This is a genomic window from Nonomuraea sp. NPDC004186, assembly GCF_053603495.1.
In genome coordinates, this window is record NZ_JBSGFQ010000071.1 from 1 (window position 1) to 57,340 (window position 57,340).

General features: G+C 70.3%; 50 protein-coding genes (1 of these 50 cut by a window edge). 28 read left to right on the forward strand and 22 right to left on the reverse strand.

The features are described 5' to 3' along the window. Positions 1-264: 264 nt before the first annotated feature. On the reverse strand, positions 265-852 hold the full coding sequence (locus ACWEPL_RS42015) for a TetR/AcrR family transcriptional regulator (RefSeq protein WP_350731659.1): 588 nt from the start codon (positions 850-852) through the stop codon (positions 265-267). A 136-nt stretch (positions 853-988) separates the two neighbouring features. Between ACWEPL_RS42015 and ACWEPL_RS42020 the strand changes: the two genes are divergently transcribed. Both ACWEPL_RS42020 and ACWEPL_RS42025 read left to right on the forward strand, forming a co-directional pair. Next, the gene (locus ACWEPL_RS42020) at positions 989-3,037 is read left to right on the forward strand and encodes an ATP-binding cassette domain-containing protein (protein ID WP_452439475.1); all 2,049 of its coding nucleotides are present in this window, start codon (positions 989-991) and stop codon (positions 3,035-3,037) included. A 32-nt stretch (positions 3,038-3,069) separates the two neighbouring features. Next, positions 3,070-3,951, forward strand: coding sequence for a Vgb family protein (locus ACWEPL_RS42025; RefSeq protein WP_452439476.1), 882 nt, complete (start codon positions 3,070-3,072; stop codon positions 3,949-3,951). A 491-nt stretch (positions 3,952-4,442) separates the two neighbouring features. Here the strand turns inward: ACWEPL_RS42025 and ACWEPL_RS42030 are convergent, their stop codons facing one another. The 5 genes from ACWEPL_RS42030 to ACWEPL_RS42050 are packed head-to-tail and all read right to left on the reverse strand — an operon-like array spanning position 4,443 to position 9,054. After that, positions 4,443-5,189: an HAD family hydrolase gene (locus ACWEPL_RS42030; RefSeq protein ID WP_452439477.1), complete on the reverse strand. Its 747-nt coding sequence runs from the start codon at positions 5,187-5,189 to the stop codon at positions 4,443-4,445. Next, entirely contained in the window at positions 5,179-6,252 is a 1,074-nt protein-coding gene (locus ACWEPL_RS42035; RefSeq protein WP_350731653.1) for an ABC transporter ATP-binding protein, read from the reverse strand. Before ACWEPL_RS42035 ends, ACWEPL_RS42030 begins: the two co-directional genes overlap by 11 nt. Then, positions 6,249-7,091, reverse strand: coding sequence for an ABC transporter permease (locus ACWEPL_RS42040; protein ID WP_363980860.1), 843 nt, complete (start codon positions 7,089-7,091; stop codon positions 6,249-6,251). Before ACWEPL_RS42040 ends, ACWEPL_RS42035 begins: the two co-directional genes overlap by 4 nt. Then, positions 7,079-7,903 (reverse strand): ABC transporter permease, encoded by an 825-nt coding sequence (locus ACWEPL_RS42045; RefSeq protein ID WP_350731649.1) that lies wholly within the window; start codon positions 7,901-7,903, stop codon positions 7,079-7,081. The genes ACWEPL_RS42040 and ACWEPL_RS42045 overlap by 13 nt, the downstream gene beginning before the upstream one ends. Then, positions 7,900-9,054: an ABC transporter substrate-binding protein gene (locus ACWEPL_RS42050; protein ID WP_363980857.1), complete on the reverse strand. Its 1,155-nt coding sequence runs from the start codon at positions 9,052-9,054 to the stop codon at positions 7,900-7,902. The genes ACWEPL_RS42045 and ACWEPL_RS42050 overlap by 4 nt, the downstream gene beginning before the upstream one ends. A gap of 110 nt (positions 9,055-9,164) precedes the next feature. Here ACWEPL_RS42050 and ACWEPL_RS42055 point away from each other — a divergent pair, with 110 nt between their 5' ends. From ACWEPL_RS42055 to ACWEPL_RS42065, 3 genes are all read left to right on the forward strand, one after another. Continuing rightward, positions 9,165-9,911 (forward strand): GntR family transcriptional regulator, encoded by a 747-nt coding sequence (locus ACWEPL_RS42055; RefSeq protein WP_363980855.1) that lies wholly within the window; start codon positions 9,165-9,167, stop codon positions 9,909-9,911. Positions 9,912-9,990: 79 nt separating this feature from the next. Next, the gene (locus ACWEPL_RS42060; protein ID WP_185067348.1) at positions 9,991-10,257 is read left to right on the forward strand and encodes a DUF6504 family protein; all 267 of its coding nucleotides are present in this window, start codon (positions 9,991-9,993) and stop codon (positions 10,255-10,257) included. Continuing rightward, on the forward strand, positions 10,257-13,916 hold the full coding sequence (locus ACWEPL_RS42065; RefSeq protein ID WP_452439499.1) for a DNA polymerase III subunit alpha: 3,660 nt from the start codon (positions 10,257-10,259) through the stop codon (positions 13,914-13,916). Before ACWEPL_RS42060 ends, ACWEPL_RS42065 begins: the two co-directional genes overlap by 1 nt. Before the next feature lie 47 nt (positions 13,917-13,963). On the opposite strand, the gene ACWEPL_RS42070 is transcribed toward ACWEPL_RS42065, so the two are convergent. Together ACWEPL_RS42070 and ACWEPL_RS42075 are read right to left on the reverse strand one after the other, a co-directional pair. Beyond that, the gene (locus tag ACWEPL_RS42070; RefSeq protein ID WP_452439478.1) at positions 13,964-15,910 is read right to left on the reverse strand and encodes an FtsX-like permease family protein; all 1,947 of its coding nucleotides are present in this window, start codon (positions 15,908-15,910) and stop codon (positions 13,964-13,966) included. After that, positions 15,907-16,587: an ABC transporter ATP-binding protein gene (locus tag ACWEPL_RS42075; protein ID WP_350731640.1), complete on the reverse strand. Its 681-nt coding sequence runs from the start codon at positions 16,585-16,587 to the stop codon at positions 15,907-15,909. The genes ACWEPL_RS42070 and ACWEPL_RS42075 overlap by 4 nt, the downstream gene beginning before the upstream one ends. A 92-nt stretch (positions 16,588-16,679) precedes the next feature. Here ACWEPL_RS42075 and ACWEPL_RS42080 point away from each other — a divergent pair, with 92 nt between their 5' ends. Together ACWEPL_RS42080 and ACWEPL_RS42085 are read left to right on the forward strand one after the other, a co-directional pair. After that, complete coding sequence (locus ACWEPL_RS42080; protein ID WP_363980843.1) at positions 16,680-17,327, forward strand: response regulator transcription factor; 648 nt, start codon at positions 16,680-16,682, stop codon at positions 17,325-17,327. Between the two features lie 46 nt (positions 17,328-17,373). Beyond that, a complete protein-coding gene (locus tag ACWEPL_RS42085; RefSeq protein ID WP_452439479.1) occupies positions 17,374-18,099 on the forward strand; it encodes a DUF4328 domain-containing protein in 726 nt (241 codons plus the stop codon). A 13-nt stretch (positions 18,100-18,112) separates the two neighbouring features. Here the strand turns inward: ACWEPL_RS42085 and ACWEPL_RS42090 are convergent, their stop codons facing one another. After that, positions 18,113-19,114, reverse strand: coding sequence for an LLM class F420-dependent oxidoreductase (locus tag ACWEPL_RS42090; protein ID WP_350731637.1), 1,002 nt, complete (start codon positions 19,112-19,114; stop codon positions 18,113-18,115). A gap of 106 nt (positions 19,115-19,220) precedes the next feature. On the opposite strand from ACWEPL_RS42090, the gene ACWEPL_RS42095 reads away from it, so the two are divergent. Continuing rightward, on the forward strand, positions 19,221-20,627 hold the full coding sequence (locus ACWEPL_RS42095) for a sulfatase family protein (protein ID WP_363980837.1): 1,407 nt from the start codon (positions 19,221-19,223) through the stop codon (positions 20,625-20,627). Here the strand turns inward: ACWEPL_RS42095 and ACWEPL_RS42100 are convergent. Beyond that, positions 20,621-21,322 (reverse strand): FadR/GntR family transcriptional regulator, encoded by a 702-nt coding sequence (locus ACWEPL_RS42100; protein ID WP_397367395.1) that lies wholly within the window; start codon positions 21,320-21,322, stop codon positions 20,621-20,623. The two genes, ACWEPL_RS42095 and ACWEPL_RS42100, sit on opposite strands and share 7 nt — an antisense overlap. A gap of 84 nt (positions 21,323-21,406) precedes the next feature. Here ACWEPL_RS42100 and ACWEPL_RS42105 point away from each other — a divergent pair, with 84 nt between their 5' ends. The 3 genes from ACWEPL_RS42105 to ACWEPL_RS42115 are packed head-to-tail and all read left to right on the forward strand — an operon-like array spanning position 21,407 to position 24,085. Beyond that, the gene (locus ACWEPL_RS42105; protein WP_350731631.1) at positions 21,407-22,138 is read left to right on the forward strand and encodes a (Fe-S)-binding protein; all 732 of its coding nucleotides are present in this window, start codon (positions 21,407-21,409) and stop codon (positions 22,136-22,138) included. Continuing rightward, positions 22,135-23,526 (forward strand): lactate utilization protein B, encoded by a 1,392-nt coding sequence (locus ACWEPL_RS42110; RefSeq protein ID WP_363980829.1) that lies wholly within the window; start codon positions 22,135-22,137, stop codon positions 23,524-23,526. The genes ACWEPL_RS42105 and ACWEPL_RS42110 overlap by 4 nt, the downstream gene beginning before the upstream one ends. Next, positions 23,513-24,085, forward strand: a complete 573-nt coding sequence (locus ACWEPL_RS42115; protein ID WP_452439480.1) for a LutC/YkgG family protein — start codon at positions 23,513-23,515, stop codon at positions 24,083-24,085. Before ACWEPL_RS42110 ends, ACWEPL_RS42115 begins: the two co-directional genes overlap by 14 nt. Here the strand turns inward: ACWEPL_RS42115 and ACWEPL_RS42120 are convergent. Together ACWEPL_RS42120 and ACWEPL_RS42125 are read right to left on the reverse strand one after the other, a co-directional pair. Next, positions 24,075-25,091: a baeRF2 domain-containing protein gene (locus tag ACWEPL_RS42120; RefSeq protein WP_363980823.1), complete on the reverse strand. Its 1,017-nt coding sequence runs from the start codon at positions 25,089-25,091 to the stop codon at positions 24,075-24,077. The genes ACWEPL_RS42115 and ACWEPL_RS42120 overlap by 11 nt on opposite strands. A gap of 3 nt (positions 25,092-25,094) precedes the next feature. Beyond that, positions 25,095-25,505, reverse strand: a complete 411-nt coding sequence (locus ACWEPL_RS42125) for a DUF2795 domain-containing protein (RefSeq protein ID WP_452439481.1) — start codon at positions 25,503-25,505, stop codon at positions 25,095-25,097. Positions 25,506-25,581: 76 nt separating this feature from the next. Here ACWEPL_RS42125 and ACWEPL_RS42130 point away from each other — a divergent pair, with 76 nt between their 5' ends. The 10 genes from ACWEPL_RS42130 (at position 25,582) to ACWEPL_RS42175 (ending at position 41,044) form a co-directional block, all read left to right on the forward strand. Further along, a complete protein-coding gene (locus tag ACWEPL_RS42130; RefSeq protein ID WP_363980817.1) occupies positions 25,582-26,661 on the forward strand; it encodes a GNAT family N-acetyltransferase in 1,080 nt (359 codons plus the stop codon). 80 nt (positions 26,662-26,741) lie between these two features. Continuing rightward, positions 26,742-27,917: a precorrin-6y C5,15-methyltransferase (decarboxylating) subunit CbiE gene (gene cbiE, locus ACWEPL_RS42135; protein WP_363980814.1), complete on the forward strand. Its 1,176-nt coding sequence runs from the start codon at positions 26,742-26,744 to the stop codon at positions 27,915-27,917. 70 nt (positions 27,918-27,987) lie between these two features. Then, a complete protein-coding gene (locus ACWEPL_RS42140; RefSeq protein ID WP_355200155.1) occupies positions 27,988-28,833 on the forward strand; it encodes a sirohydrochlorin chelatase in 846 nt (281 codons plus the stop codon). 13 nt (positions 28,834-28,846) lie between these two features. Then, positions 28,847-29,917 carry a nicotinate-nucleotide--dimethylbenzimidazole phosphoribosyltransferase gene (gene cobT / locus ACWEPL_RS42145; RefSeq protein ID WP_452439482.1) on the forward strand — a complete coding sequence of 357 codons (1,071 nt, stop codon included), beginning with the start codon at positions 28,847-28,849 and terminating at the stop codon, positions 29,915-29,917. 24 nt (positions 29,918-29,941) lie between these two features. After that, entirely contained in the window at positions 29,942-30,955 is a 1,014-nt protein-coding gene (gene speB / locus ACWEPL_RS42150) for an agmatinase (protein WP_363980807.1), read from the forward strand. Between the two features lie 81 nt (positions 30,956-31,036). Then, complete coding sequence (gene cobA, locus ACWEPL_RS42155; protein ID WP_350731616.1) at positions 31,037-32,269, forward strand: uroporphyrinogen-III C-methyltransferase; 1,233 nt, start codon at positions 31,037-31,039, stop codon at positions 32,267-32,269. A 47-nt stretch (positions 32,270-32,316) separates the two neighbouring features. Further along, positions 32,317-34,887 carry a dynamin family protein gene (locus ACWEPL_RS42160; RefSeq protein WP_452439483.1) on the forward strand — a complete coding sequence of 857 codons (2,571 nt, stop codon included), beginning with the start codon at positions 32,317-32,319 and terminating at the stop codon, positions 34,885-34,887. After that, positions 34,884-36,506 (forward strand): GTP-binding protein, encoded by a 1,623-nt coding sequence (locus ACWEPL_RS42165; protein ID WP_363980800.1) that lies wholly within the window; start codon positions 34,884-34,886, stop codon positions 36,504-36,506. Before ACWEPL_RS42160 ends, ACWEPL_RS42165 begins: the two co-directional genes overlap by 4 nt. A 1,163-nt stretch (positions 36,507-37,669) precedes the next feature. Beyond that, complete coding sequence (locus ACWEPL_RS42170) at positions 37,670-38,467, forward strand: single-stranded DNA-binding protein (protein ID WP_452439484.1); 798 nt, start codon at positions 37,670-37,672, stop codon at positions 38,465-38,467. 1,368 nt (positions 38,468-39,835) lie between these two features. After that, positions 39,836-41,044: a GGDEF domain-containing protein gene (locus tag ACWEPL_RS42175; RefSeq protein ID WP_350731609.1), complete on the forward strand. Its 1,209-nt coding sequence runs from the start codon at positions 39,836-39,838 to the stop codon at positions 41,042-41,044. 303 nt (positions 41,045-41,347) lie between these two features. Here ACWEPL_RS42175 and ACWEPL_RS42180 read toward each other — a convergent pair whose 3' ends face one another. Continuing rightward, positions 41,348-41,548 carry a hypothetical protein gene (locus tag ACWEPL_RS42180; protein WP_452439485.1) on the reverse strand — a complete coding sequence of 67 codons (201 nt, stop codon included), beginning with the start codon at positions 41,546-41,548 and terminating at the stop codon, positions 41,348-41,350. Between the two features lie 548 nt (positions 41,549-42,096). Between ACWEPL_RS42180 and ettA the strand changes: the two genes are divergently transcribed. Beyond that, complete coding sequence (gene ettA / locus ACWEPL_RS42185) at positions 42,097-43,761, forward strand: energy-dependent translational throttle protein EttA (RefSeq protein ID WP_363980788.1); 1,665 nt, start codon at positions 42,097-42,099, stop codon at positions 43,759-43,761. Between the two features lie 369 nt (positions 43,762-44,130). Here ettA and ACWEPL_RS42190 read toward each other — a convergent pair whose 3' ends face one another. Genes ACWEPL_RS42190 through ACWEPL_RS42200 form a run of 3 tightly spaced genes read right to left on the reverse strand, consistent with a single transcriptional unit; the run spans position 44,131 to position 46,805 of the window. Continuing rightward, a complete protein-coding gene (locus ACWEPL_RS42190; RefSeq protein ID WP_452439486.1) occupies positions 44,131-44,541 on the reverse strand; it encodes a hypothetical protein in 411 nt (136 codons plus the stop codon). 3 nt (positions 44,542-44,544) lie between these two features. After that, positions 44,545-45,492 carry a ribonucleotide-diphosphate reductase subunit beta gene (locus ACWEPL_RS42195; protein WP_363980782.1) on the reverse strand — a complete coding sequence of 316 codons (948 nt, stop codon included), beginning with the start codon at positions 45,490-45,492 and terminating at the stop codon, positions 44,545-44,547. Then, positions 45,489-46,805: an MFS transporter gene (locus ACWEPL_RS42200; protein ID WP_363980780.1), complete on the reverse strand. Its 1,317-nt coding sequence runs from the start codon at positions 46,803-46,805 to the stop codon at positions 45,489-45,491. The genes ACWEPL_RS42195 and ACWEPL_RS42200 overlap by 4 nt, the downstream gene beginning before the upstream one ends. A gap of 162 nt (positions 46,806-46,967) precedes the next feature. Between ACWEPL_RS42200 and ACWEPL_RS42205 the strand changes: the two genes are divergently transcribed. Beyond that, the gene (locus ACWEPL_RS42205; RefSeq protein WP_452439487.1) at positions 46,968-47,480 is read left to right on the forward strand and encodes a VOC family protein; all 513 of its coding nucleotides are present in this window, start codon (positions 46,968-46,970) and stop codon (positions 47,478-47,480) included. Positions 47,481-47,626: 146 nt separating this feature from the next. Here ACWEPL_RS42205 and ACWEPL_RS42210 read toward each other — a convergent pair whose 3' ends face one another. Then, the gene (locus tag ACWEPL_RS42210) at positions 47,627-48,238 is read right to left on the reverse strand and encodes a TetR/AcrR family transcriptional regulator (RefSeq protein WP_363980774.1); all 612 of its coding nucleotides are present in this window, start codon (positions 48,236-48,238) and stop codon (positions 47,627-47,629) included. A gap of 438 nt (positions 48,239-48,676) precedes the next feature. Here ACWEPL_RS42210 and ACWEPL_RS42215 point away from each other — a divergent pair, with 438 nt between their 5' ends. After that, positions 48,677-48,976, forward strand: coding sequence for a hypothetical protein (locus ACWEPL_RS42215; RefSeq protein WP_452439488.1), 300 nt, complete (start codon positions 48,677-48,679; stop codon positions 48,974-48,976). 145 nt (positions 48,977-49,121) lie between these two features. On the opposite strand, the gene ACWEPL_RS42220 is transcribed toward ACWEPL_RS42215, so the two are convergent. Continuing rightward, complete coding sequence (locus tag ACWEPL_RS42220) at positions 49,122-49,373, reverse strand: SCO4226 family nickel-binding protein (protein ID WP_350731592.1); 252 nt, start codon at positions 49,371-49,373, stop codon at positions 49,122-49,124. A gap of 739 nt (positions 49,374-50,112) precedes the next feature. Here ACWEPL_RS42220 and ACWEPL_RS42225 point away from each other — a divergent pair. After that, positions 50,113-50,484: an acyl-CoA thioesterase gene (locus tag ACWEPL_RS42225; RefSeq protein WP_350731589.1), complete on the forward strand. Its 372-nt coding sequence runs from the start codon at positions 50,113-50,115 to the stop codon at positions 50,482-50,484. Then, the gene (locus ACWEPL_RS42230; protein WP_452439489.1) at positions 50,481-51,647 is read left to right on the forward strand and encodes an MFS transporter; all 1,167 of its coding nucleotides are present in this window, start codon (positions 50,481-50,483) and stop codon (positions 51,645-51,647) included. Before ACWEPL_RS42225 ends, ACWEPL_RS42230 begins: the two co-directional genes overlap by 4 nt. 57 nt (positions 51,648-51,704) lie before the next feature. Here the strand turns inward: ACWEPL_RS42230 and ACWEPL_RS42235 are convergent, their stop codons facing one another. The 4 genes from ACWEPL_RS42235 to ACWEPL_RS42250 form a co-directional block, all read right to left on the reverse strand. After that, positions 51,705-53,213, reverse strand: a complete 1,509-nt coding sequence (locus tag ACWEPL_RS42235) for a glycoside hydrolase family 13 protein (RefSeq protein WP_452439490.1) — start codon at positions 53,211-53,213, stop codon at positions 51,705-51,707. A 17-nt stretch (positions 53,214-53,230) separates the two neighbouring features. After that, positions 53,231-53,611, reverse strand: coding sequence for a globin (locus tag ACWEPL_RS42240; RefSeq protein ID WP_355200170.1), 381 nt, complete (start codon positions 53,609-53,611; stop codon positions 53,231-53,233). Between the two features lie 9 nt (positions 53,612-53,620). Then, complete coding sequence (locus tag ACWEPL_RS42245) at positions 53,621-54,409, reverse strand: mechanosensitive ion channel family protein (protein WP_452439491.1); 789 nt, start codon at positions 54,407-54,409, stop codon at positions 53,621-53,623. Between the two features lie 620 nt (positions 54,410-55,029). Then, positions 55,030-55,314 carry a hypothetical protein gene (locus ACWEPL_RS42250; RefSeq protein ID WP_355200171.1) on the reverse strand — a complete coding sequence of 95 codons (285 nt, stop codon included), beginning with the start codon at positions 55,312-55,314 and terminating at the stop codon, positions 55,030-55,032. A gap of 276 nt (positions 55,315-55,590) precedes the next feature. Here ACWEPL_RS42250 and ACWEPL_RS42255 point away from each other — a divergent pair, with 276 nt between their 5' ends. Both ACWEPL_RS42255 and ACWEPL_RS42260 read left to right on the forward strand, forming a co-directional pair. Continuing rightward, positions 55,591-57,132: an XRE family transcriptional regulator gene (locus ACWEPL_RS42255; protein ID WP_452439492.1), complete on the forward strand. Its 1,542-nt coding sequence runs from the start codon at positions 55,591-55,593 to the stop codon at positions 57,130-57,132. Then, positions 57,129-57,340, forward strand: the 5' portion of a protein-coding gene (locus ACWEPL_RS42260; RefSeq protein WP_363980757.1) for a GNAT family N-acetyltransferase. The gene runs 277 nt beyond the window's last position; 212 of the gene's 489 nt are visible here — the first part of the coding sequence; the start codon lies at positions 57,129-57,131; the stop codon falls past the right edge of the window. Before ACWEPL_RS42255 ends, ACWEPL_RS42260 begins: the two co-directional genes overlap by 4 nt.

Below are 57,340 nucleotides of genomic sequence, written 5' to 3' on the forward strand. Positions count from 1 at the left end.
TCCGCTGCCTCAAGCGCTACATCGCCCGTGAGCTCTACCGCATCATCACCAAGAACGATCATGATCGCCCCGCTTGACATCAATAGGAGCATCCCTCCCGGGGCACCGGCGCGGGCTGCTCTTGCCGGCGCGGGCGGCGGTTCACAGCGCACCGGCACGGGCGGCGGCATGGGTGACGGCGAGTGCCGCGTCGGCAGCACGGGCGGCGGTTCACAGAGCACCGGCACGGGTGGCAGTTCACAGAGCACCGGCGCGGGTGGCGGTTCACAGAACACCGGCGCGGGCGGCGGCGAGCGCCGCGTCGGCGGCACGATCGGCGTCCCGCTCGGTGACCGGCTCATGCGCCACGAACAGCCGGTAGTAAACAGGCGCGACGGCCACCCTGATCACTTCCCTGACATCCACGACGTCAGGCAGCTCACCGCGTGCGACCGCCCGCCGCACCACCTCGGCCGACTGCTCGTGCCGGGCCATGAAGAACTCGTGCAGCGCCCGCGCCGCGTCGGGATCCTGTACGGCCGCCGCCACGAACGCCGACGACACCGGCCCCAGCTCCGGGTCGTCGAAGCCGCTGCGCACCAGCTGGACGATGCCCCTCAGATCGCCCTCGATCGAGCCCGTGTCGGGAATGGGCCACGGCTCGTCCCTGGCCAGCTCCAGGGCGTCGGAGATCAGCCCCGCCACGCTGCCCCAGCGCCGGTAGACGGTCGTCTTGTGCACTCCTGACCGCTCGGCCACGTTCTCCACCGTCAGGCCCCGGTATCCGTGCTCGGCCAGCTCGGCGAGGGTGGCCTCCCGTACGGCGTCCCGAACCCGGGCGCTTCGCCCGCCCGGCCGCTTGTTCGACTCCAAAAACTACTCCAGTTGCATTAGCGTCTCCCGCATGACACACTAACGCTACAACGGTTGCGATTGGAGTTCCATCCTGATCAGTCTTCGAGGGGTTTCCAAGTCATACGGCGAGCGGGCCGTCCTCGCTGAGGCGTCCATGTCCGTGAAGCCCGGCGAGCGCGTGGGCATCGTCGGCGAGAACGGCTCGGGCAAGTCCACGCTGCTGCGGCTGCTGGCCGGGGTCGAGCGGCCCGACGATGGCGAGGTGACGCTGGCCGACGACACCGGCTACCTCCGGCAGACGCTCGACCTGCCGCCCGGCCACACGGTCCAGCAGGCCGTCGACGCCGCGCTGGCCGGTCTGCGCGCCATGGAGCGCCGGATCCGCGAGCTGGAGTCGGCGCTCACCGATGACGTCATGGCGGAGTACGGGGAGCTGCTGACGGCGTACGAGCTGCGCGGCGGCTACGAGGCCGACGCGCGGGTCGACAAGGCGTTCCACGGGCTGGGGCTGTTCCACGTGGGCCGCGACCGGCCGCTGTCCAGCCTGTCGGGCGGGGAGCGCGCCCGCCTCGGCCTGGCCTGCGTCCTGGCCGCCGCCCCCAGGGTCCTGCTGCTCGACGAGCCGACCAACCACCTCGACGAGTCGGCCCTGACCTGGCTCGAAGCCCGGCTGCGCGAGCACCGGGGCACGGTCGTCGTGGTCTCCCACGACCGCGTCTTCCTCGACCGGGTGGCCACGGCCGTGCTCGAGGTCGAGCACGGGGCGATCACCCGCTTCGGCGGCGGCTACACCGGCTTCCTGGCCGCCAAGGCCGCCGCCAGGGCCCGTTGGGAGCAGTCGTACGCGGCGTGGTGCGAGGAGGTGCGGCAGGTGCGCGACTACGCGGCCACGACCGCCCACCGGGTGGCCACGGGGCGGCAGATGCGCGACAACAACAAGATGGCCTACGACCGCAACGCCGGGCGGGTGCAGAGCTCGGTGGCCAGCCGGGTCCGCAACGCACACGAGCGCCTGCGCCGACTGGAGGCCGACCCGGTCCCTCGGCCACCCGCCCCCCTCCGCTTCCACGGCACCTTCACCCCCACCCCGGCCCTCCCCGACCTCCTGAACACCACCACCCCGACCTTCCCCGACCCGCTGGAAATCGACGAAACGACTCCCAGCACCCCAGCCCCAGGCCCTGCACCCAACGCAGCACCGGAGCCCACCCCGGGACGCCGGCCCGGCCCACGACACGCCTGCGACGCAGTACCCGAGCCCACCCCGAAACGCCAGCCCAGCACACAACGCACCCCTGAGACGACCCACGAGCCCACCCCAAGCCATGCGCCTGCTCCAGGACATGCGCCCGCTTCGGGACGCGCACCTGCTCCAAGCCATGCGCCCACCCCGAGCCGTGCGTCCGCTCCGGGACATGAGCCCGCTCCGAGCCGTGCGTCCGCTTGGGGACACGCACCCGCTCCAATCCATGATCCCGCTACGGGACGCGTGGCCGGCGTGCGATGCGCCCCTGATACAGGACGTGAGCTCGGCCTCCGACACCAGCGTGCCGGAGACGAGCATGCGGCCGGAGACGAGCATGTGGCCGGAGACGAGCATGCCGTCGGACACGGGTATGCGGCCGGGCGCGGGGATGCGGCCGGGCACGACCGGGCCCAAGCTCGCGTGCTTGTGGAGCTGCGCGATGTCCGGGTCGGCGATCGGTTGCACGTCCCCTCCCTGACCGTCGAAGCCGGTGACCGGCTGCTGGTCCGCGGGGCCAACGGCGCGGGCAAGTCGACGCTGCTCCAGACCCTGGCCGAGCACGCCCGGGTAAGGGTCGGCCACCTGCCGCAGGAGGTGACGTTCGACCCCGACCTGACCGTCCTGGACGCCTACGGCCACAACCACAGCTATGCGGACGAGCGGCGTGCGGCTCTGCTGAGCACCGGCCTCTTCAAGCCCCAAGCCCTCGACCAGAAGGTGGGCACGCTGTCGGTCGGGCAGCAGCGCAGACTGGCGCTGGCCCGGCTGCTGGCGCAGGAGTACGACCTCCTCCTGCTCGACGAGCCGACCAACCACCTCTCGCCGGTCCTGGCCGAGGAGATCGAGCAGGCACTCGACGACTACCGCGGCGGGCTCGTCGTGGTGTCGCACGACCGCGCCCTCATCCGGCGCTTCCGGGGGACCGAGATCACGCTGGCAGGAGGACGCATATGTTGAGCAGCGCAGGATCGATCAGTGAAGGACCGCAGATGTTGACCAGGATTGATGAGGGCGCGCCGTACGGCATCGCGACCGGGCCGGATGGGGCGCTATGGTTCACGCTTGTCCACGAAGGGCGTGTCGGCAGAATGGTGCCGGGCCAGAAGCCGGTGATTCATCAGCTCGATCCGGCCGACGGGCAGCCGATGGTTATCACCCCGGGGCCGGACGGGGCGATGTGGTTCGCGGAGGGCAAGGGCGGCCGGGTCTCCCGGATCGCCGCCGACGGGCAGGTGACCTCCCATGAGGCGGACTCGCCGTACGGGCTCGTCGCCGGGCCCGACGGGGCCATGTGGTTCACCCAGATGCAGACCGGCCGGATCGGGCGCATCGGGCCCGGCGGGGAGCGGACGGAATTCGAGGTGCCGGTGGAGGGCGGTATGCCCGCCTTCATCACGGTGGGGCCGGATGACGCGCTCTGGTTCACGATCAACCAGGGCAACGCCATCGGGCGGATCTCGCTGGCAGGCGAGGTGACCGTTCACCCGCTCCCCACGGAGGGTGCCGCCCCGGTGGGCATCACGTTGGGGCCGGATGACGCGCTCTGGTTCGTGGAGATCGGCGCTGGTCAGGTCGGGCGGATCGACACCGCCGGCAAGATCACCGAGTACCCGTTGCCCGACCGGGTCGCACGGCCGCACGCGATCGTCACCGGCCCCGACGGTGCCCTCTGGTTCACCGAGTGGGCCGCCGACCGCCTCGGCCGCATCACCACCGACGGGACCATCGACTCGTACCCGCTCCCAACCGGACCGCAGCCGGGGGACGAAGGCGCGCGAAAGGCCGAGCCGCACGGGCTTACGGTCGGGCCGGACGGGGCAATCTGGGTAGCCCTGGAGGCGGGCGCTTTGGCCCGCTTCAGCATCGACTAACGAACCACGACCACCTCAGCGACCTCACCTACCAACCAGCCAGCCCTCACGCGGACCCAGCGCCCCGACCCAGCGCCCCGGCTCGGCGTCCAGGGTCCGCGTCCAGGGTCCGCGCCCAACGCCCCGACCCAACGCCCCGACCCAGCGCCCCGACCCAGCGCCCCGGCTCGGCGTCCAGGGTCTGCGTCCAGGGTCCGTGCCTGGGGTTCGCGCCCAGCGCCCCGGCTCGGTGTCCACGCCGAGCCCGTCACCGGCCGGGGTCCGTCACCGGCCGGGGTCCGTCACCGGCCGGGGTCCGTCACCGGCCGGGGTCCGTCACAACCCAGCCCGTCACCATTCAGCACCTCGCGACTCAGCGCCTCACAACCCGGCCCGTCACAACCCGGCCCGTTACAACCCGGCCCGTCACCCCAAGCCCTCGGCTCCCACGACCCGCCCCTCAGCGCCCGCCCTCAGCGCTCACCCTCATCGGCAACCCTCAGGCCCAGCACTCAGTCCTCTGGTGGGTGGGCGTTGGTCATGAGGTGGGTGAGCGACGGCAGGCCCTTCTCCGGGGACGTCACCAGGACGCGGCACCCCGCGGCCGTGGCGGCGGCGACGCCCGTGGGGCTGTCCTCGACGGCGATGCAGCGGGAGGGGGTCGTGCCGAGCCGGCGGGCCGCCTCCAGGTACGGGTCCGGGTACGGCTTGCCGCGGGCCGTGTCCTCGTTCGCGATCACCAGGTCGAACGTGTGCCCGAGCCATGGCAGCACCAGCTCCACGATGGTCCGGGGAGAGGCGCTGACCAGGGCCGTCGGGATGGCGGTGGCGGCCAGCTCGGCCAGGAGCTCCGACGCCCCCGGCGTGACCTTCACGCCCTGCCCGATGAGGTCGGCGAAGGCGTCCGTGAGCTGCCTGGCCACCTCGGGCATGGGTGAGGTGTCCGTGGGCTGTCTGGCCACTTCGGGCATGGGTGAGGTGTCCGTGGGCTGTCTGGCCACTTCGGGCATGGGTGAGGTGTCCGTGGACTGTCTGGCCGCCTCGGGCATGAGGGGCGTGTCCGAAGTGGGGGTGAGGAGGTGGGCGGCCACGTCCTCGACCGTGCGGCCGAGCACGTACGGCACGTCCTCCGGCCCCAACGGCCGGCCGAGGGAGGCGGCGATGGAGACGGTGGCCTGCCACCACAGCCCTTCGGTGTCGACCAGGGTGCCGTCCATGTCGAACAGGACGGCATCCGGGCCGGCGTGCTCAGATCGCATCGGCCGCCACGACCGGGGCCGGGACCGTGACCGTGCGGGGGGCCACCAGGACGGGCCGGTCCACCAGGCGGACGGTGACGCGCGTTCCGGGTGCGAGGCGGGCCGCCTCGTGGCCGGGGACGTCGGCCAGGACTTCCCCGCCCTCCACCGCCACCCGGAGGCGGACCGAGGCGCCGCGGAAGGAGGCGGCGAGCACATGGGCGGGACCGTCCTCGACCGGGACGACCTTGACGGCCTCCGGACGGATCAGGACGTCCACGGACGGATCCGCGGGCACCTGGCCGTCGACCGGCAGGAGCTGGCCGAGCACCGTGACCTGGTCACCGGAGACCTGGCCGGCGAGGTGGTTCATGGTGCCGACGAACTCCGCCACGAAGGCGGTGGCCGGGCGGTCGTAGATCTCGGCGGGCGAGCCGACCTGTTCGAGCCGCCCGTCGCGCAGCACCGCCACCTGGTCCGCGATCGACAGGGCCTCCTCCTGGTCATGGGTCACGAAGATGGTCGTGATGCCCAGGTCGAGCTGGAGGCGGCGGATCTCCTCGCGCAGCGACACGCGTACTTTCGCGTCCAGCGCCGACAGCGGCTCGTCCAGCAGCAGGACGCGCGGTTCCAGGGCGAGCGCGCGGGCCAGGGCGACGCGTTGCTGCTGGCCGCCGGAGAGCTGGTGCGGGTAGCGGTCGGCGTGCGAGGGGAGGCCGACCAGTTCGAGTAGTTCGTCCGCCTTCTTCCGCCTGGTGGCCACGGGCACCTTGCGGACGCGCAGGCCGAAGGCCACGTTGTCGCGGGCGTTCAGGTTGGGGAAGAGGGAGTAGGACTGGAAGACCATGCCCGCGTCCCGCTTGTTGGCCGGTACGTCCGTGATGTCCCGGCCGTCCACGAGCACCGCGCCCGAGTCCGGCCGCTCGAACCCGGCCACGCACCGCAGCGCGGTCGTCTTCCCGCAGCCCGAGGGCCCGAGCAGCGCGACGAACTCGCCGGGCGCGACGATGAGGTCGAAGCCGTCCAGCGCGACCGTCTTGCCGAACACCCGCCGCAGCGCGCGGAACTCCACCGATGCGGTCATTTGTTTCTCTCCTTACCGAACGCCGAGGACACGGCGAGCAGCAGCAGCCAGATGAGCAGGAGGCTGAGGATGGACACCGCGACCGAGAGCTGCCCCTTGGAGCCGGCGACGGTCACGATCCACACCGCGAACGGCTCGTACCCCAGCAGGCTGGCCACGGTGTACTCGCCCAGCACGAGGGCCAGCGTCAGGAACGACGCGCTGGCCAGGGCCGAGCGCAGGTTCGGCACGACCACCCTGACCAGCACGTACGGCCACGAGGCGCCCAGGTTGCGGGCCGCCTCCACCAGCGTCCGCACGTCCATCGCGCGCAGCCCCGCGTCCAGCGACCGGTACACGAACGGCAGCACCAGCACCACGTACGCCAGCACCAGCACCACGGGGAACGCCGGGTCCTGGACCGCGATCAGCGTGGCCCAGAACGGCGTCGGAGCCAGCACGTCCGTCCCGGTGCGCAGCGACGTGCCGATCCCGGCCACGAAGGTGATGGGCGGCACTACCAGGGGCAGCGTGCACAGCACCTCCATCAGCGGGCGCAGCCGCGGCGCGAAGAGCCGTACGGCCAGCATCGCGGGCAACGCCAGCAGCAGCACCAGCACGATCGTGGCGACGGCCAGGGACAGCGACAGCAGCAGCGAGCGCACGAACCCGTCGGCCGTCAGCAACTCGCCGTAGGCCGAGAACGACACGCCCGTGGTCGGGGTGTAGATCGTGTACCAGAGCGAGGCCCCGAGCGGGATCAGGAAGTAGGCCGCCGCCAGCAGGAACACCGCGCCGCGCCACACGCGAGGGCGCGAGGAGCCACCCGAGATGCGCTCCAGGCCGGTCAGTGCAGCCATCGGGAGCTCCTCTTCTGCAGCGGCAGGTAGATCGCCATCACGAGCCCGGCCACCACGACCATGTCGAGGCTGAGGGCCAGCGCGATGTTCTCGTAGCCGATCAGCACGTCGCCGGTGAGCGCGCTGGCGATCTTCAACGTGACGAGCGGGACGACGGTCCCGACCATGGCGTTGGCGGTGGCGTACGCGGAGAAGGCCGACCCGAAGAGCAGCACCACCCCGCCCAGCATCGACGGCGCCAGCACCGGCAGCGCGACGAAGCGCCAGTAGTGCCAGGCGGTGGCCCCGTTGTTGGCCGCCGCCTCGCGCCACTGCGGCCGCAGCCCGTCCAGCGCCGGCGCCATGACCAGCACCATCAGCGGGATCGAGAAGTACAGGTAGGTCACCACCAGGCCCCAGAACGTGTAGAGCGAGCCGGACGGCAGCCCGACCAGGCCGCTGACCACGCCGGAGTTGCCGAGCGTGGCGATCCAGAAGAACGCCAGCGGCACCCCGCCGAAGTTGGCCAGCACGCCGGAGGCCGTCAGCACGGCCTCGCGCAGGAACGTGAGGCGTGAGGTCACGACGGCGTACGCGAGGAACGTCCCCAGCACGGCCCCCAGCAGGGCGACCACGGCGGACAGCTTCACGCTGCCGAGCATCGCGACGAGGTAGCCGCCCTGCAGGCTCTGCGACAGGTTGGCCAGGCTCGGCCGCCCCTGCGCCGTGAACGCCCCCGCCACCAGCGCGATGGCGGGGACGCCGAAGACGAGCGCGAAGAAGGCCAGCAGTGGCAGCGCCCCCAGCCAGCCCTTCGAACCGGAGCGGTTCATCCCGAGATCGCGGCGTCCCAGCCGCCGGCCAGCTTGGCCTTGGCCGCGTCCACCTGCTGGCTCGTCGGGAAGGTGGGGTTGCCCTCCACCGACGGCAGCTTCTCCGCCAGGGCCTTGTCCACGGTGCCGTCGGTGGTCATCGAGGGCAGCAGGACGGGGCGGGCGAAGCCCTTGAGGAAGAGGTTCTGGCCCTCGGCGCTGTAGAGGTACTCCTGCCACAGCCGAGCGGCCGCCGGGTGCGGGGCGTCCTTGTTGATGGCCTGGGCGTACATCTGGAAGTACTTGCCGTCGGAGGGGATGTTCACCTTCCAGTCGAGGCCCTTGGCGGCCATCTGGGGCGCGTAGGCGGAGTTGTTGTAGTCCCAGTCGATGCTGATCTGGGTCTCGCCCTTCTCGATGGTCGCGGGCGTGGTCTCCACCGGGTTGTAGTTGCCCGCGTCCTTCAGCTTCTTGAAGAAGTCGATGCCGGGCTGGATGTCGTCGAACGAGCCGCCGTTGGCGAGGGCGGCGGCGTACACGCCGGCGAAGGCCGAGCCCGCCTTGGTCGGGTTGCCGTTCATCGCGACCTTGCCCTTGTACTCGGGCTTGAGCAGGTCGGCGAAGCTCGTCGGGCACGCGGCGATCTTCTTGGCGTCGCAGCCGATGGACACGTAGCCGCCGTAGTCGTTGACCCAGAGCCCGGTGCTCTCCTTCTGCCCCTCGGGGATCTTGTCGAAGGACTGCACCTTGTACGGAGCGAACAGGCCCTCGCCGGCTCCGCTGATCGCGAACGACTGGCCGAGGTCGAGCACGTCGGGGGCGCGGTCCTGGCCCTTGCGCGTCTTGACCGCGTTGATCTCGTCGGCGCTGGCCGCGTCGGGCGTCTCGCTCTCGATCTTGATGCCGTACTTGGCCTGGAACTTCTGGATGATCTCCCCGTAGTTCGCCCAGTTGGGCGGAAGGGCGATGACGTGGAGATTTCCCTCCTTCTTGGCCGCCTCGACGAGCTTGTCGAGGCCGCCGAAGTCCGCCGCCGAGGTGGCGGTGGCCGCGTTCGGAGCGGAGGAGGAGGACGCGGTGGACTGCTGGGTGCCGGGCGCGGCGCCGCACGCCGCGGTGACTACGGTAAGGGCTGCGGCAACGCCGGCCGCACGGGCGCGAGGTGTGAACACAACGCCTCCACTTCAGGGGATGTGGAAGGAACCTAAGGGAACTTGTACAAACAAGCGAGCACCAGTAAGTCGCATGAATGTTGCTCTTTCATGAATGGGAAGGGTCGCTGATGGTTGCGCGCTATGAACTGATCGCCGATGATCTTCGGAACGAGATCGTCTCCGGTGCGCTCCCGGTCGGTTCGCAGCTCCCGAGCGAGGCTGAGCTGGCCGAACGCTACCGCGCGGCCCGCGGCACCGTGCGCCAGGCGGTGGCCGTGCTCGCCGCCGAGGGCCTGCTCGGCTCCCGGCAGGGGGCCAGGCGCATCGTGCTCGGCAGGGCGCGCAGCCAGAGCTTCGCCGAGCTGCACAGCTTCGCGCAGTGGGCGCGCGCGAACGGCTACCGCTTCGGCGGCCAGGTGATCACCCAGCGCCGCAGGGCCGCGAGCGCCGCCGAGTCCGCCAGGCTCGGCCCCGGCGAGGTCCTGGAGGTGCTGCGGCTGCGCTCGCTGGAGGGTGAGCCCGTCCTGCTCGAACGCACCGTGTACGCCGAGTGGGTGGCCGCCGCCGTCGAGCGGATCCCGGCCGACTGCGAGTCCGTCACCGAGGCCCTGTACGACTCGATCGGCCTCGTGTTCGCCTACGGCGAGCATCTCATCGACGCGGTGTCCGCCGGCGCCGAGGACGCCCGCCTGCTGGGGGTGCGCCGGGGGAGCCCGCTCCTGCGCCAGCGCCGGGTCACGACCACGCACGAGGGCCGTCCGGTGGAGTCCTCGGACGACCGCTACCGGCCGGGCAGCGTGACCTTCAGCATCCGCAACTCGATCGGCGCCAACCCTCTCGTGAGACAGGCCGGCGACTTGCGTTCGGGGCTCTGAGAACATATGTTCGACATATAAGCGCCCGCCTTCCCCCGGGTGGCTCAGCATAACGACCAGAGCCGCGGGGAGAAGCGTCTTGAGCAGACTCTATGGCGATCCGATAGAGGTGTGGACCAGGGACGGGGAGCCGACCCAGTTCGTCTGGCGAGACCGGCTCTATCTCGTCCGCCGGGTCCTCGACCACTGGGTGGTCGCGCGCGAGTGGTGGAAGACCAGCGAGGGTGATCCCGGTGAACGCAAGTTCTGGCGGGTGGAGGCCAGCCCGGGGCGTGAGGTGGGCTCGTACGAGTTGCGTTACGACACCGCCGGCAACGCCTGGCTGCTGCTGAGGGCGTGGGACTGATGGCGGCGCCGTTCCCGCACCTCAGCGTGTGCTCCGCGTACTCCATGCGCTTCGGCACGGCCTTCCCGCGGGCGCTGGTGAGCCGGGCGGTCGAGCACGGGATGGACATCCTCGCGCTGACCGACCGCGACGGGCTCTACGGCGCGATCAAGCACGCCCACGCGTGCGCGGAGGCCCGGATCTCCGCGGTCTTCGGCGTCAACCTGGCGCTCGACGCCCTGCCCCCGCTGCCGGGGTTCGGGGTGCCCGGACTGGACCTGCCCGGCCGCCGCCGCGCGCCTGCCCCCAGGACCGGGCAGGACGCGGAGGACCGCGTCACGGTGCTGGCCCGCGCCAAGGGCTGGTCACGCCTGTGCCGCCTGGTCACGTCCGCGCATTACGCGGGCGAGCGCGGCACGCCCAAGGTGACCCGCGAGCTGATCGGGGAGTGGGCCGGCGGGCGCGATGACGGACACGGCGGCGACCACGGGTTCGGCGCCGAGGACGGTCTCGTGGTGCTGCTCGGCCCCAGGTCCGACGTGGGCCGCGCGGTGGCCGAGCGGCGCGACGAGCACGCCAGGATGCTGCTGGGCCTCTGGCGGGCCGCGGTGCCGGGCGTGGTGATCGAACTGGTCGACCAGTACGGCTACCGCGACGCCACCACGGCCGTGCGCATGCTCGGGCTGGCCGAGTCCATGGGCGTGCCGGCCGTGCTGACCAACGCGGTGCGCTACCTCGACCCGGTCGACCACCAGGTCGGCGACGTGCTCGACGCGGCCCGCCAGCTCGTCCCGCTGCACCCCCGCCACCTCGACCGCACCACCTCCCACGCCTACCTCAAAGGCACCAAGGAGATGCGGCAGGTGGCGAACAAGGTCTGCGGGGCGGACCAGGAACGGGTGTCGCGGCTGCTGTCCACGACCAGGCGGCTGGCCGAGGCGTGCTCGATGGATCCGGAGGAGCTGCTCGCGCTGCGCAGCGACCCGCCCAACCTGCACCTGCCCGAGATCGGCCGCGACCCGGTGCCGCTGCTGCGCCACCGGGTGGAGGACGGACTGATCTCGCGCGGCCTCGACCGCTCGGGCGACGCCAGGCGGCGCCTCCGGGACGAGATGGCCATCATCGAGCGCAAGCGCCTGTCCGGATATTTCATCGCCGTGGCCGGCATCACGGACATGATCCGCGGCATGGGCATCCGCTGCGCCATCCGCGGCTCGGGCGCGGGCAGCCTGGTCAACTACCTCATCGGCATCGGCGAGGTGAACCCCCTCGACCACGCCCTGCTCATGGAGCGCTTCCTGTCGGAGGGCCGCGTCGGGCTGCCCGACATCGACGTGGACGTGGAGTCGGCCCGCCGCCTCGACTGCTACAAGGCCATCTTCGAGCGGTACGGCGAGGCCCGCGTGGCCTGCGTGTCCATGATGGAGACCTACCGGGCGCGCAGCGCCATCCGCGACGTCGCCGGGGCGATGGGCCTGCCGCCGCACGAGATCGACGCCATCGCCAAGGCGTTCCCGCACATCAGGGCCAAACAGATCACCGCGTCCCTGCACGACCTGCCCGAGCTGCGCGACAGCCGGCTCGGCGAGGCGGGGCTCGACCGGGTGTTCCGGCTGGCGGAGCGGCTCGACGGCCTGCCCAGGCACATCGCGATGCATCCGTGCGGCGTGCTGATCGGCAACGCGGGCCTGCACGACAGGACGCCGGTGGAGCGCAGCCTGCTGGACTTCCCGATGTCGCAGTTCGACAAGGACGACGTGGAGGAGGCCGGGCTGCTCAAGCTCGACGTGCTGGGCGTGCGGATGCAGTCCGCGATGGCGTACGCGCTGAGCGAGATCAAGCGGGTGGACGACGTCGTGGTCGCGCTGGACACCCAGCGCGGCGAGGACACCGGCATCCAGTACGTGCCGCACGACGACCAGGACACCTACGACATGATCTGCGCCAGCCGCACCCTCGGCTGCTTCCAGATCGAGTCGCCGGGGCAGCGCGAGCTGGTCGCCAAGCTGGAGCCGCGCACCCTCCACGACCTGATCGTGGACATCTCGCTGTTCAGGCCGGGCCCGGTCAACTCCGACATGGTCACCCCCTACCTGGAGGCCAGGCACGGGTGGCGGCGGCCGTACTACCCGCACGAGAGGCTGCGGGAGGCGCTGAAGGAGACGCACGGCGTCGTGGTGTTCCACGAGCAGGTGCTCAGGATCATCGAGGTGATGACGGGGCGGGACCTGTCGTTCGCCGAGAAGCTGCGGCGCACGCTGGACACGTCCGAAGGGCGGGAGCGGGTGCGCAAGACGTTCGTGCCCATGGCCAGGGCCAACGGGTTCGACGACACGGCCGTCGAGCGGGCCTGGCAGGTGCTGGACGCGTTCGGGGCCTTCGGGTTCTGCAAGGCGCACGCGGCGGCGTTCGCGCTGCCCACGTACCAGTCGGCCTGGCTCAAGCGGCACCACGCGGCGGCGTTCTTCGCCGGGGTGCTCACGCACGAGCCGGGCATGTACCCGCCGCGCGTCATCATCGACGAGGCCCGGCAGTGCGGGGTCAAGATCCTGCCGCTCGACATCAACAAGTCGGGCAAGGACTGGCGGGTGGAGCGGCTGGGGCTTCGGGTGCGGCCCGCCGCGCTGGAGGGCGCTTCTTCCCCGGTGCGCAGGGAGTTCAAGGCCGGGGAGATCGGCAAGGGGTACGCGTTGCGGGTGCCGTTCTCGGCGGTCAAGGGGGTGAGCGAGGCCGAGGTCGAACGTATGGTCGCCGGGCAGCCGTACACGTCGCTGGCCGACTTCTGGGACCGCGCCCGGCCCTCGCGGCCGACCATCGAGCGGATCGTCCAGGTCGGCGGGCTGGACGCGCTCCACGACCTGCACCCGGGCGGGCCCCGCTGGCGTCCGGGCGTGCTGACCCGGCGCGACCTGATCGCCCAGGTGGGGGCCCTCGAACGGGCCTCGTCGATCGGCGTGCGGTCGGGCCCGCGCGCCTCCCGGCGTTACACCGCGCGACCCGCCCGCGTGGAGGAACCGCCGTCGGTGCAGCTCCCGCTGGGCTTCACCGAGCACCTGCCGCCGGGGGAGCTGCCGGAGATGACGGAGACGGAGATGGTCGAGGCCGAGCTGGAGATCCTGGGCATCGACATCAGCCGCCACGTCATCAGCTTCCACGACGAGCTGCTCGACGCGCTCGGAGTGGTACGTTCCAGAGATCTCCTGAAGCAGCGCAACGGGGCGGAGGTGCTGGTCGCGGGGGTCAAGGTGGCGACCCAGACACCGGCGGTGCGCTCGGGGCAGCGGGTCATCTTCACCACGCTCGACGACTCGACGGGGCCGATCGACCTGACGTTCTTCGAGTCGGTGCAGGGGCGGTGCGCGGCCACGGTGTTCGGCTCGTGGCTCATGCTGGCCAGGGGGGTGGTCAGGCGCACGGGGACGCGGGCGGTGTCGATGCGCGCGGTGGACTGCTGGAACCTCGTGGACCTCGAACGGCTCTGGCGCGCGGAGGGCATCGAGGCGGTCCGCGCCCTCCTCTCCCAGGCGCCGGAGCAGGTCGCGGGGGTCGGCGGTCGCAAGATCGAGTACGCCAACGGCTTCCGCCTCTCGCCCTACTCCGACCTCGGCCCGGCCGTCGCCAACCCGCCCCGGCAGCTCTGGCACGCCAGCCCGGGCAGCTCCGGCCCCACAGCGGCCTGACCCCCCACTCACCGGCCGCGCCACCGGGGTACGGCGGCGCGGGTGGGTCAGTCCGGGCGGGGGGCCGGGTCGGCGGTGACCGAGCGGAGCAGGGGGCGGCTCAGGGCGCCCGCGGCGATCACGCCGCCGAAGCCGACGGCGACGCAGCCCGCCAGCGTGACCACGCCCACCACGTTCATCGCACCGATCATGAACGGCACCGCGCAGAACGCCCCCACCAGGATCGCCCCGCCGCCCATCACCGTCAGCGGGATGAGCGTCTCCGCGCGCCGCGCCCGGTCGAGGACCTCCAGCGGTGTCCCCGCCAGCCGCATCAGCCCGTACGTCTGCCGCCGGTCCAGCACCGACGACGCCGCCGTGATGCCCGAGCTGGCGATGGCGACCAGGAACGACACCGACAGCACCACGATCGTGCCCACCCGGACGTCGGCCAGGAGCTGCAGGCCGAACCGCCGGTCGTCGTCCCCCGTCGTGGCGGTGCGCCCGGGGACGAGCCCGGCGAGCGCGGTGCGGGCGCGGTCGATCGTGGCCGGGTCGGCGGAGCTGCCCAGGGCGGCGGCCACGACCCGATCGGAGGAGCGCCCCGTGACCTTCACCGTCGCGGTGATGCCGGCCGCCCGCAGCCGGTCGCGGGCCTGGCCGGCGACGGCCGTCGCCTGGGCGGCGGGCGCGGAGACCCGCAGCTGCGGGGGCTCCTGGTCGCCGGCGAACGCGCCCGGGCTGAGCAGCCCGAGGAAGCCCGCCACGAAGCCGGTCAGGGCGACGCCGCTCACCGTACGCCAGGCGGAGCGCGGATCGTCGATCAGCCGGCGGCCCGCCAGCAGCCGGGCGGGCGCCCGGGCGCTCCTGGCGGTGACGCGGCCGATGACGCCGACCACCCAGGGACCGGCCAGGTTGATGCACAGGAACGCCAGCCCGAGCGCCACCGCCACGACCGCGACGCTGGTCCCCCTGGTCAGCATCGGGAACACGGCCAGCACGGCCAGCAGGGCGACGACCCGCACGAACTTCATGCCGGGCGGCGTCTCGCGCTTGGCCACCCCGAGCGGGCTCACCACGACCCGCCGCAGCCCCGCGACCGCGGACAGGCCCACCAGCAGCGGCACCGCGACCAGCATCGCGGCCAGGATCAGCGGGGAGGGGAACAGGTCGGAGACGAACCACGCACCGCCCCCGATCGGGATGCGGGCCAGCAGCGGTGCGGCGACCGCGTAGCCGACGGCGCCGAGCAGCGCGCCCGCCAGCGCGACGATCACGGCCTCGGCCACGGTCATCCGGATCACCTGGCCCGGCGTCGCGCCCACCAGCCTCAGCGCGGCCAGCCGCTGGTCGCGCCGGGCGACCGTGAGCCTGGCCGCCGCGCCGCCGAACACCAGCAGCGGCACCACCATGAGCACGCTCGCGACGAGCGTGAGCGCGCGGTAGGCCTCGGAGTCCTCCGACGGCGTGCCCGCGAGGTCGGCCACCCGGGCCGGGCCCTTGCCGATGATCCAGTCGTCGCTGCGCGCGGCCGTCATCGCGGGCGCGTCCGGCTCGTGGCCGACGACCGCGACCAGCTCGCCGGGGTGGACCAGCGCCTCGTCGCCCAGTACGCCCTTCGGATCGGGGTAACGCTTGGCGAGCTGATCGGCCGGCAGCGTCCTGGCCAGCTCGGCCAGCGCCGGGGACAGCCACACCTCGCCCGGCGCGGGGAAGCGCGGCATTCCGGGCGGCGCGGGCGCCCCGGCCTTGAGCGCGGCCAGGTCGATGACGGTGATCGCCTGGTCGCCGACGAAGTCGAAGCGGGCCGCCTCGACGGCGACCGCGTTCTCCTTGGCGGGGACCGGGTTGCGCCAGGCGCCGCGGTCACTTCTGGCCTCGAAGGCGAAGTTCGCGGCCACGGCGAACAGCAGCAGCGCCGTGGACACGGCGACGGCGCCCAGCGTGAGCCAGGTGCCCAGCATCCCCTTGCGGCCACCGCCCTTGAGCAGCCGCCAGGTCAGGTCGAGGTTCACGCGCGTGCCCCGCTCGTCGTGAGGAGCTGCCCGTCGCGGACCTCGACCGTGCGGTCGCACCAGCCGGCCACGTTCGGGTCGTGGGTGACGACGATCAGCGAGGCGCCGTTGTGCCTGGTCGCCTCGACGAGCAGCCGCATCGTGTCCTGCCCGGTCTGCTGGTCGAGCGCCCCCGTGGGCTCGTCCGCGAACACCACGGCCGGCTTGGTGACCAGCGCCCTGGCGATGGCCACCCGCTGGGCCTGCCCGCCGGACAGCTCGCCGGGCCGCCGGGCCTCCAGGGAGTGCAGGCCGAGGGGCGCGAACCACTCGCGCGCCTGGCGTACCGCCTGGGCCCTCGGCACCCCGCCCAGCATGAGCGGGAGGGCCACGTTCTCCTCGGCGGGCAGCTCGGGCAGGAGCTGGCCGAACTGGAAGACGAAGCCGAAGCGGGTGCGGCGCAGCGCGCTGCGCTCCCGCTCGCCCATCGCGTCGATGCGCTGTCCGAGCAGGTGCACCTCCCCGGCGTCCGGCTTCATGATGCCGGCCAGGCAGTGCAGCAGCGTCGACTTGCCGGAACCGCTCGGCCCCATGATCGCCACGGCTTCGCCCGCCCGTACCGTGATGTCCACGCCGCCCAGGGCGACCGTCTGCCCGAACCTCTTGGTCAGGGTTCGTCCAACAAGTACGTCGTTCATGCCGTAAAGAATCTCGGCGGGCGGGGGTGCGGCGGATCGGCCGTGCGACCATTTCCGCCTCGGCCGAACGGCCGATCCTTAGAGTTGGGGCCGTGACTATTCGGGTTCTCATCGCCGACGACCAACAACTGGTACGAACCGGCTTCCAGATGATTTTGGACGCTCAACCGGACATGGAGGTCGTCGCCGCCGTGGCCGACGGCGCGGAGGCGGTGTCGGAGGCCAGGCGGCTCAGGCCGGACGTGTGCCTGCTCGACATCCGGATGCCGAAGCTCGACGGGATCGAGGTGACCCGGGCGCTGGCCGGGCCGGGCGTGGAGAGCCCGCTGCGGGTGGTCATCGTCACCACGTTCGACCTGGACGAGTACGTGTACGGAGCCCTCCGCTCCGGCGCGACCGGCTTCCTGCTCAAGGACAGCGGGCCCACCCTGCTGATCGAGGCGGTCAGGGCGGCCGCGGCGGGCGACGCGCTGGTGTCGCCGTCGGTGACGGTACGGCTGCTGCAGCACCTGGCCCAGCCCAGGCGGACCGTGCCCCCCATGAACGACCCGCTGACCGATCGGGAGCTGGACGTCGTGCGCCTGATAGCCCGGGGCCGGACCAACCAGGAGGTGGCCGCGGAGCTGTTCGTGTCGCTCTCGACGGTCAAGACGCACCTGGGCAGCATCTTCGCCAAGCTCGGTGTCAGAAATCGAGTCGAAATCGCAGCTTGGGCGTGGGAATCCGGCGTGGTGAGCTGATTAACAGCGGGGCTCCCGGGATACAAGTGAATCAGAACCTCAGCGCATGGCCCGGGGGGAGAACAACGTGCGCTATGACCAGACAACACCGACGAGAGCCGCCTCTGCCGTATATGTGACGCTTGCCGCCCAGGTTCTCTCCCTCGGCGCCCTTGTGATCTTCGAACACTCCCGCGGGCGCCACCTCGCCGCCCAGCTCGCCGCGTTCGGCGGCCGCCCGCAGGGAGCCGACGCCGAGGCCGTGGTGGGTGCGGTGACGGCGTTCGCGGTGCTGATGATGCTGGTGGCGGGCACCTCGATCGCGGCGGCGGCCGCTTACGTGACGTGGTTGGTACGTGCCAGGCAGGCCAACGACCGCTCGGCCGTCTCCGGCCCCGTGGCGGCCGCCTGGCTGATCCCCGGCTACAACCTGGTGGCGCCCGTCGTGCTGGTGGACGAGGTGTGGCGTGGCACCAGGCCGCCCGCGGGCCACCGGGTGAGGTGGCTGGCGCTGCTGACCGGGTGGTGGCTGAGCTGGCTGGCCATGCTCGCGCTGGTCACGATCCGGCTTCCCCTCGACTCCTCCGCCGGCGACCTGACGGGCGTGGGCCTGCCGGAGCTGGCCTGCTCGGCGCTGGCGGCCCTGCTGTGCGCGGGGACCGTACGCGAGCTGACGCGCCTCCAGCGGGCCGCCCGCGTGCCCCGTGCCGCCGAGCCCGGCATGGTTCACGCGTTCTCGTCCCAGCCGCCCCAACCGGCGCCGGGTTCGACTCCGATCGGCCGTACGGGTTAGCCCGGGCGCGGGCTCAGCCGAGCACCAGGTCGCGGATGAGCTTCAGCGAGGGCTCGTCGCGCGGGCCCATGACCAGGAGGCTCGTGACCGGGCTCTTGTGCCAGAGCTCCAGGCGTTCCTTGATCCGTCCGGGTGGCCCGACGAGCGAGATGCCGTCGGCCAGCTCGTCCGGGATCGCCCGGAACGCCTCGTCCTTGCGGCCCGCCAGGTAGAGCGCCTGGATGTGCTCGGCGGCCTCGGCGTACCCCATGCGGCCGATGATGTCGGCGTGGAAGTTGCGCTGCCGGGCGCCCATGCCGCCGATGTACAGCGTGAGCATCATCTTCACGCCGTCCAGCGCGGCCCGCACGTCGTCCGAGATGACCACCATCACCATCGCGGCCACGTCGAAGCCCGGGGGAGCGCCGGCGAGCGACTCGCCGTACATCTCCTCGATCTTGGAGGGGAACGCGAACAGCGGCAGCCAGCCCTGGGCCACCTCGGCGGCCAGGGCGACGTTCTTGGGGCCCTCCGCACCGAGATAGACGGGGATGTCCGCGCGGAGCGGATGCGTGATGAGCTTGAGGGGTTTGCCCAGGCCGTCCGCCAGGGGGAGCGGGTAGTGCGGGCCGTCGCTGGTGACCGGCTCCTCGCGGCGCCACACCTTGCGCATGATCTCGACGTACTCGCGCGTCCTGGCCAGGGGCCTGGCGAACGGCTGGCCGTACCAGCCCTCGACGACCTGCGGGCCCGAGGCGCCCACGCCGAGCAGCAGCCGGCCGCCGGTGAGGTGGTCGAGGGTCATGGCGGTCATGGCCGTCGTGACGGGCGGTCTGGCGGAGATCTGGGCGATCGAGGTGCCCAGCTTGATGCGGCTCGTACGCGCTCCGTACCAGGCCAGGGGCGTGAAGACGTCGCTGCCGTACGCCTCGGCGGTCCACACCGAGTCGTAGCCGAGCCGCTCGGCCGCCAGCACGGATTCGGTCGCGTCGTCGGCGTTGCGCTGCCAGTAGCCCAGGTTCAGGCCGAGCTTCATATGACACCTCCGGAATTAAGTTCTATTACGGCTGTGACAGCCGTGAGTGTCAATGGCGGATATTCCGGGGTATTCAGACCCTGTGGTCAACGCTCTGTGTCGACTCGTGTGCTTGCTGCTACTACTGCTGGCGGCAGGGCCCGCGATGGCCGAGGTCGAGTCCCGGCCGAACATCGTGTTCGTGATGGCCGACGACCTCGAATCCGGGACGTTGCCGTACTTTCCCAATATCACCCGGCAACTCGTGCAGCAGGGCACCTCGTTCGACCGGTACTTCGTGACGAACTCCTGGTGCTGCCCGTCGAGATCGTCGATCTTGCGCTCCCAGTACGTCCACAGTCATGGTGTGTGGACGAACACGCCGCCGGAGGGCGGGTTCGACCGCTTTCATACCAGTGATCTGGAACGTTCCACGGTAGGAACCTGGATGAAGCAGGCCGGATACCGTACGGCGCTGATGGGCAAATACCTCAACCACTACCCGGGCGGGTCGGCCGAGGAGACGTTCGTGCCGCCCGGCTGGGACGAGTGGGACGTGCCGACCCGGCGCCTCTACGAGGAGTACGACTACCGGCTCAACGAGAACGGCTCCCTGAACGACTACGGCCTCTCCGAGCAGGCCTACCTGTCGGACGTGCTGGCCGGCAAGGCCCGCGAGTTCATCGCCGGCTCCAAGGGCGAGCCGTTCTTCCTGTACCTGACGCCGATCGGCCCGCACAACCCGGCCAACCCCGCCGTCCGGCACGCGAACGCGTTCCCGGGCGCGATCGCGCCGCGTACGCCGTCGTTCAACCAGGAGGACGTGAGCGCGGAGCCGGAGTGGCTGCGTGAGCGGCCCGGCCTCGACCAGGCGACCATCGACCAGGTGGACGAGCGCTACCGCGCCAGGATGCGGTCCATGCTCGGTGTGGACGACCTCGTCGGGGCCGTGGTGGACGAGCTCCGGCGGACCGGTCAGCTGGACAACACCTACATCTTCTTCACGTCGGACAACGGCTTCCACCTGGGCACGCACCGGCTCAAGCAGGGCAAGACCACTCCGTTCGAGGAGGCCATCAAGGTCCCGCTCGTCGTGCGCGGCCCCGGCATCAAGGCGGGCGCCACGGTCAGCCAGATGAGCTCGTCGGTCGACCTGGCGCCGACGTTCGCCGAACTGGGCGGGGCCGCGGTGCCGCCGTTCGCGGAAGGGCGGTCGCTGGTGCCGCTGCTGAAGGGCAAGCCGCCGGCGGTGTGGCGGCGGAACGTGCTGGTCGAGTTCGCCAGGCCGCTGGACCCGTCGTCGGCCGCGCAGACGCCGGTGCCCCCGTATCGCGCGTTGCGTACGGATCAGTACAAGTACGTGCGGTACGCGACGGGGGAGAGCCAGCTCTACGACCTGCGCGCGGACCCGTACGAGCTGCGCAACCTGGCCGCGACCGCCGATCCCGCGCTGCTCGAAGGATTGCGGCAACGGCTGGACGCGATGGCGGTCTGCTCGGGCGCCACGTGCCGGCAGGCCGACCTCCGTCAGTGATCGAACAGTGAGGGGTAGGCGTGCGCGAGGTGGTCGGAGACGGCCAGGGTGGCCTCGTCCGCGTCGCCCCGGTCGATGGCGTCGAGGATGCGTACGTGGTCGGCGCGCAGGATCGAGGTGTCGCCCAGGCGCTGCACCGCTTCGACCGAGTATCTCCGCATCGAGTCGCGTAGCGAGCGCATGATGGCGGCGATGAGCCGGTTGCCCGACGCGTCCGCGATCGCGCAGTGGAAGGCGGTGTCGTGCTCCACGAACTCCTCGGCGCTCTTCGCCCGGTCCATCCCGGAAAGGGCGGCGGCGAGCGCGGAGGTGTCGGCCCGCGCGGCGGCGGCGTGGGCGGCGGCCCACTGCTCGATCATGTGCCGGGTGTCGATGACCTCGCGCATCTCCAGGCTGGCCAGGCCGAGGTGCAGCCTGAGCAGGTCGGTCAGCGCGGTGTCGGGACGTGAGGTGAGCACGGCCCCCGCGTCCGGCCCCCGGCCCGCCTGCGAGGAGACCACGCCGAGGGTCTCCAGCACGCGCATGGCCTCCCGTACCGACGAGCGGCTGACGCCGAGCTGCTCGGCCAGGTGGCGCTCGGCGGGCAGCCGGTCGCCCACGGTGAGGCCGTCCTCGGCGATGCGCCGCTCGATCTGTGCGAGAACGTCCTCGAACGTCCGCGTTCGCTTGACGGGACGCCAGCCGCTGTCGTCCAAGGGACCCCCTCATGGTGGCCGGAAAGGATGTGGTTAGGTATGGTCTGACCATACTGTGGTCAGACCATACCTGGAAGGAGAGCCGTGCGAATCGCCCTGTTCATCACGTGCGTGAACGACACGCTCTTCCCCGGCACCGGCAAGGCCGTCGTGTCGCTCCTGCGCAGGCTCGGGTGCGACGTGGACTTCCCCGCCGCCCAGACGTGCTGCGGCCAGATGCACGTCAACACCGGCTACCGCGAGGAGGGCGTGCGGCTGGCCCGCCACTTCACCGAGGTGTTCGCCGGGTACGACGCCGTGGTGGCGCCGTCGGGGTCGTGCGCGGCCATGGTGCGCGAGCAGTACCCGAAGCTGGCCAGGCCGGGCAGCAAGGGGGCGGCGGCCATCGCGGAGGTGGCGCCGAAGGTGTACGAGCTGTCCGAGTTCCTGCTGGACGTCCTGAAGGTCGACGACGTAGGCGCATATTTCCCGCACCGGGTGACATATCACCCGACATGCCACTCGCTCCGCGGCCTCCACCTGGGCGACCGGCCCACCAGGCTGCTGCGGAACGTCCGCGGCCTGGAGCTGGTCCCGCTGCCGGGAGCCGAGGAGTGCTGCGGCTTCGGCGGCACGTTCGCGGTCAAGAACCCGGCCGTCTCCGCGGCCATGGGCGCCGACAAGACCCGCAACATCCTGGACACGGGCGCCGAGGTGCTCTGCGCGGCGGACAACTCGTGCCTGATGCACATCGGCGGCACGCTGAGCCGCCAGAAGACCGGCGTCAGGACGATGCACCTGGCCGAGATCCTCGCATCGACGGAGGAGCACCAGTGAGCGCGACTTTCCTCGGAATGCCCGGCAATTTCCCGAAAAATGCGGCTAAAGCCGTACAGGACTCGCAGCTCCGCTACAACCTTCGCAAAGCCACGCACACGATCCGCGGCAAGCGTGCGAACGTCGTCGGCGAGCTCCCGGACTGGCAGGAGCTCCGCGCGGCCGGCAAGGCGATCAAGGACCACACCCTGCGCAACCTCGACCGCTACCTGGTCCAGCTGGAGGCGGCCGTGACCCGGGCGGGCGGCACCGTCCACTGGGCCAGGGACGCCGCCGAGGCCAACGCCATCGTCGCGGGCCTGGTCAAGGCCACCGGCGAGACCGAGGTGGTCAAGGTCAAGTCGATGGCCACCCAGGAGATCGAGCTCAACCAGGCACTGGCCGCGCAGGGCATCACCGCGTACGAGACGGACCTGGCCGAGCTGATCGTCCAGCTCGGCGACGACTTCCCCAGCCACATCCTGGTCCCGGCCATCCACCGCAACCGGTCGGAGATCCGCGAGATCTTCCTGGAGAAGATGCCCAAGGTCCCGCCGAACCTGACCGACGACCCGCCCGCGCTGGCCGAGGCGGCCCGGCTCCACCTGCGCGAACGCTTCCTCAAGAGCAAGGTCGCGATCTCCGGCGCCAACTTCATGATCGCCGAGACCGGCACGCTCGTGGTGCTGGAGTCGGAGGGCAACGGCCGGATGTGCCTGACGCTCCCGGAGACGCTCATCAGCGTCGTCGGGATCGAGAAGCTCCTGCCCTCCTGGCGGGATCTGGAGGTGTTCCTCCAGCTCCTGCCGAGAAGCTCCACAGGCGAGCGGATGAATCCCTACACGAGCATGTGGACGGGCGCCGTCGAGGGCCAGGACTTCCACCTGGTGCTGCTGGACAACGGCCGCACGGATGTGCTCGCCGACGAGGTGGGCCGCCAGGCGCTGCGCTGCATCCGCTGCTCGGCCTGCCTGAACGTGTGCCCGGTGTACGAGCGCGCGGGCGGCCACGCGTACGGCTCGGTCTACCCGGGCCCGATCGGCGCGATCCTCACCCCGCAACTGCGCGGCATGTCCTCGGACCTGGACGCCTCCCTGCCGTACGCCTCCAGCCTGTGCGGCGCCTGCTACGAGGTCTGCCCGGTCGCCATCGACATCCCCGAGGTCCTGGTCGACCTGCGCGCCAAGGCCCCGCACGCGGCGGCCGAGCGGGCCGGGATGAAGGTCGCGGGCTGGATCCTCAACGACCACGAACGCCTGGCCAAGGCGCAAAGGGCGGCGTCCCGCCTGCGCGGGCTCGTACCGAAGCGCCTGCCGGGGCCGATGGCGGCCTGGACGGACACCAGGGACATACCCGAGATTCCGGAAGAATCCTTCAGAGACTGGTGGGAGCGGAATGAGCGCGCGTGAGGAGATCCTCGCCAGGATCGGCAAGGCCGTGGCCGGGGCGGCGGACGTCGAGATCCCCCGCCACTACCGCACGGAGCCGCAGGTCGAGGACCCGCAGGTGGAGGACATCGTGGGGCTGTTCGCCGAGCGGGTGGACGACTACCGGGCCATCGTGCACGTGCTCCCCGCCGCCGAGGTGCCCGCCAAGATCGACGAAGCCGTCGCGGGACGCCGCATGATCGTCCCCGACGGCTTCGACCGGGAAGGCGGCTGGGCCGACCTCGACACGGCCGACGGCGTGATCACGTCCTGCGCCGTGGCCATCGCCGAGACCGGCACGATCGTGCTCGACCACGGCCCCGGCCAGGGCACGCGCGCCCAGACGCTGGTCCCCGACTACCACCTGTGCGTGGTGCGGGCCGACCAGATCGTGGCCGGGGTGCCCGAGGCGATCGCCAGGCTCGACCCGGCGCGCCCGCTGACCTGGATCAGCGGCCCCTCGGCCACCAGCGACATCGAGCTCAACCGGGTCGAGGGCGTGCACGGCCCCAGGACCCTCGAGGTGATCATCAGTACCTGAGCACGGCCGCCACGTCGGAGACGCCGTCGCAGAACCACAGCTCCGCGTCCGTCATCGCGGCGGCCCTGGCCAGGGCGGAGTCCGCGCGCTCCTTGACGGGCTCGGCGACGCCCCAGTGCCGCAGCTCCTGCGGATCGGTGGCCAGCTGGGTGCCGCCCTCGCCGATCCAGATCTCCCGCGGCAGCTCGCCGGGCAGGAGGATCGCCTGTACACGGCCCTCACGCAGCGCGTGCGCCACGCGGGCCACGCCGGTGGGCCCGGACGTCTCCTGGTGCCGCTCCAGCAGCTCGGCGCGCTTGCGGTCGAGCCACTGGTCGAGCGCCCGCTCCACGTCCTCCTCGAACTGCCCGTGGTCGGCGCGGCTGCCGTGCTCGACCATCATCACCCGGTCCGCGGACTTGGTGTTGAGGTGGTGCAGCAGGTACGAGCGCGACTTCGGCTCGCCGGCGACCAGGATGAGCTCCGGGCCGATGCGGCGTACCTGCTCGTCGATCTCGTGCGCGACGGCGACGGCGTTCTTCTCCCAGGTCTCGTCGACCGCCCGCTCGTACCGTTTCTGCGACCAGCCGCCCTGCGCGGTCTTCTGCAGCGGCCAGTCCTCCGCCTCCACGACGGCCCTGCGGGGCGACCCGCCGCCGAACACCGTCAGCTCGGCCCCCGCGTGGTCCACGATGACCCGGATGTGCGGGACGTTCTCGCCGCGGTACATGAGCATGGGCGTGACGTGCGGCAGCGGGGACCACCGGCCCAGTTCTCCCGGTGGCTTCGGGAGCGAGTCGGCCAGCACCACCTCGCCGCGGGCGGCGAACATCGCCCGCCCGGCCACCGGCCGCTGGGCCTCCTCGTCGAGGGCCTCCAGGGTGGCCTTGTCGGCCCCGTCCTTCTCGAGCGAGTCCCGCACGCCGCGCCAGCGGGCCTCACGTTCCTGCCCGGTGTACGCGCCCAGGTAGACGGACGCGTACGGGCCCTGCCGCTCGTACAGCGGGCGGATGAAGTCGAGCCGCACCGTTCACCACCTCCGCTTCTCCACGCCGAGTCCGAGCGCCTTGGCCACGTCGCCCACGTTGCGATATCGGCGGTCGGGGAGGGATCGCACCATGTCCACCACCGGGTCCGGCGCGCCCGCGCTGTCGGCGTGTCGCACCAGATCGTCGGGGTTCGCGGGCCAGTGCGCGTCGCTCAACCATTTCGCGAGGTCGCTGCGGATGTCGGCGCCCCGCTGCGTGATGCCGGACGGGGTTCCGGGCTCGTGTCCCGGCGGGTACGGCTTCGCCGACTCCTCGCCGGGCGCCGGCATGGGCTCGGGCTCCTTCCACTCCTCGGCGTGCGTCGATCCGCCGCCGCGTACCATGCCCTCGGTCTCGTGCTTCTGCTGGTCGTCCAGCCGAGGACCGTGCTTGTCGCTCCCACGTTGCTCCATAGCCACCGCACTCCTCTCAATTGCGCCCCTACCCCCGCTTTCAGGGGCAAACATCGCGAGTGTGTACCCTGCCGACGTGTTCGACGCTGACGTGAGCATCGCCACGGAACGGCTGACACTGCGGCCGTTCAGCCTCAAGGACTCCGCCAGGATCCGCTCCATCGTGCGGTCCGGCGCCCGGTTCCTTCCGCCCGGAGCCCCCGAGAAGACCTCCGGCATCCCCCGGTGGCTGTCGATCGGGGTCCACGAGCTGCGCCGCTCGGGGCAGGGCCTGCATCTGGCCATGGTCGACGCCGAGGGCGTCATCGTGGGCGCGATCAGCCTGTTCAAGACCTCGTGGACGGCGGGGACGACCGAGGTCGGGTACGGCGTCCACCCCCTCTACCGGGGCCGCGGCTTCGCCACCGAGGCCGTGCGCGGGCTGGTGACCTGGGCGTTCGGGACCGTCGGGCTGCGCCGGGTCGACCTGACCGCCAAGCTGGACAACCTCGCCTCGCTCCGCGTGGCACTGAAATCCGGCTTCACCTGGGAGGGTCTGCTGCGCGACGCGGTGCTGGACGAGGACGGGCCGCACGACCTGGTCATCTTCGGCCTGCTGGCCTACGACCGCCGCCGGCAGGCCGACGCCCTGCCCAGGACGGAGCTGCGTACCCAGCGGCTGCTGCTGCGCCAGCCGGCCGCCGAGGACGCCCCCGACCTGGCGGCCACCGTCGCCGACCCGGTCACCCAGGCCATGACGGGCTATCCGCGCGACTACACGCAGGAGCACGCGCGGGCGTCCGTCGGCACGGCCGAACGCATACGGATGAGGGGCGCGGGCATCACCTGGACGGTCGTGGAGCGGGACACCGAGCGGTTCGCCGTGAACGTGGACCTGAGGGACGTCGACTGGGCCCACAGGTCGGCCGAGATCGGCTACATGACCGCGCCGTGGGCCCGCGGCAACGGGTACGCGGGCGAGGCCGTGGTGGCGATCGCGCGCTGGCTGTTCGAGCGCCAGGGCTTCAGAAGGCTGCAGCTGCGCGCCCTCGTGACGAACACGGCCTCCCAGCGGGTGGCGGAGAAGGCGGGCTTCGTCCGCGAGGGTGTCGCCAGGTCCTCGCTGGGCGGCCAGGACGTGATCGTCTACAGCCTCATCCCGTCCGACCTGGCCTGAGGGCACACCGGACTGACCTTCGTACCCTTTGTGAAACCCGATCGCAGCCGTCACCCTTGAGGTGAGGACGGTGAGGCGTGATGATCACGGTGGTCGGGTGGGACGGGCACGAGTTCTCGGCCAAGGCGGTGGACAAGCTGCGCGAGGCGAAGCTCGTCGTGGGCCCCGACGCCGTGCTCGGGCAGCTCAGGCTCTCCGCGCCGACCGCGGCCGACGACGCGCTGCTCGACGTTCTGGACGATCACCTCGAACACGGAGAAGGTCCCGCGGTCGTGGTCGCCGAGGGCGATCCCGGATTCTTCGGTGTCGTCCGCACGTTGCGGGCCCATGGCCTCAAACCGGAGGTGGTGCCGGCGATCTCGCTGGTCACCCGCGCCTTCGCCCGTGCCGGGCTCAACTGGGAGGACGCGCTGGTCGTGGCCCCGTCCGGCCCGGGCCAGATCGACCGGGTCGTGAACGCCTGCCGGGCCCATCCCAAGGTGGCGCTGCTGGTCGCGCCCGGCGTCGGCCCCGGCGAGATCGCCAGGGAGCTGGCGCCGACCACGCCCCGCGCGCTGATCGTCTGCGAGGATCTCGGCGGTCCGGACGAGCGGGTCACGCACAGCCGCATGGGCGAGGCCACCACCAGGCCGTGGAAGGACCCCGACGTGGTCCTCGTCATCGACCCGCTGCACCAGCCCAAGGAGCCGGGCTGGCTGGCGGGCGCGCAGCCGGGCCCGGCCGAGTGGGCGCTGCCGTTCGAGGGGGCGCTGCCGCCGGAGGTGCGGGCGTTCATCCTGGCCAAGCTGGGCCCGCGGCTCGGCGACCTGGTCTGGGACGTGGGCGCGGGCGAGGGCGAGATCGCCGTCGAGTGCGCGCGGATGGGCGCCGCCGTCGTCGCCGTGGAGCGCGCGGAGGAGTCCTGCGCCCGGCTGCGCGCCAACGTGCTCAAGCACGGCGTCAAAGTGGCTCTGACCAGGGGCCAGGCGCCGCCGGCGCTGGAGCCGCTGCCCGACCCCGACGCCGTCTACGTGGGCGGCGGCGGCCCCGACGTCGTGGTGGCCTGCGCCGCCCGCGGCCCGCGGACGCTGGTGTGCTCGCTCAGGAAGGTCGAGCAGGTCACGGCCGTGCTCCAACGGCTGCGCGAGCACGGCTACCGTGGCGAGGGCACCCAGATCCTGGCATCTAGACTGACGCTCGACCCCGACGGCTCCCACCGTCTGACCGCCTCCGACCCCGTGTTCGTCGTGCATGCGACCCCCGCGCACACAGCGTGACCTGTTCCCTACCGGGGCGCATCGGTTATCCTCGCCTGTCTTTGTCTAACGCACCGGAGATTCCCTCATAATGAAGCCGCCGCTCCTGCTGATAGGGCAGGGCTCACAAGATGACGCCTACGCCGCGGAGTTCGGCAGGTTCGTACACCGGCTGCGTTGCCGGCTGGACCAGACGGGCGCCGACGTGTCCGGTGGCTACCTGGAACGTGCCTCTCCGCGGCTGAGCGACTCCGTCGCCTCCCTCGTCGCCAAGGGGCACCACCGGCTCGTGGCGCTGCCGATGAGCCTCAGCAGGATGAGCGAGGAGTTCCCGGCCGCGATGGAGCTGGAGCAGAAGCGGCATCCGACGCTCATGTACGACTACGGCCGTCCCCTCGGCCCCGACCCGCGCGTGCTGGGGCTGCTGGCCGAGCGGCTGAACGAGGCCGCCGCCGAGATCTCCAAGCCGCGTGCCCTGGAGCTCGTGGGAGCCAGGCCCCGGCTCCGCGCGGTCGACTCCCTGCCCGTCGAGGACCACCCCGTGCACATCGAGCCCGGCGAGACGGCGGTCGTGCTGGTCGGCGAGGGCTCGACGGACGCGACCGCCAACGCCGAGATCCACCGGGTCTCCCGGCTGTTCTGGGAGACGTACGCCTACGACTTCATGACCGTCGAGACCGCGTTCGTGTCGGTCACCCCGCCCGGGGTGCCCGGCGGGCTCGAGCGCTGCCGCCGTCTCGGGGCCAAGCGCGTGATCGTGGTGCCGTACCTGCTGTTCGCGGGCGGCATGCTGGAGCGCGTGTGGGCCCAGGCGCTGGCGTACGGCGCGGGACACCCCGATCTCGACATCCGGTGCGCCGAGGTGATCGGCGACTGTGAGACCCTGGCCGACGTCGTGATCGACCGATATGAGGAAGCGCTCCAACTCGTCCCGTAAGTGGAGGTTTGCCGTGCTCGCTGAGACGCTCGCCGCGATCCGTCCCGCGGATCCTCGAGCCATCGCCGAGGCCCGCGCGTACCAGGACCGCCTCACCAAGCCCCGCGGCTCGCTGGGCGCGCTCGAGGAGATCGCGGTACGCCTCGCGGGCGCCGCGGGCGCCACCCCGCCGCCCATGCCCGAGCCCGCGGCGCTGGCCATCTTCGCCGCCGACCACGGCGTGCACGCGCGTGGCGTCACCCCGTGGCCGCAGGAGGTCACGGTGCAGATGGTGGCCAACTTCCTGTCCGGCGGCGCGGTCGCCAACGCCTTCGCCGCCCAGGCAGGCGTGTCCGTGACGGTCGTGGACGTGGGCGTCGCCGCCGACCTGCCCGGCGCGCCCAACCTGGTCAACCACAAGATCGCGTACGGCACCGCCGACCTGTCCGAGGGCCCCGCGATGAGCGTCGACCAGGCGGTGAGGGCGCTGGAGGCGGGGATCGGCGTGGCCCGCGACCTGGTGGCGTCGGGAGCCCGGTGCCTGATCACCGGCGACATGGGCATCGCGAACACCACCGCCTCCGCCGCCCTGATCGCCGTCTTCGCCGGCCGTGACCCGGCCGAGGTGACCGGCAGGGGCACCGGGATCGACGACGAGACGTTCGACCGCAAGGTGGGCATCGTCCGCGAGGCCCTGCGCACGAACGGCCTGTCGGGGGCCCTGGCCACGCCCAGCGACGCCCTGCGTGCCCTGGCGGCGGTCGGCGGGTTCGAGCACGCGGCCATCGTGGGCTTCATCCTGGGCGGCGCCGCCGCCCGCGTGCCGGTGATCCTCGACGGCGTGATCGCCGGTGCCGCCGCCCTCGTGGCCGCCGTGCTGGACCCCGCCGCGCTCGACCACTGCATCGCCGGCCACCGCTCGGCCGAGCCCGGCCACACCGCCGCGCTCGCCCACCTCGGGCTCCGCCCGCTGGTGGACCTGGAACTGCGGCTGGGGGAGGGCACGGGCGGCCTGCTGGCGTATCCGGTGGTCTGCGCGGCCGTACGGGTGATGCACGACGTGGCGACGTTCGATTCGGCGGGAGTGACCGAAAAGACCGTGTGATGATGGAGGGACTGGAGGTGAGCGGTGTCCCGTTACGGCCCCATGTACGGCCCTGACATCACGTTCCTGGGCGTGGACCGGTGCGACGTCAACGATCCGGCCTCCTACGAGGACGCCGACGTGGTGATCGTCGGCGCCCCCTTCGACGGGGGCACCAGCAACCGCCCCGGCGCCAGGTTCGGCCCGATGGCGCTGCGCCAGGCCTGCTACCTGCCGCACGACGGCTCCAGGCCCAGCCTGGCGCTGCGCGTGGACGCCCTGCGCGACCTGCGGGTGCTGGACGCCGGTGACGTCGAGTGCTACTCGGGCGACGTCGAGGGCTCGCTGGCCGCGATCGAGGAGGCGGTGCACCGCGTGGCCGCCTCCGGGGCGATCCCGCTGGTGCTCGGAGGCGACCACACGGTGGCGCTGCCGGACGCCCGCGGCACCGCGAGGGCGTACGCGCCCGGCCGTACGTCGATGATCCACTTCGACGCGCACGCCGACACCGGGAACATCGAGTTCGGCCACCTCTACGGGCACGGCCAGCCGATGCGGCGGCTCATCGAGTCTGAGGCCATCCGGGGTGACAGGTTCCTGCAGATCGGGCTGCGCGGCTACTGGCCCGAGCCGGAGACGCTGAGCTGGATGGCCGCTCAGAACATGCGTTCGTACGAGATGACGGAGATCGTGGCCCGTGGGCTGGAAGAGTGCCTGACGGAGTCGTTCGCGATCGCGCTCGACGAATGCGACCAGATCTTCCTGTCCGTCGACATCGACGTCTGCGACCCCGGCCACGCTCCCGGCACCGGCACGCCCGAGCCCGGGGGACTGACCGCCAGGCAGTTGCTCGATGCCGTTCGCCGCATCTGTTACGAACTGCCCGTGGCCGGAATGGAGGTGGTCGAGGTGGCGCCGCCGTACGACCACGCGGACATCACCGCCTACCTGGGAAACCGGGTTATCCTTGAAGCGCTTTCAGCGATGGCCAGACGCCGGAAGGACGCTCAGGGCGGGCCTCGCTGGGACCCGCGGCAGCCCCTTCTCGACGGTCGTTGACCAGTGCGCAGCAAATGACGCTTCCGGAGCCGGTAGGTTTACGTCCTAACACAGAACCATCGCGAACGGGAGATTCCCCCCATGGGCCCCTACCTCCTCGGCCTGCGGCTTTCCGGCCGCCGGGTCCTCGTCGTGGGCGGCGGGCGCGTCGCACAGCGGCGGGTTCCCGCGCTGCTAGAGGCCGGTGCGGAGGTCACGATCGTGTCGCCGAGTGTGACGCCGGCGCTCGACGACCTGATCGCCGCCGGCAGGGTCACCTGGCACGACCGGCCGTACGAGGTCGGCGACTGCGACGGTGCCTGGCTCGTACAGGCCTGCACCGACGACAGATCCGTCAACACGGCGATCGCCGCCGAGGCGGAGGCCAAACGCGTGTGGTGCGTGCGGGCCGACGACAAGGACGCCTCGGCCGCCTGGACGCCCGCCACCGGGCGCGTCGACGAGATCAACGTCGCCGTCACCGCGGGCGGTGACCCGCGCAGGGCCGCCGGCATCAGAGACGCGGTCGTGGAAGCTCTGCGCGACGGCACGGTCGACGCCCGGCGCAACCGCACCAAACCGGTCGGCGTGGCGCTCGTCGGCGGCGGCCCCGGCGATCCCGGCCTCATCACCGTGCGGGGGCGGCAGCTCCTCGCGCAGGCCGACGTGGTGGTCGCCGACCGGCTCGCGCCCCGGGCCCTGCTCGACGAGCTGGCCCCCGACGTCGAGCTGATCGACGCCGCCAAGGTCCCCTACGGCCGCTCGCTCTCCCAGGAGACCATCAACGAGCTGCTCGTGGATCGAGCCAGACAGGGCAAGTTCGTGGTCCGGCTCAAGGGCGGCGACCCGTTCGTGTTCGGGCGCGGCGGCGAGGAGATGATCGCCTGCGCCCGGTCCGGCATCCCCGTGCTGGTGGTCCCCGGCATCACCAGCGCCGTGGCGGTGCCCGGCTCAGCCGGGGTGCCGGTGACGCATCGGGGCGTCAGCCAGGAGTTCCACGTGATCTCCGTGCACGTCGCACCCGACGACCCCAAGTCCACCGTCGACTGGCCCGCCCTGGCCCGTTCCCAGGGCACGCTGGTGCTGATGATGGCCGTCGAGCGGCTGGCGAAGGTGGCAGAAGCGCTCATCCGAGACGGACGTCCCCCGGAGACTCCCGCAATGGTGGTACAGGACGGTACCCTTCCGACCCAGCGGGCGGTCACCGCTTCCCTTTCCACCGTGGCCGACCGCGTGTCCGCGGCTGGGATCCGGCCGCCGGCGATCGTCATCGTCGGCGACGTCGTGAGGGTCGGCCAGGAGGTCGAGATGGTTCGAGCGGAGCGCTTGCCGTGAACACGGCCATGGATGATGGGCGGCAGGAGTCACCGGGAGAGCAGACGTTGAGCTTTCGCCCGGTGGGTGACGAGGACCTGACAGAGGTCCAGGGCGACGACGCCTTCGATGCCTTCGGCACGAAGAAGAAGGCGCGGAAGAAGCCCGCGGCTCCCGAGCCATCGGCTCCGGGGGAGCGGGAGGCCGCCGCGGCTTCCACGGGGCCACCGGCGCCGGAGGAGCCCGCCGAGGCGGTTACGGCTGACGACGACGTGCCTGAGGAGGCCGGCGATCCCGTGGAGCGGCCTTCCCTCTTCGTGAAGCCCGCCGCGCTCGGCGGTCCAGGGCCTCGCAAGGCGCCGCCCGTACCCCCGTCTGACGGCGAGCCCTCCTTCGCGGCCTTCGCCACGGAGGACTCGTCCGACGAGGAGCCCGAGCCGTCGTCGCTGGACGGGCCGGCGTCACTCGAGGAGCAGACTCAGGACGACGTGGCGACGGAGGACGACGAGCCTCAGGACGCCGAGCCGGGCGATGAGCAGCCTCACGGCGTGGAGACGGCCTCCGGGCAACCCCAGGACGTGAAGTCGGCCTCGGGGGAGCCTCAGGACGGGGAGCCGGCCTCCGGGGAGCCTCAGGGCGCGCAGGCGGCCGGTGAGGAGTCGCAGGCCGAGCCGGCGATCGATGAGCCTTCTCGGGCCAGCGAGCCTTCTCAGGCCGGCGAGCATTCTCAGGCCGACGGGGCGGATGGCGACGAGCTGCCGCAGCCCGAGCCGGCGGATGGCGACGAGCCGGAGGCCGAGCGGCAGCCCCGCGATGGCGATGAGCTTCGTGATCGCGAAGAGCCGCAGGACGGCGACGAGCCCCGTGACGGCGCGGAGTCGCAAGATGGCCAGGCGCCGCAGGATGGCCAGGAGTCACAGGGGAGCCAGGAGCCGGCGAAGGGCGAGAAGCCCGGAGGCGGCGCGGCGACCGGGGAGAAGTCGGGCCGCGGCGAGGCGCTGCCCGCCGAGGCCGCCAAGGCGCTCACGGCGGCGCTCGGCACGCTCCGGGAGAGCGTCGCGGACCTGCGCTTCGGCCTCGACCTGCCCGGCGCGGACGAGGCCAGGCAGACGCAGGCCGAGCTGCTGGCCCAGCTGGAGGGCTACGTGCTCCCCCGGGTCAGGACCAGCGCCGCCCCGGCCCTGATCGTGGTCGCGGGCTCCACCGGCGCGGGCAAGTCCACCCTGGTCAACACGCTGGCCGAGAAGAACGTCTCGCGCACCGGCGTACGCCGCCCGACCACCGGCACCCCCGTGCTGGTCTGCCACCCGGAGGACCGGAAGTGGTTCGCGGAGGGGGAGCTGCTCGCCAGCCTCCAGCGGCTCGACAAGCCCGCCCCGGAAGCCGGGGCGCGGAGCATGGTCGTCGTCGCGACGGAGAAGCTCCCGCAGGGCGTCGCGCTGCTCGACACCCCCGACATCGACTCGGTCGTCGAGGAGCACCACGAGGTCGCCCACCGCATGCTCGACGCCGCCGACCTGTGGATCTTCGTGACCACAGCGGCCCGCTACGCCGACGCCCCCGCCTGGAACCTGCTGAAGCTGGCCAAGGAGCGCGGCGCCCGGCTCGCGATCGTGCTGTCGCGGGTGCAGCCCCGGTCGACTGAGGTGGTTCTGAAGCATTTCGTACGGATGCTCACCGAATACGGCCTGGGCGAGATCGACAGGTTCGTCATCAACGAGGCGAAGGTCACCGACGGCCGGCTGCCCGACAGCGAGGTCACCGACCTGCGGCTCTGGCTGGCCGAGCTGTCGGTCGACGAGGAGCGCAGGGCCCAGGCCGTGCGCGAGACGCTCAACGGCGTGCTCAACAGCTTCCGCACCCGCGTACCCGCGCTGGCCAGGCACCTGGAGGGGCAGGTCGCGTTCAGGACGGAGCTGCGCAGCGACGTGGAGGCGGCCTTCCGGGGCGCACTCGGCGAGGTCGACAAGGCGTCGAAGAACGGCTCGCTGCTGCACGGTGAGGTGCTGGCCCGCTGGCAGGACTTCGCGGGCTCCGGCGACCTCGTGCGCTCGCTCCAGGTGCGCAAACGCGGCCGGTCGGACAAGCACGCGCCGGAACGGGTGCTGGCGTTCAAGGCGGCGATCCGGGCCGGGCTCGAGGCCGTGATCGTCGCCGCCGCCAACCGCGCCACCGAGGAGGTGGTCGCGCGCTGGCGGCACCGTTCCGAGCTGGGCGCCACGCTCGGTGAGGGCCTCGACAGGCCCTCCGACAATCTCGTACGTCACGCCGGTCGCGCCATCGCGTCGTGGCAGGAGCACCTGAGCGAGCTCGTACGCACCGACGGCGTGGCCAAGCGGTCGGTGTCGAAGCTGGTGTCGTTCGATCCCGACTCGCTCTCGTTGATCTTCACGGTCGCGATGTTCAGCGGGACCAACGGCGAAGGGGTGCCGCACCGGCTGGTCAACGCGCTGCTCGGCGCGGAGTCCCTGCGTGGCATCGGGGCCAAGGCGCTCAGCGATTTGCGGGCCAGGATCGGCATGCTGTTCGACGAGGAATCCATGCGTTACGTGCAAGCCCTCGACACCGCGGGCATTCCGGACGAGTCCGTGGCGACTCGCCTCTACCAGGCGACGTACAACCTCGAGGTCGCCCGATGACCACCATGGCAACCAGGCCCGGGCTGGCTCCGCGGTTGTCCGCGCTCACCAAGGTGGTGGAGCACGGCCCCGGGCGGCTGGACAAGAAGCTGCTCACCGAGGCCAACACGCTGCTGACGCAGGCCGGAGACCGGCTCAAGCTGTCCTCCGAGCACACCGTCGTCGCGCTGGCCGGCGGCACGGGCAGCGGCAAGTCGTCGCTGTTCAACGCCATCTCGGGGCTGGAGCTGTCGCCCACCGGCGTGCGCCGGCCGACCACCGCCCGTACGCACGCGTGCGTGTGGGGGCTGGAGGGCGCGGGCCCGCTGCTCGACTGGCTGCAGATCCAGTGGCGGCACCGCTTCTCCCGGGCCAGCGCGCTCGACAAGGGCGACAGCCAGCTCCACGGGCTGATCCTGCTCGACCTGCCCGACCACGACTCGATCAGGGCCCTCACCGACACCGAGGCCGACCGGCTCATCGGCCTGGCCGACCTGGTGGTGTGGGTGCTCGACCCGCAGAAGTACGCTGACGCGTCCACGCACCGCCGCTACGTGACGGAGCTGGCCGGGCATGAAGCGGTGACCGTGTTCGCACTCAACCAGGCCGACAGGCTCACCAAGGAAGAGCTGGCCGAGCTGGTCATCGACCTCAACGACCTGCTGCGCCGCGAGGGCGTCGAGCATCCCAGCGTCGTACCCACCTCCGCGGTCACGGGCCGCGGCATCGAGAGCCTCAGGAGCGTCATCGCGACCGCGGTGGCCCGCAGGCGCGCCGCCATCCAGAAGCTGGAGGCCGACCTGCACCGGCTGGAGCAGCGCCTCAGCAAGGCCATGCCGCTGGGCGAGGCCCTGTCGGCGCCGTCCTCGGTCGACGAGGCCCGCCGGATGGGGCTCACGGACGCGCTGTGCGACGCGGTGGGCGTACCGGCCGTGGGTGAGGCCATGGAGAACGTCTACGCCGAGCGGTCGAGCCACTGGGTGGGCTGGCCGTACCCGCGGTGGTTCTCGAAGTTCCGCTCGGACCCGCTCAGGAGCCTGCGCCTGCAGGACCTGGGGGAGGAGATCCGCGGCATCACGACCGGCTCGGTGAGCGCGCAGTCGGCCGAGGTCGCCAACGCCGTACAGGCACTCGCCGACGGGTTGTCCGGGGGGATGCACCCGGTATGGCGCACCGGGGTCCACCAGGCGGCCCGCTCCCGCTCCAGCCAGCTCCCGCAGGCCCTCACCGAGGACCTGACGGAGATCGCGCCGCAGCTCGACCGCGTACCCGGGTGGTGGCGCGCGCTCAAGGTGTGGCAGTACGTCCTGGTGGTCGCCTTCGTCGCCGGCCTGGCCTGGCTGGCCGCGGGCCTGCTGATGCCGGGACAGCTTCCTCCGGCCCTGGAACTGCTGGGCGACAGCGCGACGCTGCCGTGGGTGGGGCTGATGATGGCGTCGGTGCTGGGCCTGGGAGCACTGTCGGGCATCGCCTCCCGAAACTTCGTGGAACTAGGGGCTTCGCGGGAGCGGGAGCGCCTGGAGCGCGAGATGCGCCGTCGCGTGGCCGCCGTGTCGACCACGATGGTCGTGGAGCCGGTCGAACGCGAACTGACCCGCCACCACGCCTTCTACACAGCCCTACGCGACCTGTCCCCCTGACCCTCCCCCGCCCCAACACACCTTCCACACCTCCGCCGGCCAGGGCCCGCCCCGCTCCCGTCCTATGACCATCCGGACCCGCGTCCCACGGCCATCCGGACCCGCGTCCCACGGCCGTTCGAGACCGGGTGCCACAGTCATTCGGGGTCGTGTCCCACGGTCGTTCAAGCCTGCGTGCTACGCCCGTTCAAGCCCGAGTCCCATGGCCGTTCGGGCCCGCGCCCTACGGCTGTTCGGGGTCGCGTGCGGCAGCCGTTCGAGTCTGGGTGCTATGCCCGCTTGGGGCCGCGTCCTAGAGCCGTTCAGGCTTGCGTGCTATGCCCGTTCGGGCCTGCGTCTCATGGCCGTTCGGGCTCCGTGGTACGCGCGTTCGGGTCCGAGTCCCACGGCCGTTCGGGCTTGCGTGTTATGCCCGTTCGGATCTGCGTTACTCCCGTTCGGGCCTGCGTCCCATGGCCGTCCAGGCTCCGTGCTACGCCCGTTCGGGGCCGAGTTCCACGGCCGTTCGGGTCCGCGTGCGGCAGCCGTTCGGGTCCCCGTGCAATGCCCGCTTAAAGCCCCGTCCCACAGCCGCCTTCGGGCTTGCGTGCTGCGGCCGGATGCGTCGGCGAATCATGGCCCTCGACGCGCTTGCGCACTGTGGCCAGATGCGTTCGCCAGCCACAGCCCTGATCTTCGACACTCGCCTGCCACGGCTGGCCGTGCCTGCGCCCGTCCTACGGCCTTTTGCGCCCGCTCGCTGTGGTCAGATGCAGCTGCGAGCACCGCCAGCCGGCACCTTCGTGCACCACCAGCCGGCACCTTCGTGCACCGTTAACCGGCACCTTCGAGCTTCGGTCAGATGGCCCGCGTCCTACGGTCATTTGTGCCGGCACCAACGGCTCGATACGCCGACAGCCCTTTAGCATCCCGTAGGTCGGGCGGGCTGACACCTTCACCGTAAGCAGCTTCCCCACGGCAGATAACCACCAACAGCCTCCCCTCACGCAAAAGCCCCATTGCCCCTACAGACGCCTCACCGCCAACAGCCCTCTCATCCACAGCCTCAACTCATACAGCCCCGCTCATCCACAGAACCCCGTTCCAGAGCTCGTGCCCAAGCCCATCCCCGGCACCCTGATCCCAGATCGCGGGCAGCCGGCCCGCCGCATGGGAGGCACGGGATGAACGACATTTACATCACACTCACCGGCAACGTCGCAGCAGAGCCGAGGCAGTACAGCTTCGATGACGGCAGCAGGGTCACCTCGCTGAAGGTGTTCTCCTCACACCGCTACTTCGACAAGAAGGCGGGGCAATGGGTGGACGGTGACAGGGTGTGTTTCACGGTCCGCTGCTGGCGTACCTTGGGCGACAACGTCGCCTCCTCCATCCGGGCAGGACACCCTGTGGTGGTCTCCGGCAAGCTGCGCATCCGCGAGTTCGGCCCGGAAGGTGACCGCCGCTTCGTGCCCGAGATAGAGGCCAGCGCGGTCGGGCACGACCTGCGCTGGGGCACCGGCGTCTTCGCCAAGCCGGACCGTTCCGGAATCACCTCGATGAGCAAGGAGATGCGCGACCGCCTGGACGAGGAGACCCGCGACTGGGCCATGGGCACCCGCAGCTTCCGAAACCTCCCCCGCTCCGGCTCCACCCCCGAACCCACCCCCTTCCACACCCTGAGCATCGACCGCGACTTCCCCAGCCCTTCGGGATCGGACGACGCGGCACACACCCAGGAGCCCGAGGCCGACACCCTGCGATCAGGAGAAGGCACCAGCCCCGCAGACTCCTCAGAGGGTGAGGACAACATCATGCGCTCCGCAGGGGAGGCGAGCGGCAAGAGGCGCACCCCGAGCACGGGAGACCACACGGTCCGCTTCCTGGGCCCCGAGACCGACGAGGCGACGAGCAAGGTGGGCGTCGACGAGGAAGACGGCGACGCCGAAGAGCCCGTGCTGGAGGAACGAGCCGCGGCGTAGGAGCACACGAAGGGGCACCGCGCGGCCAACCGGTGCCCCACACGCCCAAAGGGGCGGACCCAACTGAGAAGTCGACCGTTTGCGGTGTCACCGGTGTCCCTCACGCCCGGGGGAGCGGACCCGGCGGTGAGGTCGACGGTTTGCGGTGTCACCGGTGTCCCTCACGCCCGAGGGGACGGACCCGGCGGTGAGGTCGACGGTTTGCGGCGCCCACCGGTGCCCTTCACGCCCGAGGGCGGACGCTGACCGGCCAACGCGGCGCTTCCCATTGCACATGCGGACGCCACGGCCGGGACGGCAAGACGCCGCAGCACCAGCGCCATCGAGCGCAGGCGCGGAAGGGAAGGCGGAAGGGAAGAAGACCCCTCGAACGGACAGCATCGAGGCAGCCGGTCCTCAGAAAGGGGGAGCGGAAGGCGAGGGCTTCTCGAAGGGATGGCGCGACTGGAGAATCCGAGGACGAGCGACTCCCGAAGCGCGAGCCACGAGGCAGTAACCGCAGAAGGCGAGGTCTGCGTGAGCGGAGCTGCGGCAGGAGACGTCCGCGCTAGTGGAGCTGCTGCGACAGAAGCCATAGGGGGCGATACCTGGTGAGCGGAGTGGCGGCTGCAGCGACAGAGGGAAAGCCTTCGCGAGTGAGTTGCGACGGCAGTAACCGGAGAAGGACAGCGCCTTGGCATATGCCGAGGCCATGGCCGCGATAGGAGAAAACCGGGACGCGGTTATCGGAGCGAGAAATGCAACGGGGAAGGGCACTGGAGAGTCAGGCGAGCGAAGAGGGAGCAGGCGAAGCCTGAGGTGTGTAGGGGAACGGCGTGGTAAAGGGGAAAGCTGACGCGAAGGGGAGAACTGAGGCGACGGGAAAGTTGAGGTCTAAGGGGAAGATGAGGTGGAGGGGAAGAAACTGAGGCGAACAGGAAAGCTGAGGTCTAAGGGGAAGATGAGGTGGAGGACTGAGGCGAACAGGAAAGCTGAGGTATAGGGGGAAGCTGAGGTGGAGGGGAAGGAGGGGGGAGGGGGCACCGGCCGTGGCCCGTTTGACTGGCACCCCCGAGGGCGGCCGATGGTGTGTTGTCCGCGGCAGATGGCTAGAGCATCTGTCAGGTCCAGGTCACGCCCCGCACCATGGCTGCTCCTTTCCGGCACGGCTGTCCAACACGACCCACTCGCGGCATGAGCAGGTGTGTGTAGTCAGTGCCAACGTATCCGTTCCCATCGCACATCGCACACTCCGCAATTATTGTGTTACACATCGTTAGTTAGAGAGGAGACGAGATGGCGGCGACCAGTCACGCCTCGATCGGGTCTCGCGACGGTGTGTCAACTTTGGCCGGCCGCTGGCCGTTGCTCGGGCAACGTCGCCCGCTCGTGATCTATTTGTGTGCGATCGTCGCTCTCGACCTTGCCGCGATCATGGTGTTCGCGGTGACCACCGTCTTCCAATGGTGGGACCTGGTCACGTTCAGTGCTCTCATGGCGTGCGGCGCGGTCTGCATCGAGGCCAGTCGGCGGCTGGGCATGCCCGCCGGCGTCTCGCGAGACCTGCTGTCGGCGTGGTGGCTGCCGGTTGCGCTGCTTCTGCCGCCGCTTTACGCCATTTTCGCGCCGATCGTCCTGCAGATTCTGCTCCAGGTACGCGTGCGCGCGACCGTTCTCTACCGGCGGGTGTTCAGCGCGGCCGCCATCGGTCTGGCCGGGTGCGCGGCGTCCGTCACGTTTCACTGGGTGATCGAGGACCCGTGGGTGCTGTCGCTCGGGAGCGGACCGCCGATCCTTTGCGCGGTCGGGGCGGCTGTGCTGTTCTCCCTGCTCAACATCGCTCTCATCGCCATCGCCGCCCACACCGCAGACCCTGACATGCCGTGGCGGGAGGTCCTGTGGGACAGGGAGAGCGTGCTGCTGGACATCGTCGAGCTCTGCCTGGGCGTGACGGTCTCGATCTGCTGCGGACTCAACCTGGCCCTGCTGATCCTGACGCTGCCGCCGGTGGTGCTGTTGCAGCGCAGCCTCCTCCACGCCCAGCTCCAGGCCGCAGCCCGTACAGACGCCAAGACAGGCCTGCTGAACGCCGCCGCCTGGCAGCGCGAGGCCGACACCGAAATCGTCCGGGCCCGCCGGACGGGCGAAACCCTGGCGCTCCTGATCATCGACATCGATCACTTCAAACGGGTCAACGACGCCTACGGACATCTGGTCGGTGATCAGGTGCTGGTGGGGGTGGCGTCCACGTTGCGCAGCCAGCTGCGGGACTACGACGTTGTGGGGCGGTTCGGGGGCGAGGAGTTCGTGGTCCTCCTGCCTGGCGCCGACATCCACGAGGCCCGCCAGGTGGCCGAACGCCTCCGCACCCGCATCGGTCACATGGCCATCCCCGTCGACGACGCCCTGGTCAGGGTGACCATTTCGACGGGGGTCGCGTTGATGAGCGTGCACGGGGACGACCTGATCGACCTGCTGGCGGCCGCTGACCTGGCGCTTTACCGGGCGAAGGAGCTGGGGCGGGACCGTGTCTGCATTCCCGTCGTCCAATCACCCCCTCCTCCACGCTCCCTCCCCAGCGACGATCACAACTCCTGACCTACTGAGCTCCACCGGGTTGGCCGCCGGCTCCGCTTGGGATGCCGGTTCGGCGGCTCCATCCACCCCACTGGGATGGCTGCTGGCTGTGGCTGCGATGCCAGTCCAGCGCCCCCATCCGCCCCACTAGGTTGGCTGCCCGGTTCGGCGGCCCCATTCGCCCCACTGGGTTGGCTGCTGGCTCTGGCTGCGATGCCGGTTCAGCGCCCCCATCCGCCCACTAGGTTGGCTGCCGCTGCGAGGCCGTTCGGCGGCCCCATTCGCCCCACTGGGTTGGCTGCCGGCTGTGGCTGCGGTGCCGGTTCAGCGGCCCCATCCGCCGCTCGGCATTGGCGGCAGCGGGGAAAGCGCATGCTGCGTACCGCAGCGCGCCATGCCCAGCACTGGAACTTCGATATCGGCCCGATCGAGCAGTTTCGCCGCGTACGCGAGGTGCTTCATTCCCCCTGCGCTGATGTGGGGCGGGACCCGTCCGGCATCCGGTTTTCCTGTCAGGTGCGCCACGGCTTCTCCTGTCAGGTGCGCCACGACGGCGACCCGGCCGCGACGGCCACCTGCACACCGCCTGGAACCCGGTGTTGGGCCCTCGCCCCTGATGCCTTCGGTGCGGCGGGCTCCTGGATCGAGGCCAAGCCGTTCCTGCTCAGAGGCCGCCGCGCGCGTTCGCCGAAGCCGGAGCAGACCTCGCGATCGTCTACCTGCGACCGCCCAGCCACCCATCGGTGCCGTCCCTGACGGTGGAAGCCCTGGAGGCGAGCTGGCACCACAGCTTTCTCGGCTATGGGTCTGCGCGTTCCGCCAGCATGACGAAACGCGGAAACCCGATTGCCTCGCTGTCCTGGCCGTCGCCAGTCAGTGATCACTGTGTTGCGACGACCTCACGAATGCGCCCGTGTACGCCAGGGGTGGGGGTTGGCCGCGTGGGTGGCCCGCATCGGCTTCGGAATGCGCCTTGCACGCTAGGGGTGGGCGTGTGGGGGACCGCCTGGTCTTTCGGGTCTTACCGGGAGGAGCGGCGGAAGCCTGGGTGGAGAGCCCCTAAGCTAGAGGGCATGCCGGAGTACATCTATACCCTGCAGCGCGTGCGCAAGGCGCACGGCGACAAGGTTGTCCTTGACGACGTCACGCTGTCGTTCCTGCCCGGAGCCAAGATCGGCGTTCTCGGCCCGAACGGCACCGGGAAGTCGACGCTGCTCCGGATGATGGCCGGCCTGGAGCAGCCGTCCAACGGTGATGCCAAGCTGATGCCGGGCTTCACGGTGGGCATGCTCCAGCAGGAGCCGCCGCTCAACGAGGAGAAGACCGTTCTCGGCAATGTGCAGGAGGGCGTCGCCGAGACGATGGCGATGCTCCAGCGCTACAACGAGATCGCCGAGCAGATGGCCACCGACTACAGCGACGAGCTGCTGGAGGAGATGGGCAAGCTCCAGGACCAGCTCGAGCACCGCAACGCGTGGGACCTCGACAGTCAGCTCGAGCAGGCCATGGACGCGCTGCGCTGCCCGCCGCCCGACGCCGAGGTGACGAAGCTGTCCGGTGGTGAGCGTCGCCGGGTCGCGCTGTGCAAGCTGCTCCTCGAGGCCCCCGACCTGCTGCTGCTCGACGAGCCCACCAACCACCTCGACGCCGAGAGCGTGCAGTGGCTGGAGCAGCACCTGGAGAAGTACGCCGGCACGGTGCTGGCCGTCACCCACGACCGCTACTTCCTCGACAACGTCGCAAACTGGATCCTGGAGCTCGACCGCGGCCGCGCGTACGCGTACGAGGGCAACTACTCCACCTACCTGGAGGCCAAGGCGCAGCGCCTCAAGGTCGAGGGGCAGAAGGACGTCAAGCGGAAGAAGCGCCTGGAGGACGAGCTCGAGTGGGTTCGGTCCAACCCGAAGGCCCGCCAGACCAAGAGCAAGGCCCGACTCCAGCGGTACGAGGAGATGGCGGCTGAGGCGGACAAGTTCCGCAAGCTGGACTTCGACGAGATCCAGATCCCACCGGGCCCGCGTCTGGGCACCACGGTGATCAAGTCCGACGTGCTGACGAAGGGCTTCGGCGATCGGCTGCTGATGGAGGGGCTGACGTTCGACCTGCCGCGTAACGGCATCGTCGGCATCATCGGCCCCAACGGCGTCGGCAAGACCACGCTGTTCCGCATGATCACCGGTAGCGAGACGCCTGACACCGGCTCGATCACCGTCGGCGACACGGTCAAGATCTCGTACGCCGACCAGAGCCGCGGCGGCATCGACCCGAACAAGAACGTCTGGGAGGTCGTCTCCGACGGGCTCGACCACATCAAGGTCGGCAACGTGGAGATGCCGTCCAGGGCGTACATCGCGGCGTTCGGGTTCAAGGGGCCTGACCAGCAGAAGAAGGCGGGGGTGCTGTCGGGCGGCGAGCGCAACCGGCTCAACCTCGCGCTCACCCTCAAGCAGGGCGGCAACGTCCTGCTGCTCGACGAGCCCACCAACGACCTCGACACGGAGACGCTGTCGTCGCTGGAGAACGCGCTGCTCGACTTCCCGGGCTGCGCGGTGATCACCTCGCACGACCGGTGGTTCCTCGACCGCATCGCCACCCACATCCTCGCGTGGGAGGAAGGCTCGAACTGGTTCTGGTTCGAGGGCAACTTCGCCGACTACGAGAAGAACAAGATCGAGCGGCTGGGCGCCGACGCCGCCCGCCCGCACCGCGTCACCTACCGGAAGCTCCACCGCGACTGAGCTGATGCGCACGCGCCCCGCCGTCCCGGAGGGAACCCCCTTCGTGTACGGCGGGGCGCGAGTGACATTGCCTGACGCACATGGCCGGTCGCCGGGACCGTCGACCGGCCGGATGGTGGCCGGGTGCCGGGATCGTCGGGCGGCGTACGGGTGCCGGGGCCGGCGATCAACTCTGTGACGTACGGATGCCAGGGCCGGCGATCAACTCGGTGGCTGACGGGTGCCGGGACCGGCGATCAGCTCGGTGGCGGGCGGGTGTCGGGGCTGGTGATCAGCCCGCGGCCGACGGTCAGCTCGGAGGCGGATGGGGCCCGGTGACGTGATGGACGCGCCGGGCAGGAGACAGCGCCGATCGGCCGCAGTGTTCGTTCAGGGCTCGACGGGGACCTGGGACAGAGCGGCGAGAGATTCCACGAAGAAGTAGATGACCCGGAAGAACGCCAGCACATCCCCGCGTTCCAGGCGTAACCCCCGATACATCACCACCCGTCCGGGATCGGCCCCCTCCCGCAGCTCCCGCCACGTCGCCTCCCCGGCCGCCAGCACATAGTCGGCGGCCGCCGGGTCGGAGGTGATCACCGCCTCGGCGCACTTGCCGTCTTTCCAGGTCAGGACCAGATAAGCCCCCGTCTCTCGTACGCCCAGCGCCCACGTGGCGGTGTAGCCGGCGCGGGCGCGGTCGATCCAGCTCCAGTACGACGGCAGTTTGCCCTCTTGAGGAGGCCCCGTCTCCACGGCGGCGCGGGCGGCTTCGGCCCATTCCGGGGTGAAGAAGCGCATGCGTCAGCCTCCGGCGAGCTCGGGTTCGATGCGGGCGACCATGTCCTGGATGTCCGGAGGGAGCGCGATGCCCACGTCCACCAGCTTCATGTGGAGCTGGCGGATCATGAGGCGCCTGACCTCCTCCGGCGACCAGCCCAGAGACTCGAGGGCGAGCCTGCGGCTGGTGGCGCTGTTCATGGCGAGGATCGTACGGAGCGTCTCGTGGATCTGGAGCAGCAGCCGCGGATCCTCCTGCACCGAGTCGCGCAGGAACCGCATCCCGAACTGCACGTGCCTGGCCTCGTCCCGGCACGTGGCCGTGAAGCCGGTGTAGTAGCCGGGCAGGAACCCTCGTTCCCGGCAGTACGTGAGCGTGATCTTCATGACGGAAAGAGCGAGCACGCCCTCGATCCACAGGAAGTACGTCGTGCCGTAGCGCACCCGGGCGGCGGGATCTTCGGGGTCCTTCCGCAGCTCGTCGGCCTGGTAGGCGAGCAGCCCGAACGGCCCCACAAACGTCTCCGACACGTGCTCGAACGACGCGTCCAGCACATCCTGCACCGAGTCGCCCGGCATGCCGACCACTTCGCGGTAGAAACGGTCGAAGAACACCGTGTGCCGGGCCTCGTCCTCGATCTGGCTGGACATGTAGATCCTGGACTCCTCGGAGCCGCCCAGCATGAACACCGGCAGCTCCACCTCCACCTGCCGCTCCCCATGGTGGAACCCGGCGGAGATCCCGACGAACGCGTCCCGTTCCTCCTGCGACATGCGCTCGCGCCAGTCGACGATGTCCTGCGAGAAGTCCAGCTCGTAGACGTCCCATCGCTGGCGCAGGTAACGCTTGTACAGCTCGGTGTAGTCGGGCAGCCGCTTGAGGTCGCGGTGCACGTACGCGAGCACGTCGTCGATGTCGAGGTGACGGATCCCGCGCAGGTCGGAGCCGGCGACGTCGGGCAGTTCGGTCATCCTTCGGCCTCCCCGAGGGCGACTGTGACAGGCGTGCGGGCGGGGCGGCGCCACGGCCCGTTGAACATGACGATCGCAGGGATGAACAGGACAAGACACCCCAGCGCCACGAACAGCCACGTCTGCCAGTCCGTCGCCGCGACGACTCGCGGGATGACCAGCAGCCCGACCACCGCGATACCCTTGGTCAGGAACCCGAACAGCCCCCACGCCGTGCCCTGCAGCCGAGGGTCGGCGTCCTCGGCGTCCTCCGAGTAGTTGGCCATCCAGGGCGCGTACGCCACTCCGAGCGAGCCGCCGAGCAGCGCGCCGACCACCATGAGCGTGCCGGTCGAGACGTCTTCCTGACCCAGGGAGACGGCGAGGTAGGCGGTGACGAGGACGGCCGCGATGGTTCCGCCGAGGGAGAACGGCTTACGCAGCTGAGTCCGGTCGGACAGGCGGCCTGTTACGATCAGCGTGAGCAGATTGAGACTCCAGAACGCCGCCATGATCGTCGAAGCCTGAGCACTGCTGATACCGAGCGCATCGACCAGCATCGTCTGCCCGAAGAGCGACAGCGTGATGTAGAGCACCAGCCACAGCGAGATGCCGATGACGTGCGCCCAGATGTTCCGCCTGACGAAGAGCGAGCGCACGCGCGCCGGCCTCCCGAGATCCACCACCTGAGCCGCCGCCTGCTCGGTGTGCTGGATCCGGGCCCGCAGCTCGGGCGACAGGTCTGCGATGTTGAATGCGATGACCGCCGAAATGACGAGCGAGAAGCACCCCATGATCACGAACTGCGAGCGCCACGAATCGTTGAAGATCGGCAGGGTCCAGCCGGCGATGGCCGCGGCCAGGAAGTTCGCGCCGACGGGTCCCCACGTCCAGAAGCCGAACGCCTGAGCCCGCCCCAGGCGCGGTGAGAAGTCCCTGATCAGCGGCGCGGTGCTGGCCATGGCCACGCCGTCCACGAATGCCAGCACGATCCGGGCGATCAGCAGGTCGCGCGGGTTGTGCACGAGCGTCATGGCGAAACAGCACACGGCCGTCAGGCCCATGAGCGGGATGAGCAGCCGCACCCGGCCGAGCCGATCGGTGAGTCTGCCGCCCAGGATGGAGGCGATCGCCCCGGCCACCGCCGCGGCGCCCGAGACTGCGCCGTACGTGGCCAGCGACATGTGTAGATCTTTGAGGAGGAGGGGTACGACGGGGGCGATCTGCCCTTCGTAGGAGCCGATGAGGATGGCCAGCACGGCCATCGTGAGGATCTTCATGCGGCGGGCGCCGGTCGGGTACTCGTCGAGCTCGCGGACGTAGGACAGCCTCATGGCTTGCCTTTCTGTGGGCTGGACCCCCGTCATGCGTTCTAGAAGCTTGCTCTAGAATTCATTTCTGTGATGTTGCTCCTCAGTGTGCCCGTCGTCAAGGGTGAGATGTTCATCCCTGGCTAGAATCCGATTCTAGGATCGCCCGGTGTAAGGAGTCGTGTGTTGGACCTTGAACTCGACGGCCTGGAAGTCACCTTCGACCACACGGCCGTGGCCGCTCCCCGGATCAGGGATCTGTTGCCGATCTACCGCGACCTGCTCGGCGGCCGGCACCTGGGCGGCGGTGGTGACAACCGGGCCGTCGGTTTCCGCACGTTACAACTCACATATGCGAACGGCAGCAAGATCGAGCTCATGGAGCCCCTGGCCGGATCGACGTTCTTCGACAGCTTCTTCGAGCTCACCAGAGGGCGGGGCGGCGTCCACCACCTGAACTTCCACGTCGACGACCTGACGGCCGCGGTTGCCCTGCTGACCGCCCGCGGCTACCGCCTGCACGGCCTCAACCAGGCGGATCCCCGCTGGCGTGAGGTCTTCCTGCACCCCAAGGAGGCCCACGGCGTCCTGATCCAACTGGCCCAGCCGGGTCCGCACGAGCCGGGCGACGTCCGGCCGACGGTGGAGGAGGTGCTGGCCGGCCGGGGGTGGAACGGCAACGGCGTACCCAGCCCTTGATGCTGGGAGTTCGCGGGGAGCCGTTCGAGGCGGGAGAGGAGAAATCCAGTGGGGCTGCGCAGGCAGCCGGAGGGCTTTCCCGCGCGATCGCTCCCGGCTCGTGTCGGAGAAAGGTGCGGATCGGAGCGCCGACCGCCAGGTCCCGGTCACCCCTCTTCGAGGACCTGGAGGGGGTCGAGGCGCCGGATCAGGGTCATCGCCGCCTCGATGACCTCCTGCGCCTCCTCCTCCGTGTCCGAGGTGGCGACCTCCCGGGCAGCCTCACCGATGATGCTGGTCAGCACGGCCACGGTGAACCGATCGAGTGGATCATCCCCTGCCCTCAGCAGCACCGCGTTCTGGCGTACCCACTCCCGCCCCCGCGTACGGCGGATCAGCTCGAACCCCGGCGGCCCGTCCCCATCGATGAAGAGCCGCACCAGATCGCGCCGGTCCCAGGCCCCGGCGAGGTACGCGCGAGCCCCGGCGATCAGCAGCTCGACGGGATCATCCACGCCCGCTTTCTTGGCCTTGGCCACACTGGCGGCCGACGCCTCCTCATGCGCTGCCTGATGGTCTTCATACAGGGCCAGGAACAGCTCGGTCTTGCCCCCGAAGTGGTGGTAGAGGCTGCCGACACTGGAGCCGGCGCGGGCGACCACCTCGGAGACGCCAGCCTCGGCGAAGCCGTGCTCGCCGAAGACCTCGCGAGCCGCCTGCAGCATGTTTTTACGGGTCTGAGCCGTACGACTCCACTCCCACGAGGACTTACGCACCACGCGGCAGAGTATAGACCTGGCCGATTCTAGAATCAGGTTCTTGACACCGCGCAACAGTGATGGTCGGGGAGACGGCTGACGGACCTCTCGCTCACCTCAAGATCCGCAAGTCCATGGGGCAGACGATCTGGCCATCGAGTGCATGGTCGCCGACTCCCTGGTGAAGATCGAGGCGGCCAAGTGGCTGCCGTGGCACGCGGCCTGGCGGGTGCGGGAAGGCATGGATGCCCGGCACGCCTCCTCGATCGCCGAGCATGGGTGAACCCTTGGGCGATGTACGCGAGCGGCTCCATCCCTCGCGCCGACAGACGCGGCGGGCTCGCCTCGGAGGTTGGGGAATCGAGCTCGTTCTGCAGACAGGATGTCGGCCAGCCCGGCCGGAGAGGTAGAAGCCACCGGAAGCAACGGTACGCACGGCGTTCAGCGCGGGGGGCCTTGGTGACGTACCCGTTGGCGCCCGAGCGGATGGCGGCCAGCACGTCGGCGGGCCGACCCGAGGCCGAGATGGCCAGGACCCTGGTGGTCGCCGACCGCTCCCTGACCTCGGTCGCCGGTGGACAGGTACGGGTCGAGGATCAGCACGTCGTGGTCCAGGCCGGAGCCGCGCAGGTCACCGATCCTCGAGCCTTGGAGCACGACTTCGAGGTCATCGAAGCGGGGAAGGAGGTACTCCAGGCCATGGCGGATGAGCTCGTGGTCGTCGATCATCGCGATGCGAATCACGCCGTGTTCCCCTGAGGGCTGTGAGCGTGGCGGCAGGCCGGCGAGGGTGAGCATGGGCATGCAGGGCCGACCAGTCCCCTAAAAGCGCAACAGACTCAGCGCGAGATCATTTAGTAAGGATGGGCGACGGGCTGCCGCCCATCCTTACTGTTGTATCCGCCTACTCCACCTCGACCGGCAACTCGTAGATCTCCGTCGTGGGATGCCCGGCCTTCTCGTGTACGCGCAGCACCGCCTCCTTGGACGGCCCGGACGACAGGCAGAACACCTTGCCCGACTCGGGGTCGAGCCAGGCGCGCTCGAAGTGCACGCCCTCGGACTCCTCTATCGCCAGGTCGCGCTCATGCGCCGCACGCAACTGCTCCTCCGTGACCCCCACGAACCCGCTGTGCACGTCCATGAACTTCGCCATCACGTCCTCTCCTCCTGCACCATCCGGTACGTCGTGTGCCCTCTGAGGAAAAGGCGTTCCATCATGTGCCATCCCCGTGCCACTGCCACCCAACCAAACCGGCATCACCCGAGCCCGCTCCAGGAGGGCCTACGGCCTCCGGCGCATCAGCATCGCCACCCCATGAACGCCCACCGCTCCCGGCACCACCAGCATCGCCACCCCATGAACGCCCACGGTCCCCAGGCACCACCAGCACCGCTACCCCATGAACGCCCGCGGTCCCCCCGACACGGGTAATGGGCGGTCAGGTGGCGGTGAAACCGGGTGCTGAGGGGGTCGGGCGCTGAGTGGGCCCGGTGGTGGCAGCCCCGGGCGATAGTTACGCTGAGTAATCAAGGGCTGTCAGGGTGGGTGGTGGCCCGTATATCCCCGTCACCCAGGGGCGTGGTTCGCGCGCCCCCGGCAGGAGGCGGCTCCCGGTGCGGGCACCCGCGCCTGATCCCCTTGTCCGATGGACTTGCGCCCGTGCCGGTGCCTGCGCCCGTGCCCGTGCCTGCGTCCGTGCCTGCGTCCGTGCCTGCGCTCGATCCCCCTGTCCGCCTCCGGGGCGATCATCGGGCGGCCTTTGACCAGCCCGCTCGTGCGACACCTCCGACCACGAGAAACAGACCTGACGCAAGGACACCAGACCCGGGCGGGTACGGTGGCGGACGTGGTTGAACGCTCCCAAGCCCAGCGGCACGTATACCTCCGAACGGTGAGATTTGCCGACATCGACTCCCAGGATCACGTGAACAACGTGCGCTTCCTCGACTACCTCGAGGACGCCCGCTTCGGCATGTTCCACATCGATCCGTACAACGCGGGCGAGGAGCCGTTCAAAGGGCTGGTGGTGACCCGCCACGAGATCGACTACCGCCGCCCCCTCGGCTTCCGTGCCGAGCCGGTGCGGGTCGAGACGTGGGTGACCGAGATCAGGTCGGTGCGGTTCACGATTCAGTACGAGATCCTCGACGACAGCGACGTGTACGTCACCGCCACCTCGGTCCTCGCGGCCTACGACGTCGAGCGGGCGGCACCGCGCAGGCTCACCGAGAGCGAACTGGCCTATCTCAAACGCTTCTCGTGAAGCGGTGGTTGATGCTGGCGCTGGGCGTAAACGCGCACACCAGCGTCACCTTAGGCCTGGGCGGACTGCCCCTGATCCTGCCCGAAATACAGCGACATTTCGAAGTTTCGTTGCCGGTCGCGGGGATCATCGCGAACGCCCCGGCCATCGGCATCCTGTTCGCGCTGGTCGCCTGGGGCGCGCTGGCCGACCGGCACGGCGAACGCGTGGTCCTGGGCACCGGAGTGGGCCTGGCGGCCGTGCTGTTCGCCGCCGTCGCGTTCGTCGACCGGACCTGGGCGGTGATCGCGCTGCTGGCCCTGGCGGGCGCGGCGGGCTCGGCCGCGCTGGTCGGCGGCGGGCGGATCGTCCTGCGCTGGTTCGAACCGCCCGAACGCGGCGTCGCGATGGGCGTGCGCCAGGTCTCCTTCACCCTCGGCATGGCCATCGGCGCCTTCGTTCTTCCGCCGGTCGCCCGGGCGCACGGCCTGCCCGGCGTGCTCGCCGTCTGCGCCGCCGTCAGCCTGCTGGCCGCCGTGCTGGCCGCGCTCTTCCTGGCCGAGCCACCGCGTACGATCTCCGCGCCGGGCAGCGCACCGGCGGGCACGCCGTACCGGCAGCCCGCGCTGTGGCGGGTGCACGCGACCAGCGCCCTGCACGTGGTGCCCCAGATGGTGGTCAGCACGTACGGCGTGACCTGCCTGGTGCACCTGTACGGCTGGGACAGCGTGGGGGCCGGGCAGTTGTTCGGGGTGGCGGCGATCGGCGGGGCGGCGGTGCGCATCGCGGTCGGGCGCTGGTCCGACAGGACCGGCCTGCGCATGCGGCCCCTGCTGCTCATCACCCTCGCCACCCTCGGCGTGCTGGTGCTGCTGGTCGTCGGCACGATCACCGGCGGCGAGTTCGGACCCGTCATGCTCGCCCTGGCTGCGGTGATGACCGTGGCCGGCAACGGGCTCGCCTATCTCGCCGCCGGAGAGCTGGCCGGACCCGCCTGGGCGGGCAGGGTGCTGGCCACCCACAACACCGTCCAGAACACCGTCTCCCTCGTCATCACGCCGCTCGCCGGCGTGCTGATCGAGCACGCCGGGTTCTGGGCGGGGTTCGCGGGGGGCCTGGCGTGCGCGCTGCTCTCGCTGCCCGTCATCCCCTTCCGCGGCGAGCTTTCGCGAAGGCATGACTGACGCCGGAGCCACACCCGCGGGATCGCTAAGGCTATGGCCAGCGCCGGAGCCACACGGCTATGACTCGTGCCGGAGCCACACCGCGGTGTCGGGCGGCAGCAGGTCCCCCTTGAGCGGACCGCTCGACAGGAGCACGGTGTCGTGCTCGGGCAGGTGTACCGGCCGGAGTCCGCAGTTGATGGCGCAGGTCAGCGGGCCGCGGGTGAAGAAAAGCACACCCTCGGGTGAGTCCAGCCACTCCAAGGTATAAGGAATTGATCCGACCAGGTCACGGCGGCAGGCCAGGGCCCGGCGGTAGAACTCCAGCGTCGAACCGGCGTCCCCTTCCTGCTTCTCCACGCTCAGCTCCGCGAACGTGGCCGGCTGCGGCAGCCACGGTTCCACCCCGCCGGGAGAGAAGCCGTGGGAGGGCGGGTCCACCGTCCACGGGATCGGCACCCGGCACCCGTCGCGCCCGGGCAGTTCGCCCTTCGACTGGAAGAAGACGGGGTCCTGCCTGGCCTCGTCGGGCAGGTCGGTCACCTCGGGCAGCCCCAGTTCCTCGCCCTGGTAGAGGTAGGCGGACCCGGGCAGGGCCAGCATCGTCAGCAGCGCCGCCCTGGCCCGCGCGAGCCCCGTGCCGGGGTCGGCGGTCCCGTAGCGGGTGCGGTGGCGTACGACGTCGTGGTTGGACAGCACCCACGTGGCGAACGGCACGGCGGCCAGGGTGTCGTCGATCACCTTCTTGAACGCCGTCGGCGACCACGGCGCCTGCAGCCAGGCGAAGTTGAAGCTCTGGTGCAGCTCGTCCGGGCGTACGTAGCGGGCGAGGTCCTCGGAGCTGTCCGTCCACACCTCGCCCACGGCCATCCGCTCGCCCGGATAACCGTTCAGCAGCCGACGCCAGTCGCGGTAGACGTCGTGCACCTCCGGCTGCCCCCACAGCGGCGAGACCGACATGAACGACTGGTCGCCCACGTTGGGCAGCCCCTCGGCCTTGTAGAGCCCCATGGCCACGTCGATGCGGAACCCGTCGACGCCCCGGTCCAGCCAGAACCGCAGGATGTCCAGGAACTCGGCGTGCACCTCGGGATTGCGCCAGTCGAAGTCGGGCTGCTCGGGAGCGAACAGGTGCAGGTAGTACTGCCCGTCCGCCACCTTCGTCCAGGCGGGCCCGCCGAACGTGGACTGCCAGTTGTTGGTGGTGTCGCGGAAGATGTACCGGTCGCGCCGCTCGCCCCGCAGCGCCGCCTGGAACCAGGGATGCTCGGATGAGCTGTGGTTGGGCACGATGTCGACCAGCACCCGCAGCCCGTGCTCGTGTGCCTGCGCGACCAGCGACTCGAAGTCGGCCAGCGTGCCGAACAACGGATCGACACCCCGGTAGTCCGCCACGTCATAGCCGCCGTCGGCCATGGGGGAGGGGTAGAAAGGCGTCAGCCAGATGGCGTCGACTCCCAGCCGCCGAAGATACGGCAGGCGCTCGCGCACCCCGGCCAGATCGCCGACGCCGTCTCCCGAGGCGTCGGCGAAGCTGCGAACGTAGATCTCGTAGACGATGGCATCACGCCACCAGGGGATATCCATGTGGCGTGTCATGCCCGCTATGTCGGGGAGTTCACCAGGCTGTGGGCCGCGTAGACCAGATAGTCCCAGAGCCTGGTCCCCAGCTCTTCCGGCAGGTCGAGCGAGTCGACCGCGTCACGCATGTGCCGCAGCCAGGCGTCCCGTTCCGGCTCGCCGATCACGAACGGCATGTGCCGCATGCGCAGCCTCGGGTGGCCGCGCTGCTGGCTGTAGGTGTTGGGCCCGCCCCAGTACTGGATCAGGAAGCCCCGCAGCCGCTCTTCGGCGCCCTCGAAATCGGACTCCGGGTAGAGCGGCCGCAGCAACGGGTCTTCCGCGACGCCCTCGTAGAAACGGTGCACGAGGCGCCGGAAGGTCTCGTCGCCCCCGACGGCGTCGTAGAAGGAGGTCTCACTCACGTTCTCAGCCTATGCGGTGGCGACCATGGGGATGCCGGCGGAGTCGAGTGCGGACTTGACCCGGTACCTGAGCTCCCTGGACACCTCGGCCTGCGCCGAGGGCAGGGTCTTGGCGCTGATGCGGAACACCAGCGAGCTGTCGGACATCTGCTCGACGCCGTACACCTGCGGCTGCTCCACGATCTTGGTCTCCCGGAACTCGCCGTCGGCCCAGATCTCCTCGGCCACGTGCTCCAGGAGCACCCGGACGCTCATGATGTCCGCGTCGTAGGCTACCGGGACGTCCATGAAGGCCCGCGACCAGCCCTGCGACTCGTTGCCGACCCGGGTGATGGTGCCGTTGCGGACGTACCAGACGCGGCCGTCGACGTCGCGCAGCCTGGTGACGCGCAGGGTCACCGCTTCGACCGTGCCGACCGCGGCGCCCGCGTCGATGACGTCGCCCACGCCGTACTGGTCTTCGAGCAGCATGAACATGCCCGCGATGAAGTCCTTGACCAGCTCCTGGGCGCCGAAGCCGATGGCCACGCCGAGGATGCCGACGCTGGTGAGCAGGGGTGCGATCGGGATCGTCAGCCGATCGAGCACGGTCAGCACCGCGGTGCCGAGGATGACGATCGAGGCGACGTGCTTGAGCACCGAGCCCATGGTCTCGGCGCGCTGCTTGCGGCGCTCGTGCAGCAGCGCGTCGATGCTGTCGGGCACCGCGTTCTTGCGGAACCTGCTGGTTATCGAACCACCCGTGGCCGCGCGGTTGACCACTCTCGTGATGACCCGGTGCGCGACTTTGCGAAGCACGATCGCGAGCACGAGGATCAGGACGATTGTGATCAGACTAGCCACCAAGGGCGCCCAGGTCGCATTCTGGAACATCCCGACAAGGGTAGAGCAAATGCCCGCCGGGTCGTTCTCGCAGCTCCCAGCCATTTGCTGGGTCAACTTCTCGAAGTCCAACTGAGAAGCGGGTGGTTGCGACGCTGTCACCAGCAGTAACACTGGGTAGATCCCCCTCCGGAAGCGGTTCGGTCGGCTGCTTTGGACCGATTCGATCCAAAATACCGCCGACCGGACCGCCCGCCGTCACATCACGCCGGGGAAGACGGGGACGCCTGCTCTCTGGGCCGCGGAGGGAGAGAGCGGACGCTCCGATGACGGACGGCTCGGAACGGGACGCGCACCCGGAAGCGTGTCCCGTGCCGGTTCCGGGAGGGATCCCCCGAACACCCGCCCGGGAGGACCGGGCGGGTGGCTGTGGACAGGCACGGCATGCGAGACCGTGCCTGGGCCGGAACCGGCGGGGCGACCAAGGGCTCCGGCATACGGGAGTCCCTCCGCACCGGCCACCCCGCCGGCTCCGTTGACGCCGCCGTGGGTGCGGTGAGCCGTGGTGGCTGCGCTCCACCCGGGTCACCGCTTTGTCACTCGCCCACGGCGGCCAGTACGCGTGCGACCTTCGTGGCCGCTCCAGCCGGGTCGTCGGCCTTGTGCATCCGTTCACCCCAGGACCAGCAGTACCACCAGTCCGGTACATCGGATGCGCTCGTCGACCGACAGGTGACGTTCTCCGACAGGCTGGTCGCGTTCGGGTTGATGACCCGTGCGAACATGCGCCCGCCCTGGGTCTGGACCACTCGCGCGAGCAACCCGTGAGCGTCGAGTTCGGATACGAGACGCTTCAGATGCTCGAAGTTGTCGTCCCCCACCTTTCGTCCCCTCCTTTTGGGAATCGGCTGGTGGGCCAAACATGCCTCATGTCAAGGGCGGGCGCAATGCCGCTTCCCCGGTCACGGGGAGTTGCTTCTCCCTCATGGGATGTAAGAAACAGTCCCTCGGAGGACGATCCTTATCCGTAGGCTTGATGCCGGGCGTTTTCAAGCTGGCGACATTGGTTCACACTCTTGGGTAGGCGCACAGCTACATGGACGCTACGCTGAGTCACCAGATATGGACCGGTCGAGACACGCGCGAGAGGGGCCGGGATGTCCGGCAGGCAGCACAGGGAAACGGAGATCGCCAGGCGGATCAGAGCCAAGGGCCTGGCCGCCGGGCGCACTTCGGCCCAGATAGCTGACGAGATCCATGAGCAGTGCACTCCGCAATTCGGCACCAGCCGCGTCAAATCCCACCGTCTTTCCTACGGCATCGCGCTGGCGGATGTCATCGAGCAGATCAGAGCCCTGTTCGAGCGTGACAACAAGGCGATGCCCGGCATCGGAGAGACCCTGCTGTCGGCCTACGAGAGCGGGCTCAAGCGCCCAGGACCCGAATACATGCACTACCTGTGCACGGTCTATCGGGTGGAGCCGCTGGAGCTCGGTTTCGACGGGCCGTGCATCTGCGGCCACGGGCACCGCACGCCGGGCGTGCTGCTGGGAGACAGCACCGAGCGGCCGTTAGCGCAGGCGGAGCGCGAGACCGGGTCGCCCCCGGAGCCCGAGACAGAGGCCGACGAGAACATCCTCCGGCGCACCATGCTCAACCTGCTCAACCCCGGGACCAGCGCCGCCACCGAGCTCGACGGGCCGGTGCTCGGCGCGTGCGAGGGCATCAGGCGCCGGATGGACGAGACGCTCGTCGCGGCCACGGTGTCGGCGGCGATGCTCGACCAGTGGGAAGAGGCCACGCAGAGCTTCGGCCGCCAGTACACGACGACGGCCCCGCTGCGCCTGCTGTGCGACGTGATGCTCGAGATGAGCGCCGTACGCGCGGCGCTGACCCACCGTCAGCCCATCGACCTGCACGACCGCCTTCTGCGGATGGCGGCCCAGCTGGCGGGGCTGAGCGGCATGATCATGATCAATCTCGGTGACCACCGGCTGGCCCGCTCCTTCTTCAGGACCGGACGCACCGCGGCCGACGAGACGGGCGACCGCGCACTGCGCGCGTGGATCACCGCCCGCGAGTCGCTCGTGCCGCTCTACTTCGGGGACGCCCGGGAGGCGCTCAACCTGGCGAAGAAGAGCCGCGACCTGGCCGGCACCATGCCCTGCCCCGCGCAGGCCATGGCACCGGTCGTCGAGGCGCGGGCGCTGGCCATGCTCTCGGGCGCCGAGAACAAGAAGGAGATCGTCGACCAGGCGAAACGCGCGCTGGCCAGGGGCAGGAACGCCTTCTCCCACATGCGGCCCGAGCACCAGGCGGACATGGCCTTCGGCTACACCGAGAAGCAGCTCTACTTCTACCAGGGCGACGTGCTCACCAAGCTCGGCCAGACCCTGGAGGCCGAGGTGGTGCTCGACCAGGCGCTGGAGAAGTACGAGGATCACATCCTCGACCAGACGCTGATCAGGCTCGACCAGGCCCAGTGCCGCATGATCGACGGGGAGTTCGACTCCGCGCTGGACATCGGCACCAGGGCGCTGCGGATGCTCGGCGACGAGTACATGACCGATTTCATCATGCGTCCCGCACTGGCGCTCGAACAGGCGATCATGGCCCGTGACGCGAACAACTCGAAACTCGAGGAGTACAGGGCCGAACTGCGCCGGCCGAGGGTCCCGACGAAAGGCGGCGGTGCATGAACGTGGAGATCCGGCGCTATAGGTGGTCAGATCTCGACACCATCCTCGCACTCCACCGGATCTCCCTCGCCGAGGTGGGACTGGTGCCGGGCGACGGCGTCTACTACGACGACGACTTCCCGCGCATCCAGGAGATCTACCTGGGCTGCGGCGGTGACTTCCTGGTCGGCGAGGTGGACAAGCGGGTCGTCGCGATGGGCGGGCTGAA

Bases quoted from the DNA above. Each gene is read 5' to 3' on its own strand.
- ACWEPL_RS42090 (WP_350731637.1), bottom strand. From the start codon at position 19,114: ATGAAGCTCGGCCTGAACCTGGGCTACTGGCAGCGCAACGCCGACGAC.
- ACWEPL_RS42200 (WP_363980780.1), bottom strand. From the start codon at position 46,805: ATGAGGCTGTCCTACGTCCGCGAGCTCGACGAGTACCCGACCGGCGCC.
- ACWEPL_RS42170 (WP_452439484.1), top strand. From the start codon at position 37,670: ATGAACGACATTTACATCACACTCACCGGCAACGTCGCAGCAGAGCCG.
- ACWEPL_RS42085 (WP_452439479.1), top strand. From the start codon at position 17,374: ATGGCCCGGGGGGAGAACAACGTGCGCTATGACCAGACAACACCGACG.
- ACWEPL_RS42255 (WP_452439492.1), top strand. From the start codon at position 55,591: ATGTCCGGCAGGCAGCACAGGGAAACGGAGATCGCCAGGCGGATCAGA.
- ACWEPL_RS42040 (WP_363980860.1), bottom strand. From the start codon at position 7,091: ATGGCTGCACTGACCGGCCTGGAGCGCATCTCGGGTGGCTCCTCGCGC.
- cobA (WP_350731616.1), top strand. From the start codon at position 31,037: ATGGGCCCCTACCTCCTCGGCCTGCGGCTTTCCGGCCGCCGGGTCCTC.
- ettA (WP_363980788.1), top strand. From the start codon at position 42,097: ATGCCGGAGTACATCTATACCCTGCAGCGCGTGCGCAAGGCGCACGGC.
- cbiE (WP_363980814.1), top strand. From the start codon at position 26,742: ATGATCACGGTGGTCGGGTGGGACGGGCACGAGTTCTCGGCCAAGGCG.
- ACWEPL_RS42125 (WP_452439481.1), bottom strand. From the start codon at position 25,505: ATGGAGCAACGTGGGAGCGACAAGCACGGTCCTCGGCTGGACGACCAG.
- ACWEPL_RS42020 (WP_452439475.1), top strand. From the start codon at position 989: ATGTCCGTGAAGCCCGGCGAGCGCGTGGGCATCGTCGGCGAGAACGGC.
- ACWEPL_RS42190 (WP_452439486.1), bottom strand. From the start codon at position 44,541: ATGCGCTTCTTCACCCCGGAATGGGCCGAAGCCGCCCGCGCCGCCGTG.
- ACWEPL_RS42045 (WP_350731649.1), bottom strand. From the start codon at position 7,903: ATGAACCGCTCCGGTTCGAAGGGCTGGCTGGGGGCGCTGCCACTGCTG.
- ACWEPL_RS42055 (WP_363980855.1), top strand. From the start codon at position 9,165: ATGGTTGCGCGCTATGAACTGATCGCCGATGATCTTCGGAACGAGATC.
- ACWEPL_RS42075 (WP_350731640.1), bottom strand. From the start codon at position 16,587: ATGAACGACGTACTTGTTGGACGAACCCTGACCAAGAGGTTCGGGCAG.
- ACWEPL_RS42195 (WP_363980782.1), bottom strand. From the start codon at position 45,492: ATGACCGAACTGCCCGACGTCGCCGGCTCCGACCTGCGCGGGATCCGT.
- ACWEPL_RS42235 (WP_452439490.1), bottom strand. From the start codon at position 53,213: ATGGATATCCCCTGGTGGCGTGATGCCATCGTCTACGAGATCTACGTT.
- ACWEPL_RS42030 (WP_452439477.1), bottom strand. From the start codon at position 5,189: ATGCGATCTGAGCACGCCGGCCCGGATGCCGTCCTGTTCGACATGGAC.
- ACWEPL_RS42140 (WP_355200155.1), top strand. From the start codon at position 27,988: ATGAAGCCGCCGCTCCTGCTGATAGGGCAGGGCTCACAAGATGACGCC.
- ACWEPL_RS42165 (WP_363980800.1), top strand. From the start codon at position 34,884: ATGACCACCATGGCAACCAGGCCCGGGCTGGCTCCGCGGTTGTCCGCG.
- ACWEPL_RS42025 (WP_452439476.1), top strand. From the start codon at position 3,070: ATGTTGACCAGGATTGATGAGGGCGCGCCGTACGGCATCGCGACCGGG.
- ACWEPL_RS42035 (WP_350731653.1), bottom strand. From the start codon at position 6,252: ATGACCGCATCGGTGGAGTTCCGCGCGCTGCGGCGGGTGTTCGGCAAG.
- ACWEPL_RS42220 (WP_350731592.1), bottom strand. From the start codon at position 49,373: ATGGCGAAGTTCATGGACGTGCACAGCGGGTTCGTGGGGGTCACGGAG.
- ACWEPL_RS42115 (WP_452439480.1), top strand. From the start codon at position 23,513: ATGAGCGCGCGTGAGGAGATCCTCGCCAGGATCGGCAAGGCCGTGGCC.
- ACWEPL_RS42065 (WP_452439499.1), top strand. From the start codon at position 10,257: ATGGCGGCGCCGTTCCCGCACCTCAGCGTGTGCTCCGCGTACTCCATG.